Source organism: Nonomuraea sp. NPDC004186, from assembly GCF_053603495.1.
Genome location: NZ_JBSGFQ010000085.1, coordinates 1 through 57,155, shown reverse-complemented (window position 1 = coordinate 57,155; position 57,155 = coordinate 1). Strand labels below are relative to the sequence as shown.

Annotated in this window: 45 protein-coding genes and 1 pseudogene; 26 read left to right on the top strand and 20 right to left on the bottom strand. The window is 71.2% G+C overall.

Annotated features, from left to right (window positions below; genetic code table 11):
* The first annotated feature begins 202 nt into the window (after positions 1–202).
* Entirely contained in the window at positions 203–1,681 is a 1,479-nt protein-coding gene (locus tag ACWEPL_RS46345) for an RICIN domain-containing protein (RefSeq protein ID WP_452439994.1), read from the top strand.
* Positions 1,682–1,747: 66 nt separating this feature from the next.
* Positions 1,748–3,190 carry a pectinesterase family protein gene (locus ACWEPL_RS46340; protein WP_452439993.1) on the top strand — a complete coding sequence of 481 codons (1,443 nt, stop codon included), beginning with the start codon at positions 1,748–1,750 and terminating at the stop codon, positions 3,188–3,190.
* On the opposite strand, the gene ACWEPL_RS46335 is transcribed toward ACWEPL_RS46340, so the two are convergent.
* From ACWEPL_RS46335 to ACWEPL_RS46320, 4 genes are all read right to left on the bottom strand, one after another.
* Positions 3,187–3,912, bottom strand: coding sequence for a FadR/GntR family transcriptional regulator (locus tag ACWEPL_RS46335; RefSeq protein ID WP_452439992.1), 726 nt, complete (start codon positions 3,910–3,912; stop codon positions 3,187–3,189). The two genes, ACWEPL_RS46340 and ACWEPL_RS46335, sit on opposite strands and share 4 nt — an antisense overlap.
* Before the next feature lie 47 nt (positions 3,913–3,959).
* Positions 3,960–5,159: an ROK family transcriptional regulator gene (locus tag ACWEPL_RS46330; protein ID WP_452439991.1), complete on the bottom strand. Its 1,200-nt coding sequence runs from the start codon at positions 5,157–5,159 to the stop codon at positions 3,960–3,962.
* 73 nt (positions 5,160–5,232) lie between these two features.
* Complete coding sequence (locus ACWEPL_RS46325) at positions 5,233–6,564, bottom strand: cellulase family glycosylhydrolase (protein ID WP_452439989.1); 1,332 nt, start codon at positions 6,562–6,564, stop codon at positions 5,233–5,235.
* A 193-nt stretch (positions 6,565–6,757) separates the two neighbouring features.
* Positions 6,758–7,390, bottom strand: coding sequence for a TetR/AcrR family transcriptional regulator (locus ACWEPL_RS46320; RefSeq protein WP_452439988.1), 633 nt, complete (start codon positions 7,388–7,390; stop codon positions 6,758–6,760).
* Between the two features lie 84 nt (positions 7,391–7,474).
* Here ACWEPL_RS46320 and ACWEPL_RS46315 point away from each other — a divergent pair, with 84 nt between their 5' ends.
* Positions 7,475–8,677 carry a family 1 glycosylhydrolase gene (locus ACWEPL_RS46315; protein WP_452439987.1) on the top strand — a complete coding sequence of 401 codons (1,203 nt, stop codon included), beginning with the start codon at positions 7,475–7,477 and terminating at the stop codon, positions 8,675–8,677.
* A complete protein-coding gene (gene uidA / locus ACWEPL_RS46310) occupies positions 8,677–10,437 on the top strand; it encodes a beta-glucuronidase (protein ID WP_452439986.1) in 1,761 nt (586 codons plus the stop codon). The genes ACWEPL_RS46315 and uidA overlap by 1 nt, the downstream gene beginning before the upstream one ends.
* A 3-nt stretch (positions 10,438–10,440) precedes the next feature.
* On the opposite strand, the gene ACWEPL_RS46305 is transcribed toward uidA, so the two are convergent.
* Genes ACWEPL_RS46305 through ACWEPL_RS46290 form a run of 4 tightly spaced genes read right to left on the bottom strand, consistent with a single transcriptional unit; the run spans position 10,441 to position 15,972 of the window.
* A complete protein-coding gene (locus tag ACWEPL_RS46305) occupies positions 10,441–11,679 on the bottom strand; it encodes an NAD(P)/FAD-dependent oxidoreductase (protein WP_452439985.1) in 1,239 nt (412 codons plus the stop codon).
* Positions 11,676–13,046, bottom strand: a complete 1,371-nt coding sequence (locus ACWEPL_RS46300; RefSeq protein ID WP_452439984.1) for an FAD-dependent oxidoreductase — start codon at positions 13,044–13,046, stop codon at positions 11,676–11,678. The genes ACWEPL_RS46305 and ACWEPL_RS46300 overlap by 4 nt, the downstream gene beginning before the upstream one ends.
* Positions 13,043–14,473: an FGGY family carbohydrate kinase gene (locus ACWEPL_RS46295; RefSeq protein ID WP_363984725.1), complete on the bottom strand. Its 1,431-nt coding sequence runs from the start codon at positions 14,471–14,473 to the stop codon at positions 13,043–13,045. Before ACWEPL_RS46295 ends, ACWEPL_RS46300 begins: the two co-directional genes overlap by 4 nt.
* A gap of 2 nt (positions 14,474–14,475) precedes the next feature.
* A complete protein-coding gene (locus ACWEPL_RS46290; RefSeq protein WP_452439982.1) occupies positions 14,476–15,972 on the bottom strand; it encodes an amino acid permease in 1,497 nt (498 codons plus the stop codon).
* A gap of 74 nt (positions 15,973–16,046) precedes the next feature.
* Between ACWEPL_RS46290 and ACWEPL_RS46285 the strand changes: the two genes are divergently transcribed.
* Positions 16,047–16,766 carry a GntR family transcriptional regulator gene (locus tag ACWEPL_RS46285; protein WP_350727581.1) on the top strand — a complete coding sequence of 240 codons (720 nt, stop codon included), beginning with the start codon at positions 16,047–16,049 and terminating at the stop codon, positions 16,764–16,766.
* A gap of 7 nt (positions 16,767–16,773) precedes the next feature.
* Here ACWEPL_RS46285 and ACWEPL_RS46280 read toward each other — a convergent pair whose 3' ends face one another.
* Genes ACWEPL_RS46280 through ACWEPL_RS46270 form a run of 3 tightly spaced genes read right to left on the bottom strand, consistent with a single transcriptional unit; the run spans position 16,774 to position 21,533 of the window.
* Positions 16,774–17,595 carry an SDR family NAD(P)-dependent oxidoreductase gene (locus ACWEPL_RS46280; protein ID WP_452439981.1) on the bottom strand — a complete coding sequence of 274 codons (822 nt, stop codon included), beginning with the start codon at positions 17,593–17,595 and terminating at the stop codon, positions 16,774–16,776.
* A gap of 12 nt (positions 17,596–17,607) precedes the next feature.
* Positions 17,608–20,253, bottom strand: coding sequence for a family 78 glycoside hydrolase catalytic domain (locus tag ACWEPL_RS46275; protein ID WP_452439980.1), 2,646 nt, complete (start codon positions 20,251–20,253; stop codon positions 17,608–17,610).
* On the bottom strand, positions 20,250–21,533 hold the full coding sequence (locus ACWEPL_RS46270; protein WP_452439978.1) for an MFS transporter: 1,284 nt from the start codon (positions 21,531–21,533) through the stop codon (positions 20,250–20,252). Before ACWEPL_RS46270 ends, ACWEPL_RS46275 begins: the two co-directional genes overlap by 4 nt.
* Positions 21,534–21,697: 164 nt before the next feature.
* Between ACWEPL_RS46270 and ACWEPL_RS46265 the strand changes: the two genes are divergently transcribed.
* From ACWEPL_RS46265 to ACWEPL_RS46220, 10 genes are all read left to right on the top strand, one after another.
* Complete coding sequence (locus ACWEPL_RS46265) at positions 21,698–22,675, top strand: LacI family DNA-binding transcriptional regulator (RefSeq protein WP_452439977.1); 978 nt, start codon at positions 21,698–21,700, stop codon at positions 22,673–22,675.
* 133 nt (positions 22,676–22,808) lie between these two features.
* Positions 22,809–24,269, top strand: coding sequence for a serine/threonine-protein kinase (locus ACWEPL_RS46260; RefSeq protein WP_363984713.1), 1,461 nt, complete (start codon positions 22,809–22,811; stop codon positions 24,267–24,269).
* Positions 24,270–24,475: 206 nt separating this feature from the next.
* Positions 24,476–25,021, top strand: coding sequence for a PadR family transcriptional regulator (locus ACWEPL_RS46255; RefSeq protein ID WP_397375072.1), 546 nt, complete (start codon positions 24,476–24,478; stop codon positions 25,019–25,021).
* 30 nt (positions 25,022–25,051) lie between these two features.
* The gene (locus tag ACWEPL_RS46250; protein WP_452439976.1) at positions 25,052–26,374 is read left to right on the top strand and encodes an FAD-dependent oxidoreductase; all 1,323 of its coding nucleotides are present in this window, start codon (positions 25,052–25,054) and stop codon (positions 26,372–26,374) included.
* A gap of 101 nt (positions 26,375–26,475) precedes the next feature.
* Positions 26,476–28,518 (top strand): GxGYxYP domain-containing protein, encoded by a 2,043-nt coding sequence (locus ACWEPL_RS46245; RefSeq protein WP_452439975.1) that lies wholly within the window; start codon positions 26,476–26,478, stop codon positions 28,516–28,518.
* Between the two features lie 141 nt (positions 28,519–28,659).
* Entirely contained in the window at positions 28,660–29,742 is a 1,083-nt protein-coding gene (locus tag ACWEPL_RS46240; protein ID WP_363984705.1) for a cellulose-binding domain-containing protein, read from the top strand.
* Between the two features lie 15 nt (positions 29,743–29,757).
* Complete coding sequence (locus tag ACWEPL_RS46235) at positions 29,758–29,928, top strand: hypothetical protein (protein ID WP_452439974.1); 171 nt, start codon at positions 29,758–29,760, stop codon at positions 29,926–29,928.
* 112 nt (positions 29,929–30,040) lie between these two features.
* Positions 30,041–30,880: a universal stress protein gene (locus ACWEPL_RS46230; protein ID WP_452439973.1), complete on the top strand. Its 840-nt coding sequence runs from the start codon at positions 30,041–30,043 to the stop codon at positions 30,878–30,880.
* 48 nt (positions 30,881–30,928) lie between these two features.
* Complete coding sequence (locus ACWEPL_RS46225) at positions 30,929–32,026, top strand: carboxylate-amine ligase (RefSeq protein WP_452439972.1); 1,098 nt, start codon at positions 30,929–30,931, stop codon at positions 32,024–32,026.
* A gap of 101 nt (positions 32,027–32,127) precedes the next feature.
* A complete protein-coding gene (locus tag ACWEPL_RS46220; protein WP_363984697.1) occupies positions 32,128–32,613 on the top strand; it encodes a CBS domain-containing protein in 486 nt (161 codons plus the stop codon).
* Between the two features lie 26 nt (positions 32,614–32,639).
* Here ACWEPL_RS46220 and ACWEPL_RS46215 read toward each other — a convergent pair whose 3' ends face one another.
* A complete protein-coding gene (locus tag ACWEPL_RS46215; RefSeq protein WP_363984695.1) occupies positions 32,640–33,281 on the bottom strand; it encodes a response regulator transcription factor in 642 nt (213 codons plus the stop codon).
* Positions 33,282–33,377: 96 nt separating this feature from the next.
* Between ACWEPL_RS46215 and ACWEPL_RS46210 the strand changes: the two genes are divergently transcribed.
* Together ACWEPL_RS46210 and ACWEPL_RS46205 are read left to right on the top strand one after the other, a co-directional pair.
* Positions 33,378–35,048, top strand: coding sequence for a GAF domain-containing protein (locus ACWEPL_RS46210; RefSeq protein ID WP_452439971.1), 1,671 nt, complete (start codon positions 33,378–33,380; stop codon positions 35,046–35,048).
* 118 nt (positions 35,049–35,166) lie between these two features.
* Complete coding sequence (locus tag ACWEPL_RS46205; RefSeq protein WP_452439970.1) at positions 35,167–35,808, top strand: DUF305 domain-containing protein; 642 nt, start codon at positions 35,167–35,169, stop codon at positions 35,806–35,808.
* Between the two features lie 296 nt (positions 35,809–36,104).
* Here the strand turns inward: ACWEPL_RS46205 and ACWEPL_RS46200 are convergent, their stop codons facing one another.
* Entirely contained in the window at positions 36,105–36,512 is a 408-nt protein-coding gene (locus ACWEPL_RS46200) for a pyridoxamine 5'-phosphate oxidase family protein (protein WP_350727597.1), read from the bottom strand.
* A gap of 163 nt (positions 36,513–36,675) precedes the next feature.
* Here ACWEPL_RS46200 and ACWEPL_RS46195 point away from each other — a divergent pair, with 163 nt between their 5' ends.
* Positions 36,676–37,653 (top strand): Acg family FMN-binding oxidoreductase, encoded by a 978-nt coding sequence (locus tag ACWEPL_RS46195; RefSeq protein ID WP_452439969.1) that lies wholly within the window; start codon positions 36,676–36,678, stop codon positions 37,651–37,653.
* 3 nt (positions 37,654–37,656) lie between these two features.
* On the opposite strand, the gene ACWEPL_RS46190 is transcribed toward ACWEPL_RS46195, so the two are convergent.
* The gene (locus ACWEPL_RS46190; RefSeq protein WP_452439968.1) at positions 37,657–38,994 is read right to left on the bottom strand and encodes an MFS transporter; all 1,338 of its coding nucleotides are present in this window, start codon (positions 38,992–38,994) and stop codon (positions 37,657–37,659) included.
* Between the two features lie 328 nt (positions 38,995–39,322).
* Here ACWEPL_RS46190 and ACWEPL_RS46185 point away from each other — a divergent pair, with 328 nt between their 5' ends.
* The 5 genes from ACWEPL_RS46185 to ACWEPL_RS46165 all read left to right on the top strand — a co-directional run bounded on the left by ACWEPL_RS46185 (position 39,323) and on the right by ACWEPL_RS46165 (position 46,536).
* Positions 39,323–40,387: a LacI family DNA-binding transcriptional regulator gene (locus ACWEPL_RS46185; RefSeq protein WP_363984685.1), complete on the top strand. Its 1,065-nt coding sequence runs from the start codon at positions 39,323–39,325 to the stop codon at positions 40,385–40,387.
* A 236-nt stretch (positions 40,388–40,623) separates the two neighbouring features.
* Entirely contained in the window at positions 40,624–42,681 is a 2,058-nt protein-coding gene (locus ACWEPL_RS46180) for a hydantoinase/oxoprolinase family protein (protein WP_452439967.1), read from the top strand.
* Between the two features lie 14 nt (positions 42,682–42,695).
* Entirely contained in the window at positions 42,696–44,345 is a 1,650-nt protein-coding gene (locus tag ACWEPL_RS46175) for a hydantoinase B/oxoprolinase family protein (protein ID WP_452439966.1), read from the top strand.
* Between the two features lie 7 nt (positions 44,346–44,352).
* Positions 44,353–45,399, top strand: coding sequence for a Gfo/Idh/MocA family protein (locus ACWEPL_RS46170; protein WP_452439965.1), 1,047 nt, complete (start codon positions 44,353–44,355; stop codon positions 45,397–45,399).
* Positions 45,400–45,408: 9 nt separating this feature from the next.
* Positions 45,409–46,536 carry an NAD(P)/FAD-dependent oxidoreductase gene (locus ACWEPL_RS46165; protein WP_452439964.1) on the top strand — a complete coding sequence of 376 codons (1,128 nt, stop codon included), beginning with the start codon at positions 45,409–45,411 and terminating at the stop codon, positions 46,534–46,536.
* A 57-nt stretch (positions 46,537–46,593) separates the two neighbouring features.
* On the opposite strand, the gene ACWEPL_RS46160 is transcribed toward ACWEPL_RS46165, so the two are convergent.
* The gene (locus tag ACWEPL_RS46160; RefSeq protein ID WP_452439963.1) at positions 46,594–48,360 is read right to left on the bottom strand and encodes a DUF1996 domain-containing protein; all 1,767 of its coding nucleotides are present in this window, start codon (positions 48,358–48,360) and stop codon (positions 46,594–46,596) included.
* A 259-nt stretch (positions 48,361–48,619) separates the two neighbouring features.
* On the bottom strand, positions 48,620–49,651 hold the full coding sequence (locus ACWEPL_RS46155; RefSeq protein WP_350727601.1) for a hypothetical protein: 1,032 nt from the start codon (positions 49,649–49,651) through the stop codon (positions 48,620–48,622).
* A gap of 198 nt (positions 49,652–49,849) precedes the next feature.
* Between ACWEPL_RS46155 and ACWEPL_RS46150 the strand changes: the two genes are divergently transcribed.
* Positions 49,850–50,923 (top strand): Gfo/Idh/MocA family protein, encoded by a 1,074-nt coding sequence (locus ACWEPL_RS46150; RefSeq protein ID WP_452439961.1) that lies wholly within the window; start codon positions 49,850–49,852, stop codon positions 50,921–50,923.
* 80 nt (positions 50,924–51,003) lie between these two features.
* Here ACWEPL_RS46150 and ACWEPL_RS46145 read toward each other — a convergent pair whose 3' ends face one another.
* From ACWEPL_RS46145 to ACWEPL_RS46130, 4 genes are read right to left on the bottom strand one after another with little or no spacing between them, the layout of a single operon-like run.
* Positions 51,004–51,903 carry a carbohydrate ABC transporter permease gene (locus tag ACWEPL_RS46145; RefSeq protein WP_452439960.1) on the bottom strand — a complete coding sequence of 300 codons (900 nt, stop codon included), beginning with the start codon at positions 51,901–51,903 and terminating at the stop codon, positions 51,004–51,006.
* An 8-nt stretch (positions 51,904–51,911) separates the two neighbouring features.
* Positions 51,912–52,799, bottom strand: a complete 888-nt coding sequence (locus ACWEPL_RS46140) for a carbohydrate ABC transporter permease (protein ID WP_350727604.1) — start codon at positions 52,797–52,799, stop codon at positions 51,912–51,914.
* 2 nt (positions 52,800–52,801) lie between these two features.
* Entirely contained in the window at positions 52,802–54,277 is a 1,476-nt protein-coding gene (locus tag ACWEPL_RS46135) for an ABC transporter substrate-binding protein (protein WP_350727605.1), read from the bottom strand.
* Positions 54,278–54,301: 24 nt separating this feature from the next.
* Entirely contained in the window at positions 54,302–55,558 is a 1,257-nt protein-coding gene (locus tag ACWEPL_RS46130) for an alpha-L-fucosidase (protein ID WP_363984666.1), read from the bottom strand.
* A 419-nt stretch (positions 55,559–55,977) separates the two neighbouring features.
* Between ACWEPL_RS46130 and ACWEPL_RS46125 the strand changes: the two genes are divergently transcribed.
* Positions 55,978–57,018, top strand: coding sequence for a LacI family DNA-binding transcriptional regulator (locus tag ACWEPL_RS46125; protein ID WP_350727607.1), 1,041 nt, complete (start codon positions 55,978–55,980; stop codon positions 57,016–57,018).
* Positions 57,015–57,155, top strand: a pseudogene (locus ACWEPL_RS46120) (deoxyribose-phosphate aldolase); the annotation flags it as partial. The gene ACWEPL_RS46125 and the pseudogene ACWEPL_RS46120, both read left to right, overlap by 4 nt.

Sequence of the window (57,155 nt, the reverse complement as noted above, 5' to 3'; positions counted from 1 at the left end):
AAACGCCGCAAGGGTGGGCTGACCGGCCGTCAGGGGCGCTGAAAACGGGGGCTCGACCAGCTTCCTCCTGTTTGTTTCATGGATTGACGTAATCAGAAACGCGGTCGTAACCTCAGCGCACTGACGCGGAGGGCGGCGATTTAGTGAAGCGCGCTGATTCGTCCGATGCGGAGATTCCTCTCGACCTTCGAGGATGCGATCAATGAATCTGCTCACAACCATCAAAGGCCGCACCCGATCGATCGGCGTCCCCATGGCCGCCGTCCTGGTCACCGCCACCGCGCTGGTGACGTCCGCGGGACCGGCGCAGGCGGCGGCCCCCGCCGACGGCGCCGTGTACACGCTGGCGTCGGGGTCGAGCGGCAAGTGCGTCGATGTGGCGGGCGCCTCGGCCGACAACGGCGCCCTGCTCGTCCAGACCGCCTGCGTCCCCGCCGCCGCCGATCAGCAGTTCAGGGCGGTGGCGCGGGGGAGTGCGTTCAATCTGGTCAACAGTGGCAGCACCCGGTGTGTCGACGTGCCGGGCGGGTCCACGGTCTCCGGTACGCAGTTGCAGCAGTGGGGTTGCGGCGACGGCAGCAAGAGCAACCAGCAGTGGACCTTCACGCCTTCCTCCGCCGCGTCCGGCAAGTACCTGGTGAAGAGCGTCGCGACCGGGCTGTGCGTGAGCAACAAGGACGGCTCCACGGCGGGCAACAACCCCATCGTGCAGGAGACCTGCTCCGACGTCGCCCGCATGCAGTGGTCCGTCAACTCCACCTCGTCCGGCGACCGGGTCTGGTCCGACAACGCCGACGGGTTCGCCGCCACCAGCGGCAGCGGCCTGCCGACCACCACCGGAGGCGCGGCCGGCCCCACGGTGACCGTCACCACCTATGCCGACCTGGTGAAGTACGCCACCGCCGGCGACCCGTACGTCATCAAGGTCAACGGCGCCATCACCGTCACGCCGTACGGCACGGAGATCAAGGTCGCCTCCAACAAGACCATCGTCGGCGTCGGCACCAGGGGCCACATCGTCAACGGCGGCTTCTTCCTCGGCACCGGCGTCAGCAACGTCATCATCCGGAACCTGACCATCCGCGACACCCGCATGGCCGACGACGACCCCGACGACAAGCTGTACGACTACGACGGTATCCAGATGGACACCGCCCACCACATCTGGATCGACCACAACACGATCACCCGGATGAACGACGGGCTGATCGACAGCCGCAAGGACACCAGCTACCTGACCGTGTCCTGGAACGTCCTGTCGGAGAACAACAAGGCGTTCGGCATCGGCTGGACCGACAACGTCACGGCGCGGATGACGATCCACCACAACTGGATCCACGACAACAACCAGCGCAACCCCAGCACCGACAACGTCGCATACGCCCACCTGTACAACAACTACCTGCAGAACATCACCGGCTACGGCAACTACTCGCGCGGCGCCACCAAGATGGTGCTGGAGAACAGCTACTACGACAACGTCAAGGACCCCTACTACAGGGACGACGCCGCCGAGCTCCGCCAGAGCGGCAGCATCGTGGTCAACTCGACGGGCCAGCGGGAGACCGGCGGCTCCGCCTTCACGCCGTCCTCCTTCTACTCCTACACGCTGGACCCCGCGGCGCAGGTCCCGGCGCTCCTTCGCACCTACGCGGGCCCGCAGGCCAACATCGGCCTGTGATCGACACCCCGGGCCGGCGCCAGAGCACCGGCCCGGGGCACCCCCCACCTCAGGAAAGGACCGACCATGCGCCACGGCATCCAGGCACCGTCACGCGCCGCGAAGATCGCGGTCGTCCTGGCGGTGCCCGTCACCGTCCTGACCCTCTCCACCGGAGTGAGCTCGGCCGCCGCGGCCCCGGCCGACGGCGGCGTCTACGCGCTGGCGTCGGGGTCGAGCGGCAAGTGCGTCGATGTGACGGGCGCCTCGGCCGACAACGGCGCCCTGCTCGTCCAGACCGCCTGCGCCGCCTCCGCGCTCGATCAGCAGTTCAGGGCGGTGGCGCGGGGGAGCGCGTTCAATCTGGTCAACGGCGGCAGCAGCCGGTGCGTCGACGTGCCCGGGGCTTCGACGGTCTCCGGTACGCAGTTGCAGCAGTGGGGTTGCGGCGACGGCAGCAAGACCAACCAGCAGTGGACCCTCACGCCCTCGACGGCCGCCTCCGGCAAGTACCTGGTGAAGAGCGTCGCGACCGGGCTGTGCGTGAGCAACAAGGACGGCTCCACGGCGGGCAACAACCCGATCGTGCAGGAGACCTGCTCCGACGTCGCCCGCATGCAGTGGACCTTCAACTCCACCTCCGGATCGGCCACTCCGACGGTGGCGTCCGACGGCACCGGCCGCTACCGGACCGTGCAGGCGGCGATCGACGCGGTGCCGGCCGGCAACAGCAGCCAGGTGGTGATCACCATCAAGCCGGGCACCTACCGGGAGATCGTCGTCGTCAACAAGCCGTACGTGACGCTGCAGGGCCTGGGCTCGTCCCCGTCGGACACCCTCATCGTGAACAACCACTCGGCCTACACCCACGGCACCTCCGGCAGCTACACCGCGCTGATCTCGGCACGTGACGCCGCCGCCACCAACCTGACGATCTCCAACGACCTCGACGAGAGCACCGTCCCCAGCGGCGCGCAGGCCGTCGCGCTGCGGCTGGACGGCGACCGCACCACGCTGACGAACGTCCGCATCCTGGGCGACCAGGACACCTTCCTCGTCAACGACTCGGCCCGCGCGTACGTCAAGAACTCCTACGTGGAAGGGACCGTCGACTTCATCTTCGGCGGCGGCACGATCGTCTTCCACAGCTGCGACATCTACGAGAAGCGCAGCACGGGCGGCCCCGTCACCGCGGCCAGCACGGCGGCGGCCAAGACGTACGGCTTCCTGTTCTACAAGTCGCGCATCACCGGCGCCACGAACAACACGACCACCCTCGGACGGCCGTGGCGGCCCGACGCGCAGGTGCTCTACCGGGAGTCGACGCTGAGCGCGACGATCGCGACCGCGCAGCCGTGGACGGACATGTCATCGAACTCCTGGAAGAACGCCCGCTTCCTCGAATATCGGAACAACGGCGCCGGCGCGACCACCAACGCCAACCGCCCGCAGCTCAGCGACGCGCAGGCGGCGAACTACACCCCTCAGAAGTACCTGGCCGGCGGCGACGGCTGGAATCCCGCCGGCTAGTGCTGGTGACCGCCCTGTTCGGCGTGGATCTTCTTGGCGATGTCGACGTCCGCGATCGAGCGCTCGATGAGCGCTCGCATCGCGGTCTCGGCCGCCTTCGGTCGCTGCCGGCGGACGGCCAGCAGGACCTCGGCGTGCTTGTCGGCGGACTCGCTGGTGAGGTTCGCGTGCACGAACTGGTCGCGCAGCCGCAACCCGGCCTCGATCGCGGTCGCCATCCGGGCCATCAGCTCGTTGTGCGCCGCGCGCAACAGGGCGTGGTGGAAGGCCAGGTCGGCCTCGACCTGGTCGCCGGTAGGCCGGCCGGCGGCCTCGCGCATGGCGGTCAGAGCGTCCTCGAGCGCGGCCAGGTCCCGGTCGGTACGCCGTTGCGCGGCCATGCGCGCCACCGCGGGCTCGATCGTCAGGCGCACCTCTCCCAGCTCGTCGAGGAACACCTCGTCGACCTGGGCGGCGAAGCGCCAGCGCAGCACGTCGGCGTCGAGCAGCGACCACTGCTCGCGCGGCGCGACGAACGTGCCGCGCCGGGGCCGCGCGCCCACCAGACCTTTGGCGGCGAGCACGCGCAGCGCCTCCCGCACCGCCGTCCGGCTCACCCCGAACCGCTCCTGCAGCGCCACCACGTCGAGGTCGTCGTCCGGGGCTATGACGCCGTTGACGATGGCCGTGCCGAGACTGACGACCACGCGGTCGTGGGCGCCGGCCCTTCCGATCTCCTCCATGCCGGAATCATGCCATGGCCGGCCGCCTGCAACAAAAAGTAATCATATTAATCAAGGTGAGCCAGCTCCAGGACGGACAGCTCGCCCTGCAGGACGAGCACGGCCCCGCCGATCGCGGCCGCGTCCGAGCCGCTGACCGAGGAGACCACCCGCACCCGGTGCGCGCGCCGGGCGAAGGTGCGCCGCCGCACCTCCTCCTGGACGACCGACTGGTAGATCGGGCCCGCCGCGGCGAGGCTGGGCCCGGCGAGCACGATCGTGTCGAGGTCGAACAGGCTCGCCATGGTGACGGCGGCGGTGCCCAGGTGGCGGGCGGAGCGCTCGATGAGCGTACGCGCCTCGGGGTCTCCGGCCTGCGCCGCGGTCGCGATGCGGCCGAACCCGGCCATGACGTCGGAGTCGGCGGGGTCGAGCCCCAGCCGCCGGCCGAGGCTGGATGCCTCCAGTGCCTGCCTGATCACCGCGGTGGGGTCGGCGTAGTTGCCGAGGCAGCCGTAGTTACCGCAGCCGCACGGCCCTCCGTCCAGGTCGACCGTGATGTGGCCGATCTCGACGCCGTTGGAGGAGCTGCCCCGGTACAGCTCGCCGTCCACGACGACGCCCCCGCCGATGCCGCTGGCCATGTAGACGCAGCCGAACGCGGGTGTGTCCACCGCCCCCAGCCAGTACTCCCCGATCGCCGCGGCCGCCGCGTCGTTGTCGAGCAGCACCGGCAGGCCCAGGATCTCCGACAGGCGCGGCGCGACCGGGTATCCGAACCATTCGGCGGTCGGCTGGTGGGTCAGCAGCACGCCCGCCCGCCGGTCCTGCGGCCCGTACGTCGCCAGCCCCACCCCGAGCACCTTCCCGCGATCGACCCCGGCGGTGTCGAGCAGGGCGTTCACGCGCGAGGCCACCAGCGAGAGGCCCTGCCCGGGAGGCAGCAGGGCCGTGCCGGGGAACGAGGTCCGCGCGACCGGCCGGCCCGTCAGGTCGGCGAGGACGACGACGCAGGTGTTGCGTTCGAACAGGACGCCCACCGCGTACCGGGCCCGCGGGTTGAGCTGCAGCAGCGTCCGGGGCTTGCCGCCGGTGGACGCCCCGCGCCCGACCTCGACGACCAGCCCGTGGTCCATGAGCTCGCGGACCACCTGGGTGATGGTCGCCGGCGTGACCCCGGACTCGGCGGCGAGCTCGATCCGGCTGATGGTGCGCGCCGCCCGGATGCGGTTGAGCACGATCCCGCGGGTTCTCGGCCTCCCGGCCACTCGGTCTCCCTTACTTCGGGCGCCAAAGAAAGCCGGGCCCGGGCCGGTGCGTCCGGCCCGGGCCGTCGTTCCGTCAGCGGGCGGCGCAGGACGGCGTGGGGACGCTGTTGCTGCCGTTCCACGAGCCCAGGAACCCGAAGGTCGTGCCGGCTCCGGCGCCGAGGCTGCCGTTGTAGCTCATGTTGCGGGCGGTCACGTTGGACCCGCTGCTGCTGACCGTCGCGTTCCAGGCGTTGGTGACGGTCTGGCCGTTGGCGAAGGCCCACGTCACCGTCCAGCCGCTGATCGCCGAGCTGCCCGCGGTGACCCGGACCTCGGCCTGGAAGCCGCCGCCCCACTGGCCGGTCACCTGGTAGGTGGCCGAGCAGGCGCCGGAGGGAGGCGTGGGGGTGGGGGTTGGGGTGGGAGTGGGTGACGGGGTGCCGGACGAGCCGCCGTAGATCGTGGCCTCCTTGGCGGTCGCCTTGATGCCGTTGGCGCCGTTGAAGATCCGCTGGCCCCACGTCGTGAGCTGGCTCGGGTTGAAGCCGGTCGCCATGTCGAGGATCGGGTCGGTGTTGCCACTCCAGGACCAGCCGAGATAGCCGAGGCCGCGCGACTGCGCCTCGGCCAGGATCGTCTCGTGGTCGACCTCGCTGGAACTGAAGCGCCAGCCGAACTCGCCGATGACCAGCGGCCACCCGTTCGCCTGGAACCGGTTGAGGTAGTCGACGATGGCGGCGGCGGTGTTGAAGACGGCGTACATGTGGATCGACAGCACGGTGTTGTGCTGGGTGTCGGCGTTCAGGATCGTCTGGGCGTTGTCGCGCATGACGTACTGCCAGTCCTGGCCCCAGTTGGGGGCGTCGACCATGAGCAGGTGCTCGAAGCCGTTGCTGCGCATCTTCTTGATCGCGTTCGCGGTGGCGGCGGTCCACTGGGCGGCGTTGGTGTTGCCGATCGGCTCGTTGCCGATGTTGATGACGACGTAGTTCTCCTGGCCGACGAGCGCGCTCTTCTGGCTGATCCAGTAGTCGGCCGCCTCGTCGAGCGAGGCGGCGGCGCCCTCCTCGCCGTACCCGGTGGTGTCGTGCACCTCCAGCACGCAGATCAGCTTGTTCTGCTTGCACAGGGAGATGACGTTGGCGACGTCGGTGGACGGGCCCCACCGCTTGCCGCTGCCGAGCACGACGCGCACGGTGTTGGCGCCGAGCGCCTTGATGTCGGCGAACGAGCCGGTCTGGCTGGTGTACCAGACGTGGGGGTGATTGACGCCCCGCATGATGAATTCCCGGCCGTTGGCCTCGACGATCTTCGTGCCGCTGACGTGCAGGCCCGCGGCCGCGGACGCGGACTGGACGTACACCAAGACCGACGCGACGGCCGCGAGCACGGCGGCGCCGAGGGCGAGAAGCCTTCTTCTCATGACCTACCTCGTGGTCGGGCCCCGGCCATCCGGGGCGGGAAGCGCCCCACACGCTATAGAGCCGCCGAAGGCCGGAGAAGCAGGGGAGATCACGCCCGCCCCGCGCGAAGTGCCGATCCATGCCCCTGCCTGCGACGACCGGCCCGGGGAGGCGAGGGATCACCTGAAAGTTTCAGCCGTTAAATAAGTCCGCTCACGACAGGGCCGCGCGGGGCAGCCCTGGAATGACCGAGAGGAAGAACTCGCGGATGGCGGATTCGACCTTCACGGAGTCGCGGGCGAAGAGCCACTGCGCCTGCAGGCCGTTGATGAGGGAGATGGTCATGGTGGCCAGCGTCTCGGGGTCGATCGCCGGGCGCAGCCCGTCGCGTTCGGCCAGGGCGGTGAAGGTGTCGGCGTAGAAGCGGCGCAGATTGCGGTAGCGGTCGGCGTAGTAGGCGTGCGCGGGGTGGTCGGGAGAGGTCGCCTCGCCCGACACGACGCAGTGCAGCTCCATGAGCCCCGGCTGGAGCTCGTTGTCGACGATGACGGCGATCATGCCTTTCAGGGTCTCGACGGGGTCGGCGGCCGGGTCCAGCACCTTGGCCGCCTCCAGGAACTCGGTGCCGCGTTCGTCACGCAGCTCCAGCACCCCGAGGAGCAGGTCTTCCTTGCGGGGGAAGTGGTGCAGCAGCCCGGTGTGGCTGATGCCGGCGCGCTTGGCGATGTCCTTCATGGTGGCGCCGTAGAAGCCGGTCTCGCCGAACGCGTCCACGCAGGCCTCGAGGACGCGCCGGCGCACCGCCGCCGTCTTCGCGTACGGGCCGCGGTTGCCGGATGCCATCATGACGCCCCTCCAAATTAGTATCGCGATTCGGTTTTCATGCTAGCGTGTCGCCGACACCCATGGTCTCGAGCAAGGAACTCCACCATGCCCCAGCTCCCCTCCGGTTTCCTCTGGGGTGCGGCGACCGCGCCGCACCAGGTGGAAGGCAACAACGTCAACAGCGACTGGTGGGCCCTCGAGCAGCAGATGCCCGGCATGCAGCGCAGCGGCGACGCGGTCGACAGCTACCACCGCTTCGCCGAGGACATGCGCCTGCTGGCCGAGGCCGGGCTCAACGCCTACCGCTTCGGCATCGAGTGGGCCCGCATCGAGCCGGTCCCCGGGGAGTTCAGCCGAGCCGAGCTCGCCCACTACCGCCGGATGATCGACACCGCCCTCGACCTGGGGCTCACCCCTGTCATCACCCTGCACCACTTCACGAACCCGCGCTGGTTCAGCTGGCTCGCCGAGGACGCCACCCAGCGTTTCCAGACGTACGTGCGGGAGGCCACGAGCATCCTCGACGGCGTCGAGTGGGTGTGCACGATGAACGAGCCCAACATGCTCGCCCTCATGATCGGGATGGCCCGGGACGCGCGGGCCACCCAGCGGTCGACCGAGGAGTGGATGAGCCCCACCGTCGAGGGCGCCGCGCGGCCGGTGCTCCCCGACCCCGACCCGGAGATCGGCGAACGGCTGGCCGAGGCGCACCACGCGGCCCGCGCGATCCTGAAGCAGCACACCGGGGCGGCCGTCGGCTGGACGGTGGCCTGCCAGGCGCTCACCCCGACCCCGGGCAACGAGGACAAACTGCGCGAGGTGCGTCACGTCCGTGAGGACCTCTACCTGGAGGCCGCCCGCGGCGACGACTTCATCGGCGTGCAGTCCTACTCCAGCCAGGCCGTCGACGAGAACGGCGTCGTCCCGCACCCGCAACACCCGGACAACACGATGACCGGCAACGCCTACCGGCCCGACGCCATCGGCATCGCCGTCCGGCACGCCTGGGAGGCGACCGGCCACACGCCGATCCTCGTCACCGAGAACGGCATCGCCACCCCGGACGACACGCGGCGGATCGCCTACACCTCCGAGGCCCTCGGCCACCTGTTCGACGCCATGGACAACGGCACGGATGACGGCATCGACGTGCGCGGCTACCTCCACTGGACCGCCCTGGACAACTTCGAGTGGGGCCACTGGGAGCCGACCTTCGGCCTCATCGCCGTCGATCGCACGACGTTCGAGCGCCACCCCAAGCCGAGCCTGGCCTGGCTGGGCGGGGTCGCCCGCCGGGGAGAGATCTGATGCTGAAGCCGCGCTCCACCCCCACCCGCGAGCTGGTCGGTCTCGACGGGCTCTGGCGGTTCGCCCTCGACGGCGGCCCCGGCCCGCTCGACACCACGCTGGAGGCGGCGGTCCCGGCCAGCTACAACGACCTGTTCACCGACAGCGCGATCCGCGACCATGTGGGCTGGGCCTGGTACCAGCGGCAGGTTCGGGTGCCGCGCGGCTGGGCCGGCGAGCGCGTCGTCCTGCGCGTCGACGCCGCCACCCACCAGGGCCGGGTCTACGTCGGCGACGTCCTGGTGGCCGAGCACGTGGGCGGCTACACGCCCTTCGAGGCCGACATCACCGAGCACGTACGCGCCGGCCAGGAGTTCCGCCTCACCATCGGGGTCAACAACGAGCTGACCGACACGACGATCCCGCCCGGCACGATCACCGTCACCGCCGACGGGCGGCGCCGGCAGACGTACCTGCACGACTTCTACAACTACGCGGGCCTGGCCCGCTCGGTGTGGCTCTGCAGCCGTCCCGCCGTCCACGTCGAGGACATCACCGTCGTCACCGCCATGGACGGGACGGTGGAGTACACGGTCAGGACCAGCGCGCCCGCCCGGGTCCGCGTCCGCGTCCTGGACGCCACCGGCGCCCAGGTCGCCACGGCCGACGGCGCGAACGGCGTCCTGCGCATCGAGGACGTGCGGCTGTGGCGGCCCGGCGCGGCCTACCTCTACGACCTGGTCGCCGAGATCCTGGACGGTGAGCAGGTCATCGACAGCTACCCCGAGCCGTTCGGCGTGCGGACGGTGGAGGTGCGCGGCACCGAGTTCCTCATCAACGGCGAGCCGTTCTACTTCACCGGCTTCGGCAAGCACGAGGACACGCCGGTGCGCGGCAAGGGCCACGACAACGCCTATCTCGTGCACGACTTCCAGCTCATGGACTGGATCGGCGCCAACTCCTTCCGCACCTCGCACTACCCGTACGCGGAGGAGGTGATGGAGTTCGCCGACCGGCACGGCATCGTCGTCATCGACGAGACCGCCGCCGTGGGCCTCAACCTCGCCGTCGCGTCCGGGCTCACCGGCGCCCCGCCCCGTCCCACCTTCTCGCCGGACACCTTCGGCGAGGCCACCCGCGAGGCGCACGCCCAGGCGATCCGCGAGCTGGTCGCCCGCGACAAGAACCATCCCAGCGTCGTCATGTGGTGCATCGCCAACGAGCCGGCCTCCAACGAGGAGGGCGCGCGCGAGTACTTCGAGCCGCTGGTGGAGCTCACCCGCGAGCTCGACCCCACCCGCCCGGTGAGCTACGCGGCCGTGCTCTTCGCCACGCACGACAACGACCGCATCGCCGACCTCTTCGACGTGCTGTGCATCAACCGCTACTACGGCTGGTACGTCGCCACCGGCGACCTCGCCACGGCCGAGACCTACCTGGAGCACGACCTGCGCGGCTGGGCCGGCAGGTTCGGCAAGCCGATCATGATGAGCGAGTACGGCGCCGACACCATGCCCGGCCTGCACTCGGTGTGGGACACGCCGTGGACCGAGGAGTACCAGCAGGCCTACCTCGAGATGAACCACCGCGTGTTCGACCGGATCGAGGCGTTCGTCGGCGAGCACGTGTGGAACTTCGCCGACTTCCAGACCTCCCACGGCATCCACCGCGTGGACGGCAACAAGAAGGGCGTCTTCACCCGCGACCGCAGGCCCAAGGCCGCCGCCCACGCGCTGCGGGCCCGCTGGAGGTCGCTCGCCGGCCGCAAACCACAGGGTTAGCGGTCACTCCAAGGCGAGGCGCACCGGGCCGCCCGCGGGGTCGGCGTCCACCACGAGCGAGTAGGGGACGCGGAAGACGCGGCCGGGGGCGGCCGGCCACGGGAGCCGGGTACGGCCGAGGACGCGTCCGTCCTGGGTGGCGGTGACCCGCGGAAGCGTCCGGAAGGAGTCCGCCCACAGCAGGAGCCTGCCACGGGAGGGCGGCGGCCCGTCGGGGCGGACGAGCTGCGGCGCGACCCAGCGCAGAGGCGCCTCCGCCACCAGCGGCACCCCGCCGGCGGGGGCGGGGTCCCCGGCCAGGTGCCGCAGGACGGCCGCGGCCACGTGGCGGCCGTCGAGCGCGGCGACGTCGGCGGTGTCGACCGGGTGCAGGAGGTTCCCGGCCGCGAACACCCCGGGCAGGCTCGTCGCCAGGGAGGTGTCCACGCGCGGCCCGAGCGTGGCCGCGTCCATCTCCAGGCCGCCCGTCCGGGCCAGCTCGTGGTCGGGGATCCAGTCGCCGGTGGTGATCACCGTGTCGCAGGGGACGCGGCGGCGTCGCCCGGTGCCGAGGTCCTCGATGTCGACCGAGGTCACGCGGCCCTTGCCGTTGACGGCGACGACCCGGGTGCGGGCCCGGACGAGCACGCCGAAGGCCAGCCGTCCCGGGAGGTGGAAGGCCGCGTAGGCTTCGGGCCGGTCGTACTCGCTGGTCATCAGCACCGTGCGGCAGCCCGCCTCGCGCAGGGTCAGGACCGCCGACCAGCTGACCAGCTCGGCGCCGACGACCACGGCGCGCCGCCCGACCTCGCGGTGGTGCAGGTGGACGAGGTTCTGCAGCTGGCCGGTGGTGTAGACGCCGTCGGGACGGTCGCCGGGGATGAGCCGGGCCGGGCGGGGCCGCTCCCGGGCGCCGGTCGCCAGGACCACCGCGTCGGCCTGGACGAGGCGGCGGCCGTTCGGCGAGGTCACCTCCAGGGTCCGCGGTCCGGCCCAGCCGGTGACCATGGCCTCGGTCTCCAGCCGGGCTCCGGCGTCGCGGGCGTGGCGGGTCAGCCGGCGCGCGTACGCGGGGCCGGAGATGAATCTGCGCAGGTCGCGCAGGCCGTAGCCGGGGTGGTCGCTGTGCCGGGGGATACCGCCGGTCTCCGGCTCGCGTTCCAGGACCAGGACGTCGCCGTCCACGGACGGGGCGAGCGTGGCGGCGGCGGTGAGCCCGGCCGGACCTCCGCCGATCACGGCCACCCGCACGCGTTCGTTCATTCCGCTCCCCCTTCGAAGATCTCGCGTACCCGGGCCCCGCAGTAGAAGCCCTGGCAGCGTCCGTTCATGGCTCTGGTGCGGCGGCGCAGGCCCTCCACCCCGGCCGGCGGGATCACCGAGGCCAGGGCGTCGCGGATCTCGCCCTTCGTCACCCGCTCGCAGAAGCACACGACCCGGCCGTACTCGGGGTCGGCGGCGATCGCGGCGGCGTCCTGGTAGGGGCGCGGGAAGGCCTCGCCCAGGTTGGGCATGCGGGGCGGCGCCGGCAGGGCGGTGCGCTCGGCCAGGTCGAGATGGCTTTTGAGCAGGTCCGCGACGTGCTCGGCGATCGCCATGCCGGCGGTCAGGCCGGTGGAGCGGATGCCGCCGACCAGGAGATAGCGCTGCCCGGCGTCGAGGTCGATCAGGTAGTCGTCGCGCCCGATCGAGGCGCGCAGGCCCGCGTAGGTCGCGGTGACCTCCTCCGCCATCAGCCGGGGCATGAGCTCGGCGCCCTTCTCGCGCAGGAACTCCAGCCCCGCCTCGGAGGTGCCGGTGGCGGCCCGGTCCGTCAGGTCCTCGGCGGTCGGGCCGACCATGACGTTGCCGTAGATGGTGGGGCTGACGAGCACGCCCTTGCCCGCCGACGACGGCACCGGCAGCACGATGCAGGGCGCCAGCGGCCGCGCGAGCTTGTCGAACACCAGCAGCTCGCCGCGGCGCGGCGTTACGGTGAAGCGGTCGTGGCCGAAGAGGGCGTCGAGCGCGTCGGCGCCCAGCCCGGCGGCGTTGACCACCCAGCGGGCGGAGAGCTCGCCCCCCGTGGTGACCAGCCGGGTGGTGACCGGCCCGGGGTGGACCGCGGTGACGCGGTGGCCGCGCAGCAGCGTCACGCCGCGGTTGACGGCGTCGGTGGCCAGAGCGAGGTTCGTGGTCCAGGTGCAGATGATGGACTCGCCGGGCACCGTGAGCCCGCCGAGCGCGCCCGCGCCGAGGGCGGGGACCCTGCGGTAGACCTCGGCGGCATCGACGATCTCGCAGGCGGTGTAGCCGTTGCGCTCGGCCTTGGCTCGCAGCTCCGGCAGGGCGTCGAGCTGTTCCGGCGTCCACGCCACGAGCAGCGCCCCGGTGCGCTCGACCGGGATGCCGGTGGCCTCGGCGTACCGGCCGAGCAGGTCGTAGCCGCGGGCGACCAGGCGGGACTCCAGGGTGCCGGGCTTGGCGTCGAAGCCGGTGTGCAGGATGGCGGTGTTGGCCTTGCTGGTGCCGTCGCCCACGTCGTCGCGCGCCTCCACCAGCGCCACCGACAGCGCGGTGCCGCCCAGCAGGCGCGCGATGGCCGCGCCGACGATGCCGCCGCCGATCACGGCCACGTCGTACGTGTTCACGAATTCTCCTTCGACGACAGAGTGGCCCGGGCGGCGGCCTGCCACCGCTCCAGGTACGCGGCGGCCCGGTCCGCGGGCCAGGCGGGCTCGTAGACGGCCGACGGCCGCCAGCCGCCGACCGCCGCGGCGGCGTCCAGGGCCGGGTCGAGGGCCATCAGCGCGCAGGCGGCGGCGCCGAGCGGGGTCGCGTGCGGCGACGGGTAGACCTCCACGGGGAGCTGGGCGAGGTCGGCCTGCGCCTGCATGAGGACGCGCGAGCGGGTCAGCCCGCCGTCCACGCGCAGCCGGGACAGCGGCGCGCCGAGATCCGCCCCCACCAGCGCGGTCAGCTCGGCGACCTGCGCGGCGATCCCTTCCAGCAGCGCCCGTACGAGGTGCCCGCGGCCGGTGCTGAGCGTCATGCCGGTGAACGAGGCGGTGGCGCCGGCGTCCCACCACGGCGCGGCCAGCCCGGCGAGCGCGGGCACGCACAGCACCCCGTCGCCGGAGGGCGCCGCGACGGCGTCGAGCTGGTCCGCGCCGGAGACGAGGCCGAGGTCGGCGAGCCAGCGCACGGCCGAGGCCGCGGTGTAGACCTGGCCGTCCACGCAGTAGCGCGTCTCGCCGCGCAGCCGCCAGGCGATCGACGTGGCCAGACCCGACGCCGAGCGGGCCGGGGACGTCCCGAGCTGGGCGAGCAGGAAGGCGCCCGTGCCGTACGTGCACTTGGCGGTGCCCGCCTCCAGGCACGCCTCGGCCAGCAGCGCGGCCTGCTGATCGACGATCAGCCCGGTCACCGGGACCTCCGGGCCGAAGGCGGTGGTCGTGCCGACGACGGCGTCGCCGGCGACGATCTCGGGGAGCCGTTCGGAGCCGAGCCCGAACAGCTCCAGGAGCTCGCCGTTCCACCGCGCGTCCTCCAGCCCGAGCAGGAGGGAGCGGCTGGCGGTGGAGGCGTCGGTGACGAACGCGCCGCACAGCCGGTGCACCAGCCAGGTGTCGGTGGTCGTCACGACGCCCTCGGTGGTCAGCTCCTCGCGGATCCAGCGCATCTTCGGCGCCGAGAAGTACGGGTCGAGCACGAGGCCGGTCAGCGCGGCCACCCGGCCGGCATGCCCGGCCCGCGCGGCGCACAGCGGCTCGGCACGGCGGTCCTGCCAGACGATGGCGGGCGTGAGCGGTTCGCCGGTGACGGGATCCCAGGCCAGCACGGTCTCGCCCTGGTTGGCCAGGGCGACCGCGTCCAGCGGCACGCCCGCCGCGGCGGCCGCGCGCCGCCCGGCGGTCAGAACGGAGTCGAGCAGGGCACGCGGGTCCTGCTCGACGCCGCCGCCTTCCAGGTAACGCGGGCGCAGGGCCTCCTCGGCGATCGCCAGGACGGCGCCACCGGCGTCCACGACGATGGCCTTGGTCCCTGACGTGCCCTGGTCGATCGCGAGGACGTGCATCGTCAGATCTGCTCCTTCTGCGCGAAAGCGCCGTCGATCGAGTGCATGTCGGGCATGTCCAGCGCCCGGCGGCCACGGGTCGCCAGCAGCGTCACGAGGTAGGCGGCGCCGATCACGACCATCACCAGAACGTAGAGCCAAGCGTCGCGGAAGGAGGCGTCGCGGAAGAGGGACAGCTCGAACACCAGCCACACGACCGACACCGCCAGGACGGGCTTCTCCCAGGCGCCGAGGTCGAACTTGCCGTTGGCCGGCAGGTGCCGCCGCTTGGCGAGGTAGAGCGCGACGGTCGCGGCGTAGATGACGGCGGGCAGCAGCGTGGCCGCGCCGAACAGGGTGAACAGCGCGTCCTCCGAGAAAGCCGAGAACAGGCCCAGGATCACCTCGGCGAGCACCACGTAGCACACCGTCGCCCGCAGCGGGGTGCCGAAGCGCGGCGAGACCCGCTGCCAGTGCCGCCAGCCCGGGAACCGCTCGTCGCGGGACATCGCCCAGGTCAGGCGGGTGCCGGTCATCATGATGACCAGGCCGCAGGCGAAGATCGCCAGCACGACCAGCAGCAGCAGGAGCGTGGCGACGACCGGCCCGAGGGTCTGCTTGATGACGTCGGCGATCGGGGTGCCGGACGCGGCGAGCGCCACCGGGTCGCCGGCCGCGAGCGTGACCGCGACCAGGAACAGGAAGCCCAGGACGCCGGAGGCCAGGACCGCCTGCCACATGGCCCGCGGGACCACCCGCTCGGGGTCGGTGGTCTCCTCGGCGAGGTTGGCCGCCGACTCGAACCCGACGATGGTGAACGCGCCGAGCAGGAAGCCCAGCACCCACGGCCCGGCCGAGGTCAGGTCGCCGAAGCTCCAGTATCCCTCGGCGGGCACGGCGCCCCTGCTCCACAGGTTGCCGAAGTCCATGTCGTTGCGGACCGCGGCCACGACGAGCAGCAGCACGGTCAGCAGCACCATGCCGGCGAGCTCGGCCGACACGGCGGTGTTGTTGACCTTCTCGGACCACCGGGTGGAGCCGCCGACGAGCGCGGCCTGACCGAGCAGGATCACCGCGGTGACCGCCCAGGTGATGCCGCCGCTCGCCGTGTAGTCCAGCAGCACGGGCAGGACCGTCGAGGCCACCGTGTAGTCCACGGCCACGACGACGACGGCCAGGAACATGAACGAGATCCAGCCGATGATCCACCCGAGCACCGGGTTGGCCAGGCGGGAGGTCCACTGGTAGGCGTACCCGGTCACCGGGATCCGGGAGGCCAGCGAGCCGATGACGAACGCCACCGCGAGCTGGCCGACCACCGCGATCGGCCAGGTCCAGATGCCGAGCGGCCCGGAGGAGCCCAGCACCGACCCGTAGGTGGTGAAGATGCCGGTCGCGATCGAGACGAACGCGAAGGCCACGGCGAACGAGGCGAACCGGCCGGTCCGCCGCTCGAAGGACTGTTCGTAGCCGAACCGGGCCAGCTCGTCGCTGTCGGTACGCGCTGTGTGGTCTCTCATCGCAACCTCCCTCTTGGTATATACCATGTGGTGTAGACCGCAAGGTATCGTCCAAGTGGGCTAAGGTGTCAAGCATGGGTTCACCCCGTTACGTGACGATCGCCGCGGAGCTGCGCGACCGCATCACCGGCGAGAAGCTCGGCCCGCACACCCTCATGCCGTCGGAACGGGAGCTCAGCGAGACCTTCGGCGTCAGCCGGATGACCGCCCGGCAGGCCCTGGCGCTGCTGGAGAAGGAGGGATACGTCTACCGGCGGCCGCCGCGGGGCACGTTCGTGGCCGAACCGCGGGTGCCGTTCCACATCGGCAGCTTCTCCGACGAGATCATCCTGGCCGGGCGGCGGCCGTCGGCGCAGCTCATCTGGGCCGAGGAGCGCCCCCCGACGCCTTCGGCCCGCGAGGCGCTCGACCTGGCCGGTGACGAGACCGTGCACGCCCTGCACCGGCTGCGGTTCGCCGACGACGAGCCGATCGCGCTGGAGACCACCTACTTCCCCAGCGCGATCACGCCCGGCCTGCTGGAGCGGCCCCTCACCGGCTCGCTCTGGCACATCCTGCGCGCCCACTATCGCGTCGTGCCGGCCGACGCCTCCGCCGTCATCGAGTCCATCGTCATCGACGACGCCTCCTGCGCCCGGCTGCAGGTCCGCAGCGCCTCCAGCGGGATCCTCCTGACCCGCCGCACCTACACGGCCGAGGGGCGCTGCATCGAGTTCGCGCGCGACGTGTACCGGGCCGATCGCGCGTCGTTCAAGGTGGAGGCGCGGATCCCGGTACCCGTCGAAGGCGGCTGAACGCGCGTCAGGCGGTGTCGCCGCCGTCGGCCAGCAGCGTGCTGCCCGTCATGAAGGCCGACAGGTCCGACGCGCAGAACAGGACGACGCGCGCGATGTCGTCGGGGACGCCGATCCGGCCGATCGGGCCGTTCAGCATGAGGTCGGTCGGCGGGAGGTCGCCGGCCGGCACGGTGGCCGGCATGGCCGCCGCCGCCATCATGTTGCCCTCCGTGGGGACGTAGCTCGGCGCCACCCCGAGCACGCGGATGCCCAGCGGCGCGAGTTCGAGCGCCAGCTCGCGCGTGAGACCGCGAGCGGCGTGCTTGGACCCGACGTAGGCGGCCAGGCCGGGCGCGCTCCCGCGGAAACCCGCGGTCGAGACGATGTTCACGATGGCGCCGCCGGTGCCCGCCGCCGCCATCCGCCGTGCCGCCTCACGCGCGCCGACGAAGACGCCGCGGGCGTTGACCGCGAACACCTGGTCCCAGGTCTCCTCGCTCATCTCCAGCAGCGGGACGCTCGGGAAGATCCCGGCATTGTTCACCCAGATCTCCAGGCCGCCGAGCTCGGCGACCGCGTGGTCGGCCGCCGCGGCCACGGACGCCGCGTCGGTGACGTCCATGGCGGCGCCCACCGCGCGTACCCCGTGGCGCTCGGCGAGCTGCTTGGCGGCGGTCACGGCGAGCTCTTCGTCGATGTCGCCGATCAGCAGGTCCGCGCCGGCCTCGGCCAGGCGCAGCGCGATCGCCCTGCCCAGCCCGCGACCGCCGCCGGTCACGACCGCGCGCCGCCCTCTCAGGGAGACGAGCTCGGCCAGGGACTTGCCCGACACATCGGCAATGGACATGAATGAACTCCTTCAGTTGATGGGACGTCGTTGGGAGAAACTCCCCGGGCCGGTGTGGAACGTGCTGCCGTCCGGGAAGCGGATCCGCGCCTCGGAGCCCCCGGGCACGTCGACCGCGATGGTCAGGTGGCCGTCCTCGACGCGCCAGCCGACGGCGATCCGCCCCCGCGGGCCGTCGAAGGTGCCCGTGGCCCAGGTGATCGCCTCGTCGAGCACCGGCGCGACCTCGAAGGACTCCCAGCCGGCCGAGCCCGGCGCCTGCCGAAGTCCGAGGGTGTGGGTGTGCAGGAAGCGGATGACCGCGCCCTTGCTGTAGTGGTTGAGCGACGCCGTGGCCGTGCCGTCCTCGGACACCCCGTCCCAGTCCTCCCAGATGGTCGTCGCGCCCCGGTCGAGCATGCCCAGCCACGAGGGGGACGAGCGCTGGTACAGCACCCGGTAGGCGACGCCGGGGTGGCCGGAGTCGGCCAGGACGGGCAGCAGGTCCGCCGTCGAGAGGAAGCCCGTGCCGAGGTGGCCGCCGGCCGCGTCGATCAGGCCGACGAGGTGCCGGGCCGCCCGCTCGCGCAGCTCCTCGGGCACGAGCTCGAAGGCCAGGGCACGCACGTAGCTCGCCTGCGTGCCGGCCTTCGTCCGGCCCTCGGCGTCCAGGAACTCCGTCTGCCAGGCCCGGCGTACCCGCTCCGCCGTCTCGCGGTAGCGGGCCGCGTCGCCGGCGTGCCCCAGCACCTGCGCGATGTCGGCGAGGGTACGGACGGAGCGGAACAGGTACGCGGTGCCCACCTCGCCCTTGTCCGCCAGGTACCACGCCATGGGATCGCTCATCACGGGATCGACGAGGGACCCGTCCGCCGCGCGTTTCTTCGGCTCCAGCCATTCCCCCCAGTGGAAGGAGCCGTCCCAGACGAACTCCTCGTGCGCGAGCGGCTCGGCCGAGCGTTCGACGCGGGAGGGATGCCGGGCGTCGCGCGCGGTCGCCAGCGCCCATTCGACCCACCGGCGCATCGCCGGCCAGTTCTCGGCGAGGGCGGCCGTGTCCCCGTAGGTCGTGTAGAGCACCCACGGGACCAGGACGATCGCGTCGCCCCATCCCGCCGAGCCGGTGATCCCGTTCGTCATGGGCTCGTCGTGGACCTTCAGGCGGTTGGCGTCGGGTGAGGAGTTCACCACGCGGCCGTCGTCGAGCTGGTCGTCGCGGACGGAGCGCAGCCACTTGCGGCTGAAGCCGTCGACGTCATACAGGCGCGCCGCGGTCGGCGCGAAGATCTGGTAGTCGCCCGTCCAGCCCAGGCGCTCGCGCGTGGGGCAGTCCGTCGGGAGGTCCACGGCGTTGCCGCGGAAGCTCCAGCGCGCCACCTCGTGCAGCCGGTTGAGGTCGTCGTCGCTGCAGGCGAACGTCGCCGTCGGGCGCAGATCGGTGTGCACGACCCGCATGACGATGCTCGCCGGGTCCACGGCGCGGGAGACGCGCGCGTAGCGGAAGCCGTGCACGGTGTGCCGGGGCTCGAAGACCTCGCCGGGCCGTCCCGCGGAGACGACCTCGTCGCGCTGCACGAACGGGATCGCCGCCTCGCCCGGCCGCCGGCTGTCCAGATGCGTCGTCGTCAGGTCCCCGGTCGCGTCCAGGTGCTCGCCGTAGTCGATCACGGTACGGGTGCCGGCCGGGCCCAGGTCGGCGAGGGCGATCCAGCCGGAGGCGTTCTGGCCGAAGTCCACGATCCACGCGCCGTCGCCGTGCCGGGTCACCGAACGCGGGGCGATCCGCTCCACCCGGCGCACCGGCGGGGCCGGTGACCAGCTGATCGGCGGCGCGGTGACCGCGTCCACCAGGACGGGCCGGGCGGCGCCGGGCGGAGACGTGAAGTCGGTCGTCTGGCCGTTCATCAGGTCGGCCGCGAGGACGGCGCCGCGGCGCGAGGTCCAGTCCGCGCCCGTGACGGCGACCGCCTCGGTGCCGTCGGCGTAGCGGACGTGGAGCTGGAGCCGCGCCGCGGTGGTCGTGCCCCAGGAGTCGCGCTTGCGCCAGGTGCCGGCGCTGCCCCGGTACCAGCCGTCCGACAGCAGAATCTCCAGGTCGTTGCCGCCGCCGCGCAGCAGCGCCGTGACGTCCGCGGCCTGGGCGTACAGCGTGTCCCCGTACGAGGTGGAGCCAGGGGACAGCTCCGCCGTCCCCACCCGCGTGCCGTTGACGAACGCCTCGTAGACGCCGAGCGCCGTGGCGTAGAGCCGGGCCTGGGCGATGTCGCCGCGCAGGTCCACGCTGCCGGCCAGGACGTAGGCCGGGCGGGATCCTTCGCCGTCCTCCTGCGGGGAGATCCAGCGCGCCGACCAGTCCCGGTCCAGCAGGCCCGACTCGAACGCGTGCCAGGGCGACCAGCCCGAGGACCGCCCGCCGCGACGCGTTCGGACCCGCCAGGCCACGGACTGCCGGCTGCGCAGCGGCGGCAGCGGCCAGTCGACGAACAGGTGCCGGGCGGAGACGACGTTCTCCACGCTCCGCTCGACGCCGTCGACGCGGAGCTGAAGGTCGTAGCCGTCCTGCCCGCTCCACGTCAGTGGCGGCTTCCAGGACAGCGCCGGCCGCTCCTCGGCGACCGGGAACCGATCACCGCCACTGGCGATCCGCAGGTCGTAAGGCGCGTGCTCGCTCGCCCTCATCGCACCGACCGCACCCGCGTGAACACCAGCGACCCGCCGATGAGCGCCAGCACCGCGCCGGTGAGGTAGAGCAGCGTGTAGTTCTTGTCGCCGCCGCTCGCGCCGATGCCGATGACGAACGGGGCGATGAGCGGCGCGATCGCGCTCGGGAGCTTGTGGGCGAACGACACCACGGCCATGTACCGCCCGGCCTCCTCCCGGCTCGGCAGCACCGCGAGCACGATCGCCTGGTCGACCGCGCTGAAGAACGCGATCGCGAGCTGCATCAGCACGGACCCGATCATCAGCACCGGGAAGGAGTACGCGAAGGCCTCCACCAGCGCGCCCGCCACGAAGAACAGCGCGCCGACGAGGGCGAACAGTTTGCGCCGCCGCAGCTTGTCCGACAGGAAGCCGCCGCCGATCGCGCCGAGGGCCGCCGCGGCGACGCCGAGGACCCCGATGACGGCCGCCGCCCCGGCGACCTCCCGCACCGGCAGGTCCAGGCGCTGGGCGTAGAAGAACGTGGTGAACGTCGTGTTGCAGTACAGCCCCATGAAGAACATCAGGCGCCCCAGCCAGTTCCAGCCGAAGTCCGGGTACTTGCGGGGGTTGAACACGTAGCTGGACGCCAGCGTCCGCACCGACACCGGCGTGGTGTGCACGGCGCCGCGCGTGTCGTCCTCCTTGCCCACGACGAGGAAGACCCCGAGCAGCACCGCGCCGACGACGCCGGGCAGGACGAAGACGAGGAACGTGCTGCCCGTCACGGCGGTGGTGATCCCGATGCCGACGATGGGGGCGATCTGGCCGGTCAGCCCGGTGAGGCCGCCGATCTTGCCGCGCTGGGCCTCGGGGATGCGGTCGGCCTGCACGTTGAGGATCGCCTGGGAGGCGGTCGCCCAGCCCAGCATCGCGAGGACCCAGCCGGCTCCCACGAGCAGCAGGCTCGGCGCGACCGCGATGCCGACCAGCGCCGCCAGGCCCAGGACCAGGCCGGCGAGCAGGAAGGGGCGGCGGCGGCCGAGGCGGCTGCGGGTGCGGTCGCTCCAGACGCCGAGCAGGGGACTGAGCACGAGATAGATGGTCTGGGCGGTGCCCGTGACGTACCCGAGCACCTCCTCGTGCCCGGGGGCGAGCTCGTCGATCCGCACCGCCAGCGAGAACGACAGCGGGACCACGAAGGCCATGGAGATGCCGAAGTTGGCGGCCATCATCCAGAAGATGTAGCTCGCACTCGCCCTCGGCAGATCGTCGGGGGTCCGGGTTTCGAGCGGTCCGAGGGAGGGGGGAGTGGCCATGGACACCGTTCCCAAGCAGTAAGGGCCGAAAAGTGCAGCTCATTACTTAAGCGCATCAGTAACCTACCGTTGACCGCCGCACGGCTCGCAAGACGTCTCCCCGTAACAAGTACGCAACGGAGGCGCCCGTCACACAGGTGGCCGGAATCTCCTACGATGCCGACATGAGACGCCCAGCGAAGCGGGTCACCAGCGCCGATGTCGCCCGAGCAGCCGGCGTCTCCGCCGCGACCGTGAGCTACGTGCTCAACGACACCCCGGGGCAGTCGATCCCGGAGGAGACCAGGCGCCGCGTCCTGGACGCGGTCAAGCAGCTCGACTACCGCCCGCGCGGCTCGGCCCGCTCCCTGGCCGCGGGACGCAGCGACGTCGTCCTGCTGTCCATCCCGCACCTGTCGATCGGCCCCGGCATCAACCGCTTCGTCGAGCAGTTCGCCGCCTCCCTGGCCGACTCCGGCCTGACCCTGGTCACCCACCTGGCCGGAGCGCCGGGGCGGCCGCTGCCCGACGTCTGCGCGGCGATCGACGCCTCGGTGGTCGCCAGCCTCGACCCGCTCGACGACGAGACCGCGCAGGCCCTGCGCCGGGCGGGCGCGGACCTCGTCTTCACCACCGAGGTCGAGGCCCACCCCACCATGCGGCTCATGGGCCGCCTCCAGGCCGAGCACCTCATCGACCTGGGCCATCGCCGCCTCGGCTACGCCATGCCCGAGCACCCGCTGCTCCGCAGGATCGCCGACGACCGGCTGGCCGGGGTGGCCGAGGCCTGCGCGCACGCCGGCATCGACCCGCCGGCCGCGCTCGACGCCAAGCTCGACAGCACCGCCATGGCCCGCGCCGCCAGGCGCTGGCGGCGAGAGTCCGTGACCGCCGTGTGCGCCTACAACGACGAGGTCGCGATCGCCCTCCTCATGGGCATGCGCTGCGCCGGGCTCACCGCCCCCGGCGATCTGGCGGTCATCGGCACCGATGACATCCCCCTCGCCCAGGCCGCCGACCCGCCGCTCAGCACGATCGCCTTCGACCTGGAGAAGGTGGGTCGCTCCCTGGCCGACGCGGTCGTGGCCAACCTGTCGGGCCGCAAGCCGCGCCTGACGCCGGCCTCGCTGTCCCCGCATGTCATTCACCGCGCCTCCACCTGAAACCTCCGGGAGCGCCGCGCTCGGGCCGATCTTCGCTTACTGTGCATCTCGGGGGAAACGCTGCGGGAGAATGGCCGGGCCGTCGCGCACGGAAGCGCGGCGTGCCAGGGGAAAACGGAGGATGACGTCGGGAATGAGCACGCAGACGCACGAGCATCTCGGCCCGTACCGGGTGATCGGGAAGATCGGCGAGGGCGGCATGGGGGTGGCCCACCTCGGTCTGGACGGCGCGGGCCGCGAGGTCGCGATCAAGGTGCTGCACCCGCACGTGGCCGCCGATCTCAAGTCGCGTGACCGGCTGCTCCGCGAGGTGGAGACGATGCGGCGGGTGCGCAGCCGCTACGTGGCCGAGGTGATCGACGCCGAGCTGGCGGGCAACCGGCCCTACGTGGTGACCCGCTTCGCCGCGGGCCGCACGCTGGAGGACACCGTGCTCACCGACGGCCCGCTGGAGGCGCGCGAGGTCGTCAAGCTCGCCCATGGGCTGTGCCAGGCGCTGGTGGACATCCACGCGGCCGACGTGATCCATCGCGACCTCAAGCCGTCCAACGTCATGCTGGTCGACGGCGAGCCGCTGGTCATCGACTTCGGCATCGCGCATCTGGTGGACGCGGCCCGGCTGACGCAGACCGGGATGTTCGTCGGCACGCCGGGCTACCTGGCGCCGGAGATCATCCGTGACTCGCAGATCACCCAGGCGGCCGACGTGCACGCGCTGGCCTCGACGGTGTTCTTCGCGGCCACGGGGCTGCCGCCGTTCGGGACGGGGACGTTCGAGGCGATCTGCTTCAACACCATGGAAGGGCGGGCGCAGATCGACAAGGCGCCGGCGTGGCTGCGGGGCTGGCTGAGCCGGGCGATGCAGGTCGATCCGGCGGCGCGGCCCGGCGCGGGGGAGCTGCTGCGGCTGGCCAGGGCGCTCGATCCGGCGGGCCGCCCGGACAGGACCAAGCGGATCGCGAGCGGCACGCTGACCATGGACATCGTCGCCGACCTGCTCCCGCCGGTCGAATACGCTCCGAGCCGGCAGGAGGAGCGGCCGCCGCCCTACGTGCCCGCCCCGGCTCCGACCGTCCACGACGACCGGCCGCGGGAGCCCCGCCCGGCCCCGCCTCCCGCGGAGCCCTTCGAGCTCAAGCGGTTCCTGGCCGGCAGCGGGTTCGTCGGGGTGCTGGTGCTCGTGACGCTGGTGGCGGCGACCGTCGTCATGCCGGTCGCCGTGGGTCTGGTGGCGGCGGCCCTCTCGCTGGCGTTGCGCGCCGGCGATCACTTCTTCGCCGAGACCCGGCCGCCGTTCGGCAGGGCCGCGCTCGTCGCGGTGGGCCACCTGTTCCTGTCGCTGGCGTTCGGCACCGTCGTCGCGAGCCTCCTGCACCTGTCCGGCCGGTTGGGCACCAGCCACGCGGAGTCCCTGGCCGCCGGAGCGTTCACGCTGGGGCTGTTCGTGCTGCCCGGCGCGGGCGTGGTGCGGCAGGTCGCCGCGCGCACCCTCGCCCGCCTGTTGCCCGGCCGCAACGCGACTGTGGTGACGGTGGCCGTGATGGGACCGGTCGCGCTGACCTCGGTGATCGTGGCCCTGGTCCAGGGGCTGTAAGGACAGACCGCCCGGTCGGTGGCGGTCGGTCCAGGGGCTGTAAGGACGGACCGCCCGGTCGGTGGCGGTCGCAGAGGGGCGCGGGCGATCAGGTCGCCCGCCGCCTTCGGGCCCGCGCCCGCCGTCACCCTCGCCTGCGAGTCGGGCCTCCTCGACCGTCGCTGACCGACTTGCGGCGCGGTGGGTGCTCGTGTTTGAGTACTCATATGCGAGCAACACGCCTTTTCATTCTCGGCGCCCTGGCCGACGGCGGCCCCATGCACGGGCACAAGATCCGGGCCGCCGCTCAGCTGGACCGGGTGGAGCTGTGGGCGGACGTCAAGCCCGGCTCGTTGTACGGCGCGCTGCGCCGGATGGCGGACGAAGGCGTCGTCGAGGTGGTCCGCACCGAGCAGGAAGGCAACCTGCCCGCCCGCACGGTCTACGGCATCACCGGCAAGGGCCGGACCGAGCTGGTCTCGCTGATCAGGTCCGTCCTCGAGGACACGAAGTTCCGGCCGGACGCGATCCAGCTGGTGCTCCTGCACAGCGGCGAGATCGGCCCCGACGAGCTGCGCACGGCCGTCCAGCGACGGCGTGACGCCTTCGCCGCGCAGCTCGACTTCTGGCGCAACCTGCGCGCCGAGGCCGACCCGCACCTGACCAGGCTGGAGGCCGTCGCCTTCGACTACACCCTGATGCAGCTCGAGATGGAGCTGACCTGGCACGACCGCCTGCTCGCGGAGCTGGCGAACCCCGCCGGGCAGCCCTGACGCGCCCGCTACCAGAAAGGTGAGGAACTCATGTCCCCTCGGCGTTTGCACGTCGCCGTCATCGGCGGCGGGATCGGCGGGCTCTGCCTGGCGCAGGGCCTGAAGCGAGCCGGCGTGGACGTCACCGTGTACGAACGGGATCGCACGGCCGACTCGCGCCTCCAGGGCTTCCGGCTGAACATCGATCCGGCCGGGAGCGTCGCCCTGCACGCCTGCCTGCCGCCCGCCCTGTGGGAGGTGCTGGTGGCCACCGCGGGCGACCCGGGGCCCGGGATCGGCTTCCTCGACGAACGGATGCGCACGCTCGTCCGCCTCGGCCAGGACGGCCGGGACCGCGACCCGCTGGACCCCGCGACCGGCCGGCACGCGGTCAGCCGCATCACCCTGCGCAAGCTGCTGCTGGCCGGCCTGGACGACGTCGTCCGCTTCGGCAAGGAGTTCACCGGCTTCGCCCGGGCGGACGACGGGACGGTCACGGCGAAGTTCGCCGACGGCACCACCGCGACCGCCGACGTGCTCGTCGCGGCCGACGGCGTCAACTCCCGGGTGTGGGCGCAGCTCCATCCGGCGGCCGGCCGCACCATGCTGCCGGCGACGGCCGTCGCCGGCAAGCTCTTCCTCACGGAGGACAACCGGCGATGGCTGCCGGAGCGGCTGCTCGCCGGCATGAACGTCTTCTGGCCACGCCGGGACTTCCTGTTCACCGCGATCTTCCGCAGGCGCGAGGACCCTGCGGCGATCACCGCCAGGCTCGGTGACCGGGTACGCGCGCTCGGGCTGGAGCCGGAGCGGCTGCTGGCGGACGCGCACGACGACGACTACGTGCTCTGGGCGTTCATCGCGCACCGGGACTCCCTCCCGGTGGACTTCACGCCGCAGGCCCAGGCCGACCCGGCCGCGGTGCGGGAGATGCTGGCCCGGCGGACGGCCGGCTGGCATCCCGACCTGCGCCGGCTGCTCGCCGACTCGACCCCGGACACCCTCTACCAGACCGAGTTCAGCGCCGCCGAGCCGCTCCGGCCGTGGGAGACGGGCAACGTCACCGGGCTCGGGGACGCCGTCCACCACATGCCCCCGGTCGGCGGGCTCGGCGGCAACGCGGCGCTGCGCGACGCGCCCCGGCTCTGCGCCGCGCTCGCCGCGGCCGACCGCGGCGAGCAGCCGTTGCCGCAGGCGTTGCGCGCCTACGAGGCGGACATGCTGCGCCACGGGTTCGACACCGTCCGCGAGGTCGTCCGCAACACCGACGCCGCGCTCGAGCGCAGCCCGCTGAAGCGGTCGGCGACCCGGTGGTTCTTCCGCGCCTGCGGAGCCGTCCCGCCGCTCGGGCGGGCGGTGTTCGGGGAGCGCTGAGGTGGTTTACACCATGGACAACATCACGTCACGTTGTTACGTTCGAAGGCAGTTGACAGCGGTGTCAATCCTTGTCCCCCCACGAGGAGCGGAGATCGTTGATGGTGTCACGACGCAGTTTCCTGCGGGCGAACGGCGTGGTCCTGGCGGCCGGCGGCCTCGGCCTCACCTTCCAGGACCCCGCCGCCGCGCGAACCCTCCCCACCGTCCAGGGCCCAGCCGCGGCGCGAACCCTCCCCACCTTCCTGCCGAACTTCGGCCGCCCCACCCACCTCGACTTCGCCGACCTCACCACGCTCCACGGCGACGACCAGCTGCTCCTGACCACCCTCCAGGGCGTCGTCAACCGCCGCCGGCCGCGCCTCTACTTCAACTACGACGCCGCCGGACACGACCAGCGCTGGCTGTCCAGCACCGGTGCGGCGGTCACCCGTCACGACCGCCCCCTCGACCTGGTCGCCCGCTACCGCGGCGAGGTGCGCGGCGCGATCCTGCACGACCCGGACGTCCCCGACTCCGTCAACGTCGCCACCACCTTGGCCGGTCTGGAGGACGCCGTCGCCGCGACCGCCGAGCAGGCCGCCGCGTACGGCCTGCGTACCGTCGTGGACCTGCGCGGCCGCTTCGACCCCGCCGACGTCCTGGCCACGTACCGCTGGCAGCTCGACCACCTGTTCCCCCGCTGCACCCACGCCCTGCTCGCCGGGCTCCCGCCCACCAGGACCGTGCGGGTGGACGGCGTGCGGTGGCGCGAGCTCGCGCGGGAGACCGAGCGCGTCCGCGACTCCTCCAACCGGGCGGTGCGCACGTTCGACCTGAGCCAGGAGCTGCCGACCGCCCAGGACGGCGTCTACCTGCGCTTCCAGGACTCGCTCGGCGACGACGGCTGGGGCGCGTCCGTGGGCTCGGTGAAGGTGACCGCGGACGGGACGCAGATCGCGGCGTTCACCCCCGGCACGGAGGCCGAGGCCCCCTACCTCTTCGACGGCCTCAACTCCGCCATCGGCGGCGACGACAACCGCTTCGCCGACGGCGGCAACTACTTCATCTACCGTTTCACCGCCCCGCCCGGCGCCCGGCAACTGCTGGTCGAGGTGGACCTGTGGAACCAGTACCTGGTCACGGCCGCGACGACCGCGCCCACCCGGGTCGAGCCGTTCCCCTACTTCCGCGACTACGCGGTGGCCACCCGGGCCATGGTCTTCTGGCTGCCGCCCAGCGGCGCCACCGGTGAGCTGCTCGACGAGATCTTCGGCCGGGTGGAGCCCGCCACGCCGTACGCGGGCTGGTTCTCCAACGACGTGGCGGGCGAGTGGGGCGGGGTCGACCGGGCCTCGCAGCACGGCGTCGAGGTGGTCCCCGCCGACTACTACATGAACGCCACCGTCCACGCCGGGGTCTCCGCCAGGATCTCCGACCGGGTACGCCCGCGACCGCCGGCCACGTTACGCGCTCGCGTCTACCTCACGCTCACGGTCGGTGAGGGCGACAACATCCAGTACTGCCAGCGCCGGATGCGCGAGATCTGGGACGACCCCAAGCGCGGCGGCGTGCCGGTCAACTGGACGGTCAGCCCGCTGCTGGCCGACATCGGGCCCGCGCTGCTGGCGTACTACCAGCGCACGGCCACCGCGAACGACCTGCTCGTGGCCGGCCCGTCCGGCGCCGGCTACACCTACCCGGGGTCCTGGCCGGCGGCGGCGCTGGCCGCGTACACGCGGCTCACCGGCCGTTTCCTGCGCCGTACCGGCATGGATCTCGTCTACGCCTACAACCACCGCAAGCCCGAGGGCGGCGGCTGGGTGGCCTTCGACGAGCGCATCGTCGCCGCCTACCGGCGCGACACCCCGGTGCGCGGCATCATCCAGTCGTGGGAGACCGGCGACCTGCTGATCCACCCGGCGGGCCTGCCCGTGATCGGGAACTTCTCGCCGCAGGGCAAGGCGCAGGAGTACCGGGACACGCTGGTGCGGCGGATCGAGGGATGGGACGGGGGAGCGCCGCTGTTCATCGCCGGCGCGGTCAACGCCTGGAACTGGACGCCTGCCGACATCGCCGAGCTCGCGGGGCTCCTGGGGGATCCGTTCGAGATCGTCCGCGGCGACACGTTCTTCGCGCTGCTGCGCGAGCATCTGTCGGCCTGAAACTTTCAGAGTCCCAAAAGCATTTCCCCACGTCCGTAGCAGCCTCCCGCCGACGCTCATTGACAGGCTCGGCATGGATCATCACCGTGCTCGTTGTTAAGGTTCACATTTTTCGGGCTCCCCCTCACACGGAGAAGGCGGATGCACTTACGAGGATTACGCAGGGGCCTCATCGCCGGGGTCCTGGCCGTCTGCATGGCCGGCGCCGCGGTGGCGAGCACGATCACGGCGCACGCGGCCGCGGCCGGCTGCCAGGTCACCTACACCCTGGGCTCGCAGTGGGCCGGCGGCTTCAGCGCCAACGTCGCGATCAAGAACCTCGGTGATCCACTCACGAGCTGGACCCTGCGCTGGAGCTTCGCCGCCTCGCAGACGGTCAGCCAGGCATGGAACGCCGTCGTGACGCAGAACGGCAGCGCGGTGACCGCCGCCAACGCCGGCTGGAACGGCTCCCTGCCGACGAACGGCAGCGCCTCGTTCGGGTTCAACGGCACGTGGAACAACTCCACCAATCCGGTGCCGGCCAGTTTCACCCTCAACGGCGTCACCTGCACGGGCACCGTGACCCCCACCCCCACGGTGACTCCCACGGTGACTCCGACCGTGACTCCGACCGTGACCCCGACGTCGGGCCCGCCGCCGTCGCGGACCGTGCGGGTCTACTGGCTCAAGCCTTCGGACGTGGCCTACGACCAGCGCTACCCGGACGGCATCGCGAAGGTCATGCAGGAGGCGCAGCGCTTCTTCAAGCAGCAGCTGGGCAAGACGTTCACGCTGAACAACCCGGTCGTCGAGGTCGTCAACGGCGACCAGCCGCGGACCTGGTACGAGAACACGCCGAACTGCGGCGAGAAGTACTGGTGGACGGTGTGCAACATGCAGGCCGAGCTGCGCCGTAAGCTCGGTCTCGGCGCACCGGACAACCGCTGGGTCAACGTCGGCGAGATCAGCGCCGAAGGCGACGGCGCCGGTGGCGGCGGTGGCAACGGTTGGGTGATCCTCAGCGGACACGACGCCGACGGCGCCGCGGGGATCAACGGCGCGATGAACCGGTGGTACGGCGGAATGGTGCACGAGCTGGGGCACGCGTTCGGCCTGCCCGACGCCACCTCCACCGACGGGACGTGCATGTCGGCGACCTTCTACTCCTACCCGAACTGCATCTTCAACCAGACGCAGAAGAACGCCATGCTGAACGGCCCCTACGGCAGCTTCCTCACCTGACCGGCGATGGGCGGCGTGACCGGCGATCACGCCGCCCATCGGCGCGCTCCGATCGCCGGCCTGGTCCGTACGAGGCCGGCGATCGCGGCCGTGGTCGTCGCGCTGCCCGTCCTCGCCGCCGCTCTCGGCGGGCTCCTCGCGCGCGAGCCGGCCGGCAGCGCGCCAGGCCCCTGGAAGGCCCCTTGACGAGCCCTTTCACGGCCGTCGGACGCCGGGTCGTTGGCCCTGTCCATGAGGGACTTATGGCCCTGGGGCGGCGAGGTCGCGTGCGGTGCGATGGGGGGAGAGGGGGGCCGACATGATCATTTCAGGTGTCGACGGATCGCGGGCGTCGTGCGCGGCGGTGGCCTGGGCGGTGGATGACGCGAAGCGCAGGCACGAGCCGTTGCGCATCGTGCACGCCGTGAACCGCGATTCGTACCGTTTTTCGAGGTTCCACGCCGCTCCCGAGCCGGACGTGCTCGACCGCATGGCGCAGACGATGGTGACCGAGGCGGCCGAGCTGGCGGGGGAGCGCCAGCTGGACGTCGAGGTGTCGACCGAGGTCGTCGAGGGGCCCGCGGCGGTGGCCCTGCGGGAGCAGGCCAAGGACGCGACCGAGATCGTCATCGGCAGCAGGGGGCTGGGCGGGTTCGAGGGGGCCCTGCTCGGCTCCGTGAGCTTGCACGTGGCCGGTCAGGCGCACTGCCCGGTGGTCGTGGTACGGCGCGAGCAGGAGTCCGTACGCGGTGAGGTGGTCGTCGGCGTCGACGACTCGCCGGAGTGCGAACCCGCGCTCGAGTTCGCCTTCCGCCAGGCCGAGCTGCGCGGCAGCCCGTTGCGCGCGCTCCACGCCTGGCAGCCGCCGGTGCAGTTGTACGCCCCACAGGTCAACTACGACCCCGACGACGTCACCGCGGCCGCCAACCAGGTCGTCGCCGCCCGGATCGCCCGATTCCGGGAGGCGTACCCGGGGGTGGAGGTGGTCGAGGACGTGCGGCGCGCCCACCCGGTCGACGCTCTGGTGACCGCTTCGGCCAAGGCCGCGCTGGTGGTGGTCGGCTCGCACGGGCGCGGAGTCATCCGCTCGGCGCTGCTGGGCTCGGTCAGCCACGCGATGCTGCACCACGCCCGCTGCGCCGTCGCCGTGGTGCGGTAGGGAAGGGATCGATCGCCCCGTACGCAGGTTGCTTCCGGGGAGGCTGCGATGAGAGCGGATGGCACCGCCACCCCTGTGGTCCGGATGCTGACGGTGGGCGTGGAGGAGGAGTTCCTGCTGCTGGATCATGCCGAAGGCGGCCCGGCCCTGGCCGCGCCGGCGGTCCTGGCGCTGCTCGGCGGCGATCCGCACGTCAAGGCCGAGGCCATGCGCTACCAGCTCGAAACGGTCACCGGCGTGTGCACGGACCTGGCGCAGGTGGCCGAGGAACTGTCCCGCCACCGGACGCTCGCCGCACGCGCGGCCCGGGAACTGGGCTGCCATCTCGTCGCGTGCGGGATTCCCCCGCGAAACATGCCCGGGTTGTCCGCTCTCACGGCCGACGACCGCTACCGGGCGCTGGCGGCCCGCCATGGAGCCCTGGTCGCGGGCTCGGGCACCTGCGGCTGCCACGTACACGTCGGCATCTCCTCCCGCGAGCTGGGAGTGCAGATCCTGACCCGGCTCCGGCCCTATCTGGCCACGCTGCTGGCGCTCAGCGCCAACTCTCCCATCGCCGGCGGCGGGGACACGGGCTGGGCCAGCCGCCGCTACCGGCAGTGGAGCCGCTGGCCGACGGCGGCGCCTCCCCTGGCGTGGCGGTCGGCGGCCGACTACGACGCCACCGTGTGCCACCTGATCCGCCGCGGCCGGGCCCTGGACGAACGGAGCGTGTACTTCCACGCCCGGCTGTCACCGCGCTACCCGACCGTGGAGCTGCGGGTCATGGACACCTGCCTCTCGGTCGAGGACACCGTGCTGCTGGCCGCGATGGCGCGGGCGCTCGTCGCTCTGGCCATCGCCGACATGACAAGAAATGTGCCGATCAAGGCGCTGAGTGACCGGCAGATCGTCGCCGAGCTGGCCGCCGCCGCCCGCCTCGGCCTGGACGCGCCGGCCCTCGATCCGTACACGTCGCGGTCCCTGACCCACCGCGACCTGCTGGAGCTCCTCCTGCCGCGCCTGCCCGAGCCCGAACCGATCGCCCTGCTGCTCCACCGGCTGGCCTGCCGGGGGACGGGTGCGGCCCGGCAGCGGACGATGTGGTCCCAGGCCGGCACTCCCCGTCGATTCGCCCAGCTGCTCGCCGACGCGACACTCGCCTGAATGACGCGAGATGGGGACCAATGTCACCCCCATTCGGGACTTCGTCCCCGGGCGCGGCGGGCTCGCCGTCGTAAAGGTAGAGGTGGGAGAGAGGAGGGGTCATGACCGTCGAAATGCTGGCCGCCGAGGAGGTGATGAGCCGGGTCCTGGTGGCGGTCAAGCCGGACGAGTCGCCGTTGATGGCCTGGGAGCTGATGCGCCGCGCCGACGTTCACCACCTGCCGGTCGTCGAGGGGCGGCACGTGTTCGGCATCCTGACGCGTGAGCAGGTGGCGGCGTCCTGGTCGGGCGGGCCGGAGGAGCAGTCCAGCCGTCAGGTACGGATGTTGCTCGGGTGTGAGCGCAGGCCGGTGGTCCGCCCGGACACCCCGCTGACCCGGGTCGCGGCGGCGATGCTGGACGCCGGGTGCGACGCCGTGCCGGTGGTCGACGGCGGCGGGCTGATCGGCCTGGTCACGGCTCATGACGTGCTGCTGGCCGTCGCCGGACGTCTCCGCCCCGCCGAAGGGTCCCATGAGGTGGTCACCGGGATGTTCCACCTCGAACCCGTCCTTCCCCCGGCCTCCACCGTGGGAGACGCGCCCTGAACGCTGTCCCCCCGCCCGCCGGCGGGTTATTCGGGACGGTTGTCCCGCAGGCGCGCCGCCAGCGCGGCGGCCTGCGTGCGGCGCTGCATGTTGAGCTTGGCCAGCAGGTTGGACACGTAGTTCTTGACCGTCTTCTCCGCCAGGAACAACTGCTCGCCGATCTGCCGGTTGGTCAGCCCCTCGCCGATCAGGTCGAGGATGTGCCGTTCCTGCTCCGACAGCGCGGCGAGGGGATCCTTCCTGGCGGCCTGGTCACGCAGGCGCTGCAGCATGGCGGCGGTGGTCTGCGGGTCGAGCAGCGATTGCCCCGCGGCGACCGTGCGGACCGCGCCGACCAGGTCGGAGCCGTGGATCTGCTTGAGCACGTAGCCGGCCGCCCCGGCCATCACCGCCTCGAACAGCGCGTCGTCATCGGCGAACGACGTCAATATCAGGCACGCCAGCCCCGGCACCCTCGAGCGCACCTCGCGGCACACGTCCACGCCGCTGCCGTCCGGCAGCCGCACGTCCAGCACCGCCACGTCGGGCTTCAGCGCGGCGATGCGGGCGATCGCGGACTCGGCCGTGCCGGCCTCCCCGATGACCTCGATGTCGTCCTCGGATTCCAGCAACGCGGCGACGCCCCGCCGGACGACCTCGTGATCGTCGACGAGGAACACACGAATCACACTTACGACGCTATCCGATGCCGGGAGCGCCGCGAGAGACACCGCCGCCGACCTGGTGCGACACTTGGAGATGTGGGGAGCGAGCATCTTCCGGTGATGCCGCACGTGCGGCTCGACGAGCTGCTGGCCGAGCTGCAGGTTCGGCTCAATACCGTGCTGGCCACCCGGGATCGGGTGCACGTACTGCTCGAGGCCGTGGTGTCGGTGGGCAGCGAGCTCGATCTGGAGACCGTGCTGCGCCGCATCGTGGAGACCGCGACCAAGCTCGTGGACGCCAGCTACGGCGCGCTGGGCGTGATCGGCCACGAGAACACGCTCATCCAGTTCATCCCGGTGGGGCTGACCGAGGAGGAGATCGCCAGGATCGAGCACTGGCCGCACGGCCTGGGCCTGCTGGGCCTGCTGATCAAGGACGCGCGGCCGCTCAGGCTGGGCCGCATCGCCGACCATCCGGAGTCGTACGGCTTCCCGCAGGGGCATCCGCCGATGGGCACCTTCCTCGGCGTCCCGATCCGGGTGCGCGAGGAAGTTTTCGGAAACCTTTACCTGACCGAGAAGCGCGGCGGCGGAGAGTTCGACGAGGAGGACGAGGCCATCGTCGTGGCGCTGGCCACCGCGGCCGGCGTCGCCGTGGACAACGCCCGCATGTACGAGGAGTCCCGGCGGCGGGAGACCTGGCTGCAGGCGTCGTCCGACGTCACCACGCGCCTGCTGTCCGGCGCCGACCCGCGTCAGGCGCTGAGCCTGGTGGCCGACTCCGCCCTCGCGATGACCGATGCGGACCTGGTCGAGGTGCTCCTGCCGGAGCCGTCGAGGCAGACGCTGATCGTGGAGTTCGCGGAGGGCGAGGGCGCGCAGGAGCTGCTGGGCGCCGTCTTCGTGGTGTCGGAGACGCTCGCGGGGGACGTGTTCGTCCAGGGCGAGGCGATGTCCGACCCGGACATGCAGAGCGGCCCGCGCCCCGGCTCGCCGCTGCGGCGGCTGGGTTACGGGCCGGTGATGATGGTGCCGTTCGGCAGCGCGCCGGACGTGCGCGGGGTGGTGGTGCTGGCCAAGCGGAGCGGGCGGTTGCCGTTCAGCGGAGCGGACGAGCAGGTGCTGCAGTCGTTCGCCGGTCAGGCGGCGATCGCGTTGGAGCTGGCCGAGTCGCGCAGGGACGCCGAGCGGCTCGGACTGCTGGAAGATCGCGATCGCATCGCCAAAGATCTCCATGATGTGGTCATCCAGCGGCTGTTCGCCACCGCGATGACGTTGATGAGCACGATCCGGCTGGTGGAGCGGCCGGAGGCGGCCAAGCGGGTCCAGCACGCGATCGACGAGCTGGACGGGACGATCCGGCAGATCCGCTCGTCCATCTTCGCGCTGCAGGGCTCCGGTGAGCAGCCCGTTCCCAGCCTGCGGGGCCGGATCGTGGAGCTGGTGGAGGGCGCCTCGGGCCACCTGGGCTTCATGCCGGGCCTGCGCATGGAAGGGCAGATCGACGCGCTGGTGCCCGAGCCGGTCGCCGGTCATCTGCTGGCCGTGCTGCGCGAGGCCCTGTCCAACGTGGTCCGCCACTCCCGCGCGACGAGCGTCGATGTCCTGGTCGAGGCCGTGGGCGGCGGGCTCGCGCTCGTGGTGACGGACAACGGCGTCGGCCTGGGGGAGCCGGGACGCCGCAGCGGCCTGCGCAACATCGAGGAACGCGCCACCCGGCTGGGCGGCAGCGCGGAGCTCACGACGCTCGAAGCGGGCGGGACGCGGCTGTGCTGGCTGATCCCCCTATGAGATCGGCTTCCGGTGGAAGGACGTTGGTCCTGATCGTATGGGGCATAAGGCCCTGTCGGGCGCGGTGAACCACCCCGGAGCATAGGAGAGGAAGGGGAATCGAACACGGGGAGCCGAGATGAAACGTTCGGCAGTGGCGGGGATCGCGGCCGGTTCCGCGCTGGCGGCCGTCGCGGTCACCGGCCTTGCCGCAACGGCCACCGGCATCGCCCAGCAGGCCATCGTCGAGCAGCGCAACGCCACACCGACGGAGCGGAGCCTGACCGGGCCGTACGGGTCGACGCGCAGCATGAACGTCACCGACGAGGCCGGCTATCTGGCCCGTATGGTGGCTCACGATCAAGAAGCCGTGACGGCGGCCCGGCAACTGCGGCGCTCGGACCGGCCGCAGATGCGCGCTCTCGGAGCCTCGATCATCGCCCGGCAGAGCGCCGACATCGCCACGATGAGGGCCTGGCTGGACAAGTGGTATCCAGGGCGTTCGGGGATGGCGACCGGCTACCAGCCGATGATCCGCGATCTGTCCGAGCTGTCGGGCGACGCGCTGGACAATGCGTTCCTGCTCGACATGATTCCGCATCACATGGCCGCGGTGTCGATGTCCCAGCAACTGCTGATGTCCGGGCGGGCAACGCACGCCGAGACCGCCGGCTTCGCCGTCAGGATGCGCGACACCCGGCATGCCGAGATGTTCCGGATGCAGCGGTACCTGGCCCACTGGTTCAAGGGCTGGAGCATGCCGTGCGGGATGCGGAAGTGACGGCCTTCCCGCAGCCCGCGACCTTCCCGCAGCCCGCGACGCGAACTGCGGGACTTCGGGGTCCTGGCCCCAGGTCCGCCTAGCGGGCTTTGGCCGAACGCGAGTCGCCTCGAAGGACCGCCAGGCCCGCCATCGTCAGCGCGGCAGCGGCGGCCACGGCCACAGTCAGAATGATCACTTTGCGCATTGCTTCACCCCGATTACAGACAGTGATGTTGCTATTACTGTTGCCTGATGGCTTGCTATGAATCCCGCGCTTTTTCCTGGATTCGTCAAACGCGCGAACAGCAGCGCCCTCAGGGGGTGATGCGCCGGCCGGACACCTCCTGGGCGTCGACCACGATGTAGTGGTCCCGGTTCCCCGGCACCCAGGTGGTCAACGGCAGCGCCGCCAGCCGGTGGATCTCGTCCGGGTCCGTCACGGCCCGCGCCTGCCCGACCGCGGTGACGGACCAGCCCGTACGCAGCTCGGAATCGAACTCGTCGGCCTCGAAGGCCACCACGGCGTGCCGCGTGGCGGCCGCCAGTTTCGACCCGATCGAGGTCCGGATCACGATGGAGCGGCCGTCGAGGTGGAAGTTGACCGGCTGCACGGCCGGCAGGGCATGTTCGGTGAACACGATCCGGCCGATGGGGGTCGTGGACAGCAGGCCTAGACACTCCTCGCGGGAGAGCACCTGAAGTCCGGACGAATCGAGCTGCATACCCTTAACTTCCCTGCTGGTGCCACCTCCGCGTTAGAGGCGAAAGTCCCTTCGTCACCGCCGATAGAGGGCCTGACGGCCCTGGCGGCCGGGGACCTTCGGCCCTGATCCGGAAGCGGAGGGTGTGATGGGCTGGACAGAGGGCCCGACGGAGGTGGAAGCCATGGCTGTCCTATCGGCGAAGCACGCGATCGACACCGCGCTGGAGGCCGCGCGCTGGGCGCCGTCCATACACAACACGCAGCCCTGGATCTTCACGACCTCGGGGGAGGAGATCAGCCTGCGGGCGGACCCGGACAGAAAACTGCGCGTCAGCGACACCTCCGGCCGCGAGCTGCTGATCAGCTGCGGCGCGGCGCTCTACACCCTCCGTACGGCCATGCGCTGCGAAGGCTGGGAGCCCGTGGTGCGTACGCTGCCGGACCCGGACCGCCCCTCGTTGCTCGCCAGGCTCCGGCCGGGCGCCGAAATGGCCCCCGACGAGTCCCTCAAGACTCTCGGCAAGGAGATCGAGCGGCGCCGCACCCACCGCGCCGGCTTCGCCGACGTGCCGGTGCCCGACAGGCTGATCGAACGGCTGACCCGCGCGGCCATGGAGGAGGGCGCCAGGCTGACCCCCGTCCGTTCCCCGGACGCGGTCAGGGTCATCGCCGCCCTCACCCAGGCCGCGCAGGGCATCCAGGCGCAGGACCGCCGCTTCAGCCTGGAGGTGGTCCGCTGGGCCCGGCCGCCGGGCAGCGCCCGCAAGGACGGGGTGCCCGCCGAGGGCTACCCCCGCCAGGCGGTACGCACGGACCCGGACTTCCCCCAGCGCGACTACTCCTGGGGGCACGACTGGGGCAGCCAGGCCGACCAGCGGACCGAGACGTGTGCCGGAGTCGTGGCGCTGCTCACCACGCGGGGCGACGGCCGCCAGGAGTGGATCGACGCCGGGCAGGCGCTGCAGCACGTCCTGCTGGAGGCCGCCGCCTACGGTGTCAGCGCCGCCTTCCACACGCAGGCGCTGGAGATGGATCTGCTGCGCGAGTTCCTGCGCCACGAGCTCTGCTCGGACGAGTACCCGCAGATGATCATGCGGTTGGGCGTCACCTCCGACGACAAGGGGTCGGTCCGCCGCTCGGTGTCGGAGGCGACGATGTAGCGGTCACTTCCGCTCGGCCAGGAGGTTCGTGGGGAGCTCGCGGCGGGCGCCGGTCGGCAGCGCGAAGATGGCGATCAGGAAGGACAGCAGGCAGAAGGCGGTCATGTACCAGCCGAAGGTCACGTCGCTCTGGGTGATGTCGTGCAGCCAGACGGCGACGAGACCGGCGGTCGAGCCGATGAGCGAGGTCGCGACGTTGAAGTTCAGGGCCGCCGCGCTGGAGCGGACCTCCGGGGGGAAGCTGAGTATGGCGGCCGCCATCATCGGCGCCGAGATGATGTTGTTGATGATCGTGAAGCCCACGACCGCCAGCACGGCGATGAGGATGGAGCCGCTGCCGATGCCGATGAACGTGGGCACCGTCAGCACGATGAACAGCCCGTAGCCGATGAGCAGGGGCACGCGGGCGCCGTACTTGTCGGCGAGGTGGCCGCCGTAGATGCTCGGCACGGGGCCGACCACGTACGTGATCATCGACGCGAGCAGGGCGAGCGAGGTGGGGAAGCCGGCGCTGATCAGCGCGGTGACGAAGTACGCCTGGATGACGAACGACCCGATCCGCTGGCCCGCGCTCAGCCCGATCGAGCGCAGCATGTCGGGCCAGTAGTAGCGCACCGCCGTCCGCAGCGGGGTCTGGGGGACCTTCTGCTGCTCGGTGAGGCGCTGCACCGCCTCGAACTCGGGGCTCTCGCTCAGCCGCTTGCGGATGTAGACCGCCACCGCGGACAGGGGGATCGCCAGCAGGAACGGGATCCGCCAGCCCCAGCTCGCGAAGGCCTCCGCCGACATGGTCTGGGTCAGGAGGAACGCCACCCCGGCCGCGAGGAACGACCCGATCGACGCGGTGGAGTTCAGGGTGCCCAGCACGTAGTTGCGGCGCCGCCGGTCCTCGTGCTCCAGCAGGAAGTTCGCCGCGGTGGTGAACTCCACGCTGGCCCCGAGGCCCTGCACGACCCGCGCGGTCAGCAGCAGGACCGGCGCCACGACCCCGGCGGCCGCGTACGTGGGCAGCAGCCCGATGCCCGCCGTGCCGACCGTCATCAGCACGATCGTGAGGACGAGGACGGGCCGCCTGCCCTTCAGGTCCGCCAGCGGGCCGAGGACCATCGCGCCGATGGGCCGGATGAAGTAGGAGAGCGCCACCCCCACGTACGCCGCCAGCAGGGCGGCCGTGGTCTCACCCTCCGGGAAGAAGTGCGAGGCGATGACCGCGGCGAGCGTCCCGTACAGCGTGAAGTCGTAGTACTCGACGGCGTTGCCGATCATGGTGGAGGCGAACAGGCGCCGGCGAGCCCGTGGTGTGTGGACGACGTCCGGGTCGTTGGCTACGGGGGTGCTCATGGGGTCTCCTCGTGGAACGGTGGATGCGGCGGCGACGTAAAAGGTGGTCGAGGGGCCCGCCGCCGGCGCGGACGAGCTGGTCGGCGCGGGTAGTCTTCGCTGGTGAAAGCCTGGCGCGGCGGGCGCGGGTCGTCGTGGCGGGTGCCGCGTCCGGGCGGTGGCGGACCGCGCATGGGTGGCACAGTCGGGAGAACGTTCTCCCATGAAGCTAGAATCAGGCGTGACGATGTGTCAAGCACTCGTCACCTAGTATTCAAGTGCGGGCCGCTACGATGATCGTCGAGGCCGTGGACGGGCCGCCACCATCGGAGCGGGGGAGGCGCTGTACGTGGCCGCTGGGCGACCGACGATCATCGATGTCGCGCGTGACGCCGGAGTGTCGCCCGCCACGGCCGGCCGGGTGCTGGGCGGCTACGGCACCCCGTCGCCGGAGCTGGTGCGGCGGGTGCAGGACTCGGCCCGACGGCTGGGCTACCGGGCCAACGACGTGGCGCGCAGCATCGTGACCGGCTCGACCCGCGTCATCGGCGTGGTCGTGAGCGACATCGAAAACCCCTTCTTCGCCCGCGCGGTCAACGGGATCTCCGACCGCGCGCGGGCCGCCGGCTACGAGATGTTGCTGGTCAGCACCAGGATGGAGCTGGCGCGGGAGCGCTCGGCGGTGGAGGCGCTGATGGCCAAGCGCGTCGACGGCATGATCGTCGCCTCGGCCAGCGTCTCCGAGGGCGGCCACCTGCGCCGGGTCCGCGAGGCGGGCGTTCCGCTGGTGCTGCTCGACCGCCGCAACGACGGCGCCGGGCCCGTCGACTCGGTGCTGCTCGACAACCGGGCCGCCGCGCAACGGGCCGTGGGCCATCTCCTGGGCCTGGGGCATCGCGCGGTCGCGGTGGTGACCTCGGCCACGCCCGGCGACGGCCCCTCCTCCCGGCGGCGCAGGAGCGCGGCGGAGTTCCCCAGCTCGCTGCGGTTCAAGGGCTACCTGGACGCGCTCGACGAGGCGGGCGTCACCTGCGACCCGGGATGGGTCCTGCGCTGCGACGACGCCGACGCGGCGTGCGAGCGGGTGCGCGACCTGCTCGTCACCAGGCCGGACGTGACGGCCGTCTTCGCGACCACCAACGTCATGACCGGGGGAGCCTTCCGCGCCATCATGGACGGTGACCGGCGCTGCCCGGAGGACATCAGCCTGATGGGCTTCGACGACCACGAGTGGAGCACCCTGGTGCGCCCGCAGCTGTCGGTGGTCGCGCAGCCGGCGTACGACCTCGGCGCCGCGGCCGGCACGGTCCTCCTCGGCCGGCTGGCCGGCCCGGGCCCGCGCAGCGCCCCCAGCGAGACGATCCTGCAGTCGTCCCTGATCGTCCGCGGCTCGGTCGCGGCACCCCCCGCCTGACACACCGGCCCGCCCGCTGCCGCGGCCCCAGGGCCCCCGCCGGCCCGCGTCCCGCTCGGCCCGTCCACCGCGAACCCCGTGACCGCGAGCGCCGTGAGCGAGCCCCGGGGGTTCGGCGAGACCCGGCGCGGGGCGATCGCCGCCTTGACGGTGCCGCGCATCGGTGGCTACGTTCAGAGAACGTTCTCCCGAAGAACGTCGCAACTGCCGAACTCCGGCGAGAGGAAACGAAGGCGATGGCCCTTCGCATCGGTGTCGACACCGGCGGCACCTTCACCGACATCTGTCTCTACGACACAGAACGCAACGAACTACGCGTCTTCAAGGTCTCCAGCACCCCGGAGGACCCCGGCAAAGCGATCATCGACGGCGTCTCCGAGCTGCTCCGCATCGCCGGCGACGGCCGATTCGCCGACATCTCCTACTTCGCGCACGGCACGACCGTCGGCACCAACGCGCTCCTGACCGAGACCGGCGCGCGGACCGGCCTGCTGACCACCCGCGGTTTCCGCGACCTGCTGGAGCTGGCCCGCGGCCGCCGCCCCAGGCTGTACGACCTCCAGGCCGACAAGCCCGCCCCTCTCGTGCCACGCGACCTGCGCCTGGAGGTCACCGAACGGGTCAGGCACGACGGCACCGTGCGGACCCCGCTCGACGAGGACGAGGTCCGCGAGCAGATCCGCCGGCTGCGCGACCAGGGGGCCGAAGCCGTCGCCGTGTGCCTGTTGTACAGCTATGTCCTCCCCGACCACGAGCGGCACCTCGCGCGGTGGATCGAGGAGGAGTTCCCCGGCGCCTACGTCTCCCTGTCGTCCGAGGTGCTGCCGGAGTTCCGCGAGTACGAGCGGCTGTCGACCGTCGTCGCCAACGCCTACCTCGGCCCGAAGGTCTCCGGCTACCTGGCGCGGCTGCGGGAAAGACTGGGCGAAAAGGGGCTCGCGGTGCGGCCGTACGTCACCCAGAGCAACGGCGGCGTGGTGTCCTTCGCCGAGGCCGAGAAGTACCCCGTCCGCATGGTCCTGTCAGGCCCCAGTACGGGAGTCGTCGGCGCGGCGCGCCTGGCGACCGCCGCCGGACATCCGGACATCATCACCTTCGACATGGGCGGCACGTCCACCGACGTCTCCCTCGTCCAGTCCGGCGCACCCAGGACCAGCTCCGGCCTGGACCTGGACGGACGCGCGATCCGTACGGCCATGCTCGACATCCACACCGTCGGCGCCGGCGGCGGCTCGGTGGCGCGCCTGGACAGCGGCGGCCTGCTCAAGGTGGGCCCGCAGAGCGCCGGAGCCTTCCCCGGCCCCGCCTGCTACGGCCACGGGGACCTGCCCACGGTCACCGACGCGAACGTCGTCCTGCAGGTCCTCAACCCGGAGTACTTCCTCGGCGGGCGCATGAAGATCGACCCGGAGGCGTCGCGCCGGGCGGTGGGCACGCTGGCCGCTGAGCTCGGCATGAGCGTCGAGGACACGGCGCAGGGGATCATCAGGGTGGTCACCGCCAACATGGCCCGGGCGATCCGCGTCATCTCCGTCCAGCGGGGCCACGATCCGCGCGACTACGTCATGGTGCCCTTCGGCGGGGCCGGCCCGTTGCACGCCTCCCGGCTGGCGGCGGAGCTCGGCATGGCGACCATCCTCGTGCCCGAGTCGCCGGGGGCGCTGTCGGCGCTCGGCCTGCTGCTCACCGACGTCAGGAGCGACTTCTCGCGTACCGCGGTCATGCCGATGGCACTCGGCGCGGCGGACCCGTCGGCAGGCGACGTCGCGGCCGTCTTCGCCGAGCTGGACGCGCAGGCGGAGCAATGGTTCGAGGCGAGCGACATCGAAGAGCGGGCCCGCGGCGCGCGCCGCCAGGTGGATCTCCGCTACGCGGGCCAGAACCACGAGCTGACCGTCGCCTTCCCTGCCGGGCCGGTCACCGCGGAGAGCGTGGCGGCCGCGCTCGACGACTTCGCCGCGGCGCACGAGCGGGCCTACGGCTATGCCAATCCCGGCAGCCCCGTCCAGGCAGTCACGTTCCGCGTACAGGCCTGGGGTGAGATCGACGCGCGGCCGTCGTCGAGCCCGGTCGTCGGCGGCCGTCCCGAGGGGGAGCAGCCCCGCAAGCGCGCCGTCTACCTGCCCGAGCTGGGCGGCTTCCACGAGTGCCTGGTCCACGACCGGGCGGCGCTCGCGCCCGGGACGGTCGTCGAGGGCCCCGCGATCGTCGAGCAGATGGACACCACCACCCTCGTCCTGCCCGGCTCCACCGCGGAGGTCGACGCCCATCGCAACCTCGTCATCCACCTGTGAGCACCCGGAGCGTCATGAACACCACCGACACGACCCCGCTGGACCCGATCTCCGTCGAGGTCATCGGAGCGGCCCTCGCCTCCATCGTGGAGGAGATGGTCGAGACCATGGTGCGGGCCGCGTACAGCACGAACATCAAGGAACGCCGCGACTGCACCGCCGGGTTCTTCGACGCCGAGGGCCGGCTGATCGCGCAGGGCGAGCACAACCCGGCGCACCTCGGCGTCCTCATGGGCGTGGTCGGGAAGATCGTGGAGCGCTACGCCGTCGATGAGATCGCCGACGGGGACACGTTCGTCGCCAACGACCCCCACAGCGGCGGCGGAACCCACATCCCCGACATCGTGCTCGCCTGCCCGATCTTCGACGACGGCCGGCTGGTGGCCTGGGCGGCGAACCTGGCCCACCACGCCGACTTCGGCGACCGCGGGCACGCGCACATCTTCCAGGAGGGCCTGCGCATCCCGCCGGTACGCCTGCTGCGCGCGGGGGAGCTGCAGACGGACCTGTTCGATCTGATCCTGCTGAACTGCCAGGTCCCCGACGAGCGCCGGTCCGACTTCCAGGCCCAGCTGGCGGCCAACCGGGCGGCGGTCATCCGCTACCGGGAGCTGTGCGCGCGGCACTCGATCCCGACGATGGCCGCCGCCGCGCAGGCGCTGCTCGACCACGCCGACCGCCAGACCCGGGCCGCCATCCGCGAGGTCCCGGACGGCGTCTACACGTTCGAGGACCGCTTCGACTGCCCCGAGCTCGACGAGGAGCTCACCCTCCGCGTGGCGATCACCGTGCGCGGCGACGAGCTCTTCTTCGACTTCTCCGGCAACCCGCCGCAGGTCAGGGCCAGCGTCAACATGGTGTACGGCGCGCTCGAAAGCACGGTGTACTACGCCGTGAAGACGCTCATCGATCCCGACATCACGCCCAACGCCGGCGTCATCCGGTCGATCCACATCGACGCGCCCCGCGGCAGCATCCTGAACGCCGTCGCCCCCGCCGCGGTCAACGCCCGCACCGAGACCTGCCAGCGGGTCGTGGACCTCATCCACGGCGCCCTCGCCCCCGCGCTGCCCGACCGGGTCACGGCCGCGCACAACGGCTCGAACACCGGCTTCCACTTCGACGGGCTCGACCCGCGGACCGGCAAGTACTTCGTGTACCTGGAGACCATCGGCGGCGGGTCCGGCGCCCGCGCCACCAAGGACGGTCTCGACGGTGTGCAGGTGCACGTCACCAACACCAGCAACCTGCCGGTCGAGAGCCTCGAACAGGAATATCCGCTGACCGTGGAGGCCTACGAGCTGGTCGACGGCTCCGGCGGCGTCGGCGAGTTCCGGGGCGGCATGGCCATCAGGCGCGTGGTGCGGGTCGAAGCCGACGGCATCGGGTTCTGGCTGGACGGCACCCGCTACCGGTCCCGGCCGTGGGGGTTGTTCGGCGGCGGGCCCGGCGCGAGCGGCGGCTGGGCGGTCAGCCAGGGTGCCCGGCCCATCGACCACGGGCACACGGTGCTCAACACCGGCGACGTCGTCACGATCACCACCCCGGGCGCCGGCGGGTACGGCCCGCCGGCGTGCCGGGCGCCCGAGCTGGTCGAGAAGGACCTGCGCGAGGGCGTCATCTCGGCCGAGACCGCCCGCGACGCCTACGGCCTGGAGGGCTGAGGAAGACATGCGCAACGATTCCCCGATTCGCGTCGCTGTCATCGGCTTCGGCACGGCCGGCCGCTTCTTCCACGCGCCGTTCCTCGCCGCAGACCCGGCGTACGACCTGCGGCTCATCGTCACGGGCCATCCCGACCGCCAGGCGGCGGCGCGCGCGGCCCACCCGTCCGCCACGGTGGCGGCGACCGCTGACGCCGTCACCGCCCACGCGGCCGACCTGGACCTCGTCGTCGTGGGCACGCCGCCGCAGACGCACGTCGAGCTGGCCGGGAACGCCCTGCGGGCGGGGCTGGACGTCGTCGTCGACAAGCCCTTCACGCCGACCGCCGCCGAAGGACGAAAGCTGATCGCGCTGGCGGCCGAGCTGGGACGGCGCCTCACGGTGTTCCAGAACCGCCGCTGGGACGCCGACTTCCGCACCCTGCGGCGCCTGATCGAAGACGGGCGGCTGGGCACGGTCCACGCCTTCGAGTCCCGCTTCGAGTGGTGGCGCCCGGACGGGCTCGGCGGGTGGAAGGGCGAGACCGGCGTCGCCGACGGCGGCGGCATCCTCTACGACCTGGGCACCCACCTGATCGACCAGGCCCTGCAGCTGTTCGGCCCGGTGACGGAGGTCCTGGCCGACGTCAACCGCCGCGACCCGCGCCCCGGCTGCGACGCCGACGACGACACGGTCGTGATCCTCCGGCACGCCGGCGGCGTGAGCTCGCGCCTGACGATGAGCAGCGTCGCGGCCCTGCCCGGCCCCCGGTTCCGGGTGCTGGGCTCGCGGAACGGGTACGTCAAGCACGGGCTGGACGGCCAGGAGGCCGCGCTGAAGGCCGGGACGAGCCCGGCCGACCCGGCGTTCGGACGGGAGCCCGAGGACAGCTGGGGCCGGTTGGGCCACGGCGGCGAGACGACGCCCGTCGAGCCCGAGCGCGGGAGCTACGCCGAGTTCTACCGCCTGCTCGCGCTCGCCCTGCGCGACGGCGCGGACCTGCCCGTCGATCCCGGTGACGCGGTCGACGTCCTGGACGTCATCGAGCGCGCGCACACCAACGCGAAGAAGTGAGGGAGTCACGTGACAGATCCCACCGCGCCCGCGCGCGTCGTCGTCCTCGGGGGCGGCATCCTCGGCGTGTCCACCGCCGCGCACCTCGTGCGGGGCGGCGCCGAGGTCGTCCTGGTCACCGAGGCGGAGCTGGCCAGCGGGGCGTCGGGCCGCTCGTTGTCCTGGCTCAACTCGGCGGGCGCGCGGTCCGGCCCGTACCATCTCCTGCGCCTGCTCGGCATCGACCGCTACCGCACGCGGTTCGCCGCCGACCCGTCCCTGGAGTGGCTGCGGTTCGACGGCGGCCTGTGGTGGACGACCCCCGATGGCGCCGAGCGGACCCGCGCCCGGCATGAGCACGAGATCGACCGCGGCTACGAGTCCCACCTCCTCGACCGGGCGGACGTCGGCGGGCGGGTGGCCGGGGTGCGGCCGGGTCCGCGTGGCGGGCTCGCGATCCACAACCCGGGCGAGGGCTGGGTCTCCCTGCCGCACCTGATCCAGGAGCTCGCGGACGAGCTGGTCCGGCGCGGGGGACGGCTCGTCACCGGCGCGGGCCGCTGCTCGGTGATCGTGGAGGACGGCCGGGCACGCGGCGTACGCACCGCCGACGGCACGTCCTGGAGCGGTGACGCCGTCGTCGTCGCCTGCGGCGCGCAGACCTCTTCCGTGCTCGCGGAGCTCGGCGTGAACCTCCCGGACGCGTCCCCGCTGTCCATGCTCGTCGTCACGGAGCCGGTCGAGACCGAGGCCGTGACGGTGCTGAACACCCCACGTGCCGCGATGCGGCCCCATCCCGGCTCGACGTTCGCGATCGACCACTCCTGGTACGAGGAGCACATCGTCGAGCACGAGGACGGCTCCTGCTCGATCGACGAGGCGTACGTCAAGGAACTTCTAGCCGAGGCGTCCGCCCTGCTCCAGGGGGAGGTCTCCCTCCGGGCGGCGTCGTGGCGGCTCGGCCGCAAACCCATTCCGGGGGACGGCGAGCCGGTGTTCGGCGAGCTGGAGGCGGTGCCGGGGTGCCATGTGGCGTTCACCCACTCGGGGGCGACGCTGGGACTCATCGCCGGCGAGCTCACCGCCTACGAGGTGCTCACCGGCACCAGGCATCCGCTCCTGAAGGACTTCCGCCCCGAGCGTTTCGCCACCGGATGATCAGAGCCGAACGGCCGGACCGCCCCCGGGAAGGGGGTGGTCCGGCCGGGTGTCAGATCAGCAACGGCGGCCCCGGTTGATGCAGTCGACGACGACGCGCATCAGGTTGTCGGGCATGACGTTGGCGAAGTCGGCATGGTCGGTGATCGGGTTGTGCTTCTGCTCAGGGAAGGCGTCCACGGCGAACGACTGACCCTGCGGCACCGAGTAGGCGAGGGTCATGCGCAGCTGGGGAACCGCCTGGGTGCCCTGGGGGCAGGCGCCGCTCTGGCCGGGGAAGACCACGTGCGTGCGGTGGTTGGCGCTGTCGATGTTCTGGCCGTCCCAGCAGCTCGGGAAGTCCAGGATCCGGACGACCTGGCTGCCGCGCGGGCACAGCGGGTACTTGTCGGTGATCCGGTTCTGGAATCCCGTGCAGGTCCACGCGGCGCGGGCGTTGCCCCCGCCGTTCGTCGCGGCCTTGGCGTCGCCGGTGATCAGCCTGAGGAACCTCGGCATGGCCGTGACCTGGGAGCTCGCGTTGCCGCGGAACTGGAGCTGAACGGAGCGGGCCGTCAGCACCCGGCCGATGTTGCCGTGCTCGTCGTCGGCGTTCTCGTTCGACGTGCGGTCCCTGAGCACGGGCCAGAAGTACGCGGACTTGTCGCCGCGCTGGCAGGTCGTACCGCCTGCGGCCAGGCTCTCGTCGGTGGAGAATCCGTCCGTCGTCAGGTTGCCCACGTAGTCGTGAAGGTGGTGCGCCCCGTCGCTCACGCCGGGGGTGACGATGAAGTTGTCCGAGTTGTTGTGACGGTTCTCGTTCCTTCCGCACTGGGCGACGAAGGTGCCGCGGGAGCCGTTCCTGCCGGCCCCGAATTCGGCGAGGTTGGACTGGCCCGGCTGAACCTGCCGGATGTCGACGAAGTCCTGGGCGAACGGCCCGACGCCGTTGGCGGGGTCCTCACCGTTGCCGTTGCCGTCGCCTTGGCCACCGGTCGGGCTGGGGCTGGGCGAGCCGTTGCCGCCGTTCCCCCCATTTCCGCCGTTGCCCCCGTTGCCGCCATTCCCACCGTTGCCGTTGTTACCGCCGTTGCCGAGCGTGCAGTTGGCCAGGTTGCCGAGGCCGGTGGGGCGTTGGCCGACGCGGCCGATGGCGATGGCGATGCGGTCGAGGGTGGCGGCGCGTTTGCCGGCCAGCGGGCCGAGGATGGCGTTCTGGACGAAGTTGGGGCCTCCTTCTCCAGCTGAGCGGGCGAGTCGGTTGTTGGCTTCCTGGATCTGGGTTTCCAGGAGGGCCAGGTTTCTGTCGACTTCGGCCCTGGCGGCCGCGGGGACTTCGGGGAGCTTGTCCGCGACGCTGGGGCAGACGATGGTCTGCCCGGATCCCGACCCTGTTCCCTGGGTCGGCCTCACCGTGTTCCCGGGGTTCGGCGCCTGGGTCGAGCCGTTGCCGCCGTTCCCCTCGTTACCTCCGTTGCCGCCATTCCCACCGTTCCCGCCGTTACCCCCGTTGCCGTTATTGCCGTTGTTGCCGCCATCGGCAGTGCCGGTGAGTCTGCAGGTGGCCAGGTTGTTGAGGCCGGTGGGGCGTTGGCCGGTGCGGCCGATGGCGATGGCGATGCGGTCGAGGGTGGCGGCGCGCTTGTCGGCCAGCGGGCCGAGGATGGCGTTCTGGACGAAGTTGGGGCCTCCTTCTCCGGCTGAGCGGCCGAGTCGGTTGTTGGCCTCCTGGATCTGGGTTTCCAGGAGGGCCAGGTTTCTGTCGACTTCGGCCCTGGCGGCCGCCGGTATTTCAGGGAGCTTGTCCGCCACGCTGGGGCAGACGATGGTCTGCGCCGCCGCCATCGTGCCCGCCTGCGCCGACAGTGAGGAGCCGGCCAGGACAAGTGCGATGCTTCCCCCTAAGGAAGCGACTGCTCGCCATGACCTGAGTCGGCTCCCCCCGAGCGGATTCCGCATGTGTTGCTCCTTCAAGTCTCATGACCCGGGTGGAAGTCCGGTCTCCGGGAGATACGCGAGGCCATACGGGAGCAGTTCGACTATTTACCGAGAATCGTGGTTGACAAATCCGTGACCCGGGACAGTCAGGAGCGGCGCGCGGACGTCAGCGGAAGTCGGAGATGCGGAACACGGCCATCATGTCCTTGGACCTGGACCCGTTGTAGAACGAGGCCTCGGCGCCGACCCAGCCGCGGAAGGCTCCGCTGTCGTCGATGATCTGCAACAGCGGTTTGATGTGCGAGTTGCCCGAATAGCAGAACGTCTTGCTCTCCATGGCCAGGCAGGTGCACCAGTGCCACAGGGTGTCACGGCGATCGTTGTTGGAGATCTTGGTGAGGTAGTACTGGATGGAGCTGACGTTCGCCTTGGTGCCGCCGCCGAAGTTGGGGCAGCCGCCGGCCTTCTGGCAGGCGCCGGGGGAGGAGGGCTGCAGGTAGGTCAGGCACCAGGTCGTGGTGGCGCAGCTGCGGAAGGAGGACTGCTTGAAGACCTGGCCGTCGGACTTCACGATGGTGTTGCGCGACCAGGAGACCAGGTCCTGCTTGAGGGCTCCGGCGAAGGCCCGCACGGAGCTCATCGCCCGGCGGGTGGTGAGCGAGGCGTTGCTTCCGTAGCCGTACCCGTTGGTGGCCAGGCTGCTGTCGGCGAGCTGCAGCTGCGCGAGCTTGCGGTCAGGCGACAGCTGCACCCGCCACTTCTCGGTCCACGTCTGGGCGATCTTCCACCTGATGCTCACCACGTTGCCGGCCACGGTGTACGTCCCCGTGCGGGCCTCGTCCGGGGAGCCGGGGAAGCCGGGAGCGGTCAGCACGTCGCAGGCGCGTACCCGGGTGCTGGAGCCGCCCGCCTTGGTCGAGCAGCTGGAGTCGGGGACGACACCGGTGGCCTGCCTGCCCTCGGGGTTGCGCTGCCACCAGAGGTAGGTGTTCGCGCTGACGGTGCCGTTGGCCTTGAACTGGTACGTCCCCAGACGCACCCAGTTCTGAGTGGATGAGGCACGCAGGAAGCCCTGCGTGACCACGAAGTTGGCCTTTCCTCCGGGCAAGGACGATCGGGATGAAGCGGCTCCGGCCGAACCGGCCCCGGTGGCCAACAGGATGAGCGTCGCGAGCACGGCGGTGAGAACGGCGCGCACAGGGAAAACCTCCTCGATTACGGTCTTCACCGATTCTGGCCTAAGGGCTCCTTCGCTGACAGCCCGTTCGGAAATGTTCACCGTCGGTTGTTCTCGCCGAGCGGCCGCCCGGACGGGGCGAGACAGAGCCTGCCGAGTATGTTGTTCCGGAGTCGATCCGGCACGAGATCGCTCCGGCTCCCGAGGAGGTCCGGTTTCATGACCACGACGTTCGGCGCGATCGGCAGCGGGCGGCGGACCCGGTTCTTCCTGCGGCTGGCGGCCGCGATGCCGGACCGGCTGCGGGTCGGCGGCGTCGTGACCCGCAGCGCGGAGCGGGGCGACGAGGTCACCGCCGAGTGGGGCGTACCGGCCTTTCGCTCGATCGACGAGCTGCTGCGGCACGAGCGGCCCGACTACCTCGCCGCGGCGGTGCCGTGGGCCGCGATGCCGGACGCGATCCGCGAGGTGGCCGGGCACGGGATTCCGGTCCTCGCCGAGACGCCGCCCGCGCCGGACCTGGCCGGGCTGCGCTCGTTGTGGCGGGACGTGGGCGCCACCGGCCTGGTCCAGGTGGCCGAGCAGTATCTGCTGATGCCCGGGCACGCGGCCCGGCTGGCGCTCGTCCGGGAGGGCGTGATCGGCGAGCCGACCTCGGTCCAGATTTCCTCGACCCACCTCTACCACGCGGTGTCGCTGATCCGCGGCCTGCTGGGCGTCGGGTTCGACGCCGCCGAGGTGCGCGCCGGCGCGTTCGAGGCGCCGCTCGCCGACCCGCTGGGGTTCGGCGGGTGGACCGGCGACGACACGCCGCAGCGGCTGACCACGACCATCGCCACCCTCGACTTCGGCGGCAGGATGGGCCTGTACGACTTCACCGACAACCAGTGGTGGAACCCCCTGCGGATGCGGCGCATCGTGGTGCGCGGCTCGATCGGCGAGCTGGTCGACGACCGGGTGATCCGGCTGGTCGACCCCACGACGCCGGTGGAGTCCGCGCTGATCCGGCGGGACACCGGCGTCGACCTCAGCCTGGAGCTGCGCGACCTCAAGCACATCAGCTTCGACGGGCGGGTGGTCTACCGCAACCCGTTCGAGGGCACGTCCCGGTCGGACGACGACATCGCGGTCGCGGACCTCCTCGAACGCACGGGCGCCTGGGCGCGCCAGGAGGGCCCGCCGCCGTACCCGCTGGCCGAGGCCTGCCAGGACCACCTGATCAGCCTCACCGTCCAGGAGTCGGCGAAGACCGGCGGCCCGGTCACGACCGGCAAGGAGGCGTGGGCGGGCTGACGGATGCCTTCTCAGCGACGGCGGCGCGGCGCGGGGCCCGCGCCTTTCGCCATGTTTCGAAAGGCGCGGGCGGAGACTTCCTACCTCCCCGCCATGCCGGTGAGCATGATGCCCCTGATGAAGTACTTCTGCGCCGCCAGGAACACCACGATGACCGGGACCAGGGCGAGGATGGACACCGCCATCATGAGGTTGTAGTCGTCGGCGTACTGGCCGCGGAACAGCGAGATGCCGAGCGGGATCGTGTAGTTCTCCGTCGAGCGCAGGTAGATGAGCGGATCGATGTACTCCCCCCAGGCCCCGACGAACGACAGCAGCGTCACGGTCGCGATCGCCGGCTTGGACAGCGGGATCATGATCCGCCAGAGGATCCGCAGTTCCCCCGCGCCGTCGATGCGCGCCGCCTCCACCAGCTCCTGCGGGATCGTGGTGAAGAACTGCCTGAGCAGGAAGATGTACAGCGCGGTGCCGAAGAAGTTGGGCAGGAACAGCGGCCAGAAGGTGTCCACCAGGTCCAGATGGGAGAACAGCAGGAACCTCGGCACGATGACCACCTGCGCGGGGATCATCATCGTGCCCAGCATCAGCGCGAAGGCCATGCCGCGCACCCGCGAGCGCAGCCGCGCGAAGGCGTAGGCCGGCAGGATGCAGGAGATGAGATTGCCCACGATCGACAGCGTGGTCACCGCCACGCTGTTGACCAGGAAGGTGCTGAAGGGCAGGCTCGTCCACGCGTCGGGGAAGTTGGACCAGGTGAAGACGTCGGGGAGGAACCTCGGCGGAAACTCCAGCACGGCTCCGGACGGCTTGAGCGCGGTGGTCAGCATCCACAGCAGCGGGAGCAGGCTGGCCGCCGAGGCCAGGACGAGGAGCGCGTAGGCCGTCAGGCGCTGGACCCGGCGGATCCGCTCGGCCTGCGCGGGGGCCACGGGCCGCTTCTCCACCGGGCGGGCCTGTGCGGGCAGGACCTTGATTGCCATCTGGTGACCTACTTGGCCTCGTAGTGGACCCAGCGGCGCGCGAGCGCGAACTGGATCACGGTGAACACGATGACGAGGAAGAACAGCGCCCAGGCGATCGTCGAGGCGTAGCCCATCTCGAAGTACTTGAAGGCGTAGCGGTAGACGTACAGGCCCAGGACCAGGGTGGAGTTGGCCGGCCCGCCGTCGGTCATGAACAGGATGAGCTGGTAGGCCTGCAGGCTGCCGATGAAGCCCACGACCAGGTTGAAGAAGATGACCGGCGACATCATCGGGACCGTCACGTGCCTGAACCTGCTCCACCAGCCGGCGCCGTCGATGTGCGCGGCCTCGTACAGCGAGGCGGGCACGCCCTGCAGCCCGGCCAGGAAGATGATCATCGCGTTCCCGGTGGTCCAGGTGGTCATGATGACCAGGCCGGGGATCGCCCAGCTCGCGTCGGTCAGCCACCCGGGCCCCTGGATGCCCACCAGGCCGATCAGGTAATTGACCAGACCGTAGTCGGGATGGAGCACGTGGATCCAGAGGAGGGCGGTGGCGATGCCGGAGATCACCGACGGCATGTAGATGATCGTCCGGAAGATCGCCTGCCCGCGCACCTTGATGTTGAGCAGCAGCGCCGCGGCGAGGCTGTAGACGACACCGGCCGCGGCGGAGGCGGCGCCGAAGTACACGGTGTTCTTCGTCGCCATCCAGAAGTCGGGGTCGCGCAGCAGCTGGGCGTAGTTGTCCAGACCCACCCACTGCGGCGACGACAGCAGCTCGTAGCGGGTGAAGCTGAGCACCAGCGACACGACGATGGGCCCGCCGGTGAAGAAGACGAAGCCGATGCTCCACGGCAGGGCGAACAGGTGGAACCGGCGGGCCTCGCGCCGGACCAGCGGGGAGGCGGCCATGATCAGACGTTCTCCGCGAGCATCGGCGTGACCCGCTCGGTGACCTGCTTGAGCCCCTCGTCCACCGACAACGACCCCGACATGACCCGTTCCCAGATCGGCTTGGTGAGGTCCTCGAGCTTGGGCGTCGCGGGCAGCCTCAGCACGCCGTCGCTGGTGCCGTACTTGTGCAGCGAGTCCTTGGTGGTGTCGATCACCTCCTTGTCGAGCTTGAGGTCCTGGAGGTTCTCCTCGAACGCCGACAGCCGCGACGGCGGGGTGTCGAGGAAGAAGCGGTGGCCGGCGTAGGAGCGCAGGGAGTTGAGCACGATCCACGCCGCCTCGGGGTTGCGCGTCCTGCTGGTGATGCCGAAGGCGCTGCCCAGGACCGGGGTGAAGCGGCCCTCGGGGCCGCTGGGCACGTGCGTCAGGCTCCACTCGAACTGCTGCTCGGCGGGCAGGGTGAGCAGGGTGACGATGTTCCACGCGCCGCCGACGTACAGGGCGCCCCGGCCCAGCGTGAACGGCTCCACCTTCGCCGTCGCCTGCGTCTCGGCCAGGTCGGGCATCGCCTTGTCCTTGATCAGCAGGTCGATCCAGCGCTTGAGCACGTCGCGGCTGGCCGGCTCCTGGATCACGCACTTGGTCTCGTCGGCCGTCAGGTAACGGCCGCCGTGAGCGAGCAGGAACGTCGCGGTGAGGTCGCTGGTGGGTTTGGGCACCGGCGTGAACCCGAAGACCTTCTGCGCGCCCGTGCCCGAGACCAGCCCGCGGGCCGCCTCCATGAGCTTGTCCCAGGTCCAGGAGGCGTCGGGCGCCTTGGCGCCCGCCTTGTCGAGGATCTCCTTGTTGTAGAAGAGCAGCTTGGGCGCCGAGTCGGTGCCCAGCGCGTAGAGCTTGCCGTCACGCTCCCAGTAGCTGAGCGCCGCCTTGGAGAAGTCCGCGCGGTTGAATTCGGGGGTGGCCGCGATGTAGTCGTCCAGCGGCAGGTACAGGTTGTTCTTGATGAAGCTCTGCCCCCACTGGAACTGCGAGTACATGATGTCGGGCAGCACGCCGCTGGCGGCGCCCGTCAGGTACTTGGTGCGGAAGTCGTCGAACGGCGTGACCTCCACCTTGATCTCGATGTTCGGATGCCGCTTCTTGATGAACTTGGCGAACTGCGCGTGCCGCACCTCGTGCCGCTGACCCGGGATGATCGCGACGGTGACGGTGACCTTGGACGTGGGCTCCGGCACGTTGGTCTTGGGCCAGGGCAGCGAGTCGAAGAGCTTCTCCGCCTCGGCGTAGGGGAACAGCGCGCTCTCCGGCCGGTCCGGGTTGATCACCGCGGAGTTGCCGGACGCCGAGGCGGTCGAGGAGGCCGGGCCGGCCTGGCGGGTGCGCTCGCCGCTCCCGCAGGCGGTGAGGGGTACGGCCGCCGCCGCCATCGCGGCGAGGCTGAGAACCTGGCGCCGGTTCAGGCCGGTGGTGTTCAGGCCGCGCAGGGGGTTGTCCATGGGGGGTATCGCCTTTCAGCCTGTTCAGAGGAAGAGCTCGATCACCGGGACGGCCACGTCCGGCGGCTCCACGGGAAGCTCGAGGGTGAGGGTGCCCTCGGGGATCGTGAAGAAGTTGACGTTCCCGTTGTCGACCTTCGGGTCGGGCGCCCACATGCGGATCTCCGACCTGTCGTTGAGCAACTGCGCGTAGCGGACCTTGCCCGCCAGCCCCGGCAGGTGCAGGTGCCGGTACGGCCAGGAGAAGACGTGCACGTAGAGCCGGTCGCCGCGCTGGGTGTAGCGGCAGTGCTCGGGAGCCTGGAACTGGCTCGTCCCCGCGCCGTGGATCGACTGGCTGTGCAGCCGCATCCAGTCGCCGATCTCCCGCAGCGTGTCGAGTGCCCGGGGCTCGAACTCGCCGCGGCCGTTGGGCCCCACGTTGAGCAGCAGGTTGCCGTCCTTGGAGACCGAGTCGATCAGCATCCGGATCAGCAGGCCGGGCGACTTCCACGCGTTGTTGTCCCGGTCGTAACCCCAGCTTCCGTTCAGCGTCTGGCAGGCCTCCCAGACCGTCGACAGCGGGGCAGGGGGCTGGAACTGCTCCGGCGTGGTGAAGTCGCCCGGCAGCTCCAGACGGTTGTTGATCAGGATGTCCGGCTGGATGCGGCGGATCTTGTCGACCAGCTCCTCCGAGCGCCACTCGGCCTTGCCCTTGCCGCCGTAGACCGGCTTGCCCTGCTTGACCCGGCCGGCGTAGGAGAAGTCGAACCACAGCGTGTCGATGGGGCCGTAGCGGGTGAGCAGCTCCTCGACCTGCCCATGCAGATAATCCGCATATTTCGTGACATCGCGGTCGGGGAACGTGCCGCCCTCGACGTACGACGAGTGCAGCCCGTCGATCGGGAAGTCCGGGTGATGCCAGTCCAGCAGCGAGTAGTAGAACCCGACCCCGAGGCCCCTGCCCCTGAACGCCTGCACGAACGGGCCGATCAGATCCTTGCCGTACGGCGTGCCGCTCACGCAGTAGTCGGTCAGGGCCGAATCCCACAGGCAGAAGCCGTCGTGGTGCTTGGAGGTCAGCACGGTGTAGCGCATCCCCGCGCGCTGCGCGGCCTCCGCCCACGCGTCGGGGTCGTACAGATCGGGGTCGAAGCGCTCGAAGTACCGCTGATACTGCTCATCGGACATGTGCTCGCGCTGCTTGACCCACTCGTGGCGGGCCGCCAGCGCGTAGAGCCCCCAATGGATGAACAGGCCGAACCTGCGCTGCCGGAATTCGTCGATACGGGAATCGGACATCCGTGACACCCTCCGTCGTGGTTGGCGCTATGCGAAAAATTTCGCAACTCTCGACTTGCGGGTAACGTAGGCGAAACATCGGATGTGGTCAAGGGTTTCCTGAGTTGCGAATCAGTCGCGCACCCTGGCCCGTATCTGCTGTCCCAGCCCAGGCCCTGGCACTGAGCCGGTAGCGGGCGGGAGTGTCGGGCGGGGACTCCAGGGGATCTGCTGCCGCGCTGATGAGTGCTACTACATCCGATGTTTCCTCCACGCCCGTTCTACTGACAACGGTTTCAGTAAGTCCAGGGGGAGAGCGGCCGGACGAGGCCCTGAGTTGGGCAAATGTCCGTGGAAGTAACGACTTGGAAACATGCCATTGACACTCCGTGGCCGGATCCTGCCATCATCACTGACATCGATTTCAGTTTGGAGCTCACTTGGTCACCATCCATGACGTAGCAGCTCGCGCGGGGGTCTCTCCCGCCACGGTCTCGCGCTTCCTGCGGGGCCAGCGGGTGCGCTCGTACGAGGCGATCCAGGCCGCCATCGACGAGCTGGGCTACTGGCCGAGTGCCGCGGCGCAGTCGCTGAAGTCCGGGCGCACCAACACGATCGGCGTCGTCGTCCCGGACATCACGAACCCGTACTTCGCCGCGGTGGTCAAGGGCATGGAGTCCGTCACGCGTACGGAGCCGTACCGCATCCTGCTCGCCAACAGCGACGAGAGCGGCGAGCAGGAGGACGACGTGCTGGCGGACCTGGTGCGCAGGGTCGACGGCATCATCCTCGCCCCCGCCACCGAGCAGGACCAGACGCCGCTGCACGTGCGCGACGCCGACGTGCCCCTGGTGTTCGTGGACCGCGACCTGGCGGGCGGCGAACGGTTCGACGCCGTGCTGGTCGACAACGACGGCGGCGGCAAGCAGGCGGCCGAGCACCTGCTGGCCCTCGGGCACACCAAGGTGGCCGCGATCAGCGGCACCCTGGACACCACCCCCGGGCGGCTGCGGCGCGAGGGGTTCGTCGGGACGCTCGCCAAGGCGGGCATCGAGGTGCCGCCCGAGTACGACCTGGTCGGCGACTTCAAGGAGCACAGCGGCTACCAGCTCACGCTGTCCCTGCTGTCGCTGCCCGAGCCGCCCACCGCCATCTTCGCCGCCAACAACCTCATGACGCTGGGCGTGCTCAAGGCGCTGCACGACATGCGGATCGACATCCCCGGCCAGATCAGCCTGATCGGCTTCGACGACCTGGACACCGGCCCGCTGCTCAGGCCGCCCCTGACCGTCATCGACCGGCCGATGGTCGAGCAGGGCGTGCTCGCCATGCGCCTGCTGCTGCGCCGGCTCGACCCCGACGAGGCCGGCGGCAGCGCCAGCCGCATCGTCCTGGACACCAAGCTGATCGAACGCGCCTCCACCGCCCCGCCGGGCGGCTGGCCGGCCCCCTCACGCACGAGAAAGACCCGATCGCGATGAGCGTAGCGACCACCTCGCTCGCGGACGTGGCCTCTTCGGAGGCGGCGTTGCGAGCTTTCCTGCACGGCCTGCCCGGGGTTGACCGGGTCGGCGCGGACCAGCGGGCGGCGATGCTCGGCACCCGTTCGATCAAGACC

What these genes read in the sequence shown, in the direction of transcription:
- ACWEPL_RS46345 (WP_452439994.1), top strand. Translation starts at nt 203, where the DNA reads ATGAATCTGCTCACAACCATCAAAGGCCGCACCCGATCGATCGGCGTC.
- ACWEPL_RS46340 (WP_452439993.1), top strand. Translation starts at nt 1,748, where the DNA reads ATGCGCCACGGCATCCAGGCACCGTCACGCGCCGCGAAGATCGCGGTC.
- ACWEPL_RS46335 (WP_452439992.1), bottom strand. Translation starts at nt 3,912, where the DNA reads ATGGAGGAGATCGGAAGGGCCGGCGCCCACGACCGCGTGGTCGTCAGT.
- ACWEPL_RS46325 (WP_452439989.1), bottom strand. Translation starts at nt 6,564, where the DNA reads ATGAGAAGAAGGCTTCTCGCCCTCGGCGCCGCCGTGCTCGCGGCCGTC.
- ACWEPL_RS46320 (WP_452439988.1), bottom strand. Translation starts at nt 7,390, where the DNA reads ATGATGGCATCCGGCAACCGCGGCCCGTACGCGAAGACGGCGGCGGTG.
- ACWEPL_RS46315 (WP_452439987.1), top strand. Translation starts at nt 7,475, where the DNA reads ATGCCCCAGCTCCCCTCCGGTTTCCTCTGGGGTGCGGCGACCGCGCCG.
- uidA (WP_452439986.1), top strand. Translation starts at nt 8,677, where the DNA reads ATGCTGAAGCCGCGCTCCACCCCCACCCGCGAGCTGGTCGGTCTCGAC.
- ACWEPL_RS46305 (WP_452439985.1), bottom strand. Translation starts at nt 11,679, where the DNA reads ATGAACGAACGCGTGCGGGTGGCCGTGATCGGCGGAGGTCCGGCCGGG.
- ACWEPL_RS46295 (WP_363984725.1), bottom strand. Translation starts at nt 14,473, where the DNA reads ATGCACGTCCTCGCGATCGACCAGGGCACGTCAGGGACCAAGGCCATC.
- ACWEPL_RS46290 (WP_452439982.1), bottom strand. Translation starts at nt 15,972, where the DNA reads ATGAGAGACCACACAGCGCGTACCGACAGCGACGAGCTGGCCCGGTTC.
- ACWEPL_RS46285 (WP_350727581.1), top strand. Translation starts at nt 16,047, where the DNA reads ATGGGTTCACCCCGTTACGTGACGATCGCCGCGGAGCTGCGCGACCGC.
- ACWEPL_RS46280 (WP_452439981.1), bottom strand. Translation starts at nt 17,595, where the DNA reads ATGTCCATTGCCGATGTGTCGGGCAAGTCCCTGGCCGAGCTCGTCTCC.
- ACWEPL_RS46275 (WP_452439980.1), bottom strand. Translation starts at nt 20,253, where the DNA reads ATGAGGGCGAGCGAGCACGCGCCTTACGACCTGCGGATCGCCAGTGGC.
- ACWEPL_RS46270 (WP_452439978.1), bottom strand. Translation starts at nt 21,533, where the DNA reads ATGGCCACTCCCCCCTCCCTCGGACCGCTCGAAACCCGGACCCCCGAC.
- ACWEPL_RS46265 (WP_452439977.1), top strand. Translation starts at nt 21,698, where the DNA reads ATGAGACGCCCAGCGAAGCGGGTCACCAGCGCCGATGTCGCCCGAGCA.
- ACWEPL_RS46260 (WP_363984713.1), top strand. Translation starts at nt 22,809, where the DNA reads ATGAGCACGCAGACGCACGAGCATCTCGGCCCGTACCGGGTGATCGGG.
- ACWEPL_RS46255 (WP_397375072.1), top strand. Translation starts at nt 24,476, where the DNA reads ATGCGAGCAACACGCCTTTTCATTCTCGGCGCCCTGGCCGACGGCGGC.
- ACWEPL_RS46250 (WP_452439976.1), top strand. Translation starts at nt 25,052, where the DNA reads ATGTCCCCTCGGCGTTTGCACGTCGCCGTCATCGGCGGCGGGATCGGC.
- ACWEPL_RS46245 (WP_452439975.1), top strand. Translation starts at nt 26,476, where the DNA reads ATGGTGTCACGACGCAGTTTCCTGCGGGCGAACGGCGTGGTCCTGGCG.
- ACWEPL_RS46240 (WP_363984705.1), top strand. Translation starts at nt 28,660, where the DNA reads ATGCACTTACGAGGATTACGCAGGGGCCTCATCGCCGGGGTCCTGGCC.
- ACWEPL_RS46230 (WP_452439973.1), top strand. Translation starts at nt 30,041, where the DNA reads ATGATCATTTCAGGTGTCGACGGATCGCGGGCGTCGTGCGCGGCGGTG.
- ACWEPL_RS46225 (WP_452439972.1), top strand. Translation starts at nt 30,929, where the DNA reads ATGAGAGCGGATGGCACCGCCACCCCTGTGGTCCGGATGCTGACGGTG.
- ACWEPL_RS46220 (WP_363984697.1), top strand. Translation starts at nt 32,128, where the DNA reads ATGACCGTCGAAATGCTGGCCGCCGAGGAGGTGATGAGCCGGGTCCTG.
- ACWEPL_RS46210 (WP_452439971.1), top strand. Translation starts at nt 33,378, where the DNA reads ATGCCGCACGTGCGGCTCGACGAGCTGCTGGCCGAGCTGCAGGTTCGG.
- ACWEPL_RS46205 (WP_452439970.1), top strand. Translation starts at nt 35,167, where the DNA reads ATGAAACGTTCGGCAGTGGCGGGGATCGCGGCCGGTTCCGCGCTGGCG.
- ACWEPL_RS46200 (WP_350727597.1), bottom strand. Translation starts at nt 36,512, where the DNA reads ATGCAGCTCGATTCGTCCGGACTTCAGGTGCTCTCCCGCGAGGAGTGT.
- ACWEPL_RS46195 (WP_452439969.1), top strand. Translation starts at nt 36,676, where the DNA reads ATGGCTGTCCTATCGGCGAAGCACGCGATCGACACCGCGCTGGAGGCC.
- ACWEPL_RS46190 (WP_452439968.1), bottom strand. Translation starts at nt 38,994, where the DNA reads ATGAGCACCCCCGTAGCCAACGACCCGGACGTCGTCCACACACCACGG.
- ACWEPL_RS46180 (WP_452439967.1), top strand. Translation starts at nt 40,624, where the DNA reads ATGGCCCTTCGCATCGGTGTCGACACCGGCGGCACCTTCACCGACATC.
- ACWEPL_RS46175 (WP_452439966.1), top strand. Translation starts at nt 42,696, where the DNA reads ATGAACACCACCGACACGACCCCGCTGGACCCGATCTCCGTCGAGGTC.
- ACWEPL_RS46170 (WP_452439965.1), top strand. Translation starts at nt 44,353, where the DNA reads ATGCGCAACGATTCCCCGATTCGCGTCGCTGTCATCGGCTTCGGCACG.
- ACWEPL_RS46160 (WP_452439963.1), bottom strand. Translation starts at nt 48,360, where the DNA reads ATGGCGGCGGCGCAGACCATCGTCTGCCCCAGCGTGGCGGACAAGCTC.
- ACWEPL_RS46150 (WP_452439961.1), top strand. Translation starts at nt 49,850, where the DNA reads ATGACCACGACGTTCGGCGCGATCGGCAGCGGGCGGCGGACCCGGTTC.
- ACWEPL_RS46145 (WP_452439960.1), bottom strand. Translation starts at nt 51,903, where the DNA reads ATGGCAATCAAGGTCCTGCCCGCACAGGCCCGCCCGGTGGAGAAGCGG.
- ACWEPL_RS46140 (WP_350727604.1), bottom strand. Translation starts at nt 52,799, where the DNA reads ATGGCCGCCTCCCCGCTGGTCCGGCGCGAGGCCCGCCGGTTCCACCTG.
- ACWEPL_RS46135 (WP_350727605.1), bottom strand. Translation starts at nt 54,277, where the DNA reads ATGGACAACCCCCTGCGCGGCCTGAACACCACCGGCCTGAACCGGCGC.
- ACWEPL_RS46130 (WP_363984666.1), bottom strand. Translation starts at nt 55,558, where the DNA reads ATGTCCGATTCCCGTATCGACGAATTCCGGCAGCGCAGGTTCGGCCTG.